The sequence below is a fragment of the Leclercia adecarboxylata genome, from assembly GCF_006874705.1.
In the GTDB taxonomy this organism is placed as follows: domain Bacteria; phylum Pseudomonadota; class Gammaproteobacteria; order Enterobacterales; family Enterobacteriaceae; genus Enterobacter; species Enterobacter adecarboxylatus_C.
This window is the reverse complement of record NZ_CP035382.1, coordinates 4,356,521-4,411,638: the sequence shown is the minus strand read 5'-3', so window position 1 is coordinate 4,411,638 and position 55,118 is coordinate 4,356,521. Positions and strand designations below refer to the sequence as shown.

Below are 55,118 nucleotides of genomic sequence, written 5' to 3'. Positions count from 1 at the left end.
AATCCCGAAACGAAGCGATCGAAAAATTTCTCTCTCGCCATCCTGAAGCCGCAAACGGAATTTATACCCCCTCCGGTAAATCATGGGGAACGGCTGACGACCTGAAAGCAGCCCGTTGGATTTATGCCCAGCTGCTGACGGTCAACCCAAGCCTCAGTGAGCCGAAATGGGTTGAGTGGGCCAATACCATCCGCCTGATGCGCCAGCAAGACAATCGCACTCACTACGAAGTTTGCGAGTTACTCAAATGGGCCAGCAAGGATAACTTCTGGAAGACCAACATCCTGAGCCCATCCAGCCTGCGAAAGCAGTGGGACCAGCTAAGCACTAAACGCCTGAACAACCCATCCGGGGCCCGGCCTGCAGCCCAGGGCATCGACTTCAACAACACAGACTGGATCAACGAGGTGTTCGATGGAAAGACTATCTGAGCAGCTGGCGAACTGCGATCGCGAAAGCTTCCGCCGCATTGCCCATAACATGCCTGCAGCCCCGGCAGAACGCCCGCAGGTTGAGCAGACCGCTGAAATCTTCAACTCCCTGTTCAGTGCGCTGCGTGCTGCATTTCCGGCAGCAATGGCTGCTTTCCGTGAGCAGAGCGAGTTCAACGAACTACGCCGCCAATGGGTGATGGCATTTCAGGAGAACGGGATCACTACCATGGCACAGGTGGCCGCAGGCATGCGGATTGCCCGCCGCCAGGAGAAGCCATTCCTGCCGTCACCCGGCCAGTTCGTTGCCTGGTGCAAAGAGGGGCGCTGCCTGCTCGGGTTCAGCGTTGATGACGTGATGACTGAGTACTGGAAATGGCGCCGCCTGGTGTTCCGGTATCCAACCAGCGAACAGTATCCATGGCCAGCGCCGGTCTTATATCACGTCTGCACTGAGCTGCGTCGGCAAAGTACGGATCGCCAGATGACCGAGAGCGAGATGCGCCAGGCCGCGGGCAAGGTCCTGGCTGGATGGGAAGAGCGCGTTGCAGCAGGTAAGCCGGTACCGCCGATCCGCCGTGCTATCGCCGCCCCGGCCAAGGCCAGCGGCCCTACGCCAGCAGAAATACTGATGGCTGAATACAAAAAACGCAAAGCAGCTGGTCTGATTTAACAGGAGATCCCCATGGAAACCGTAATTCAAGCACTGAACGTAATGGGTAAAGCGACCGCGCGCGAGGTAGCAAGCCGTCTGGGTATTGAGCCTGCAACCGCGCTAAACATGCTGCGCGAACACGAAGAGGGCGAAGAGGTTACCCAGAGCAATGGTTACTGGGTCGTCGGGAAACCTTTGCTCAACCGAACCGCCAGAACCGCAGTCCAGCCGCCGGTGAAAGTGACGGTGAATGATTTGGCCCGGCTGCTGGCTGAACATGGACCAAAATCCTCTGCGGAACTGGCCGCGCTGGCGCGGATCGAGTCAAAACGAGTAGCGCCCATGCTGACCTATCACCTGGAGAAAGGCAAAATCCTGCGCGAAAAAATTGACGGCAAGTTCGTTTACTCCGTCCGTGCCGACTCTCCTACATTTGCGGCGCCAGCCGAACCTGAGCCAGCTCCTGATGCTCCTGCAGTTACCGCGTTAACCGACGCCGAAAAGCCGCTGGAGCAGTTTGTCAGCGAGATCCCCTCGTTCACCGAAGGGCGCTCAGCCGGGCAGGTGATCCCAACCGTCCGGGTGCTTTCCCGCGAAATTCGTCGCACCAAAAACAAGCTGGCGAGTCTGGAGAAACTGCGCGATGCGGTCCGGGTTGTTGGCCGCCACAAGAATCTCGTTAACCAGCTGGTGGGCGCGGAGGTGGGCAATGGCCAGTAACAACCTCTGGACAATCATCCGCGCCATCCAGCGCAGCGGGGAGATCACCCCGCGTCAGGTTCGCCGGCTGCTGGGCTGCGACAGCAAAAAGGCCTGCCGCCTGCTGGAGCATCTCGTTTCTACTGGTGCTGTGAAGAACATCGGCCAGCCCCGCCACCCGGTCTACGTCATGCAGCCAGACGGGGAAGCGCGCATCAAGCCAATGCCGGTGGTGCGCCAGCGGCCCAGCATTGCAGACGTTTGTCGCCAGAACTGGCAGGGCTATCAGATCCACAAAATTATCGGGAGTGCACGGGCATGAGTGATTCACTGAACAACAAAGAGCTGGTGGCCGTGGGCCATCAATTTGCCAAGGCGATGAGCGCCGACACGCCGATCATCGATATGGCGAAGATTGTTTCGCGTCTGGCCGAACGGTTGGACTGCACCACCGCGGCGCTGCGCGAGATGACGAAGCAGCGGGATGCGTCTGAGCAAGCTGAAAGGGTCTGGGAAACAGCCATGATGCAGGCCTGCGGAGAAGATGGGCCGAAATCAGTTGCCGATAAGTTTGCCGCTCTTGAGGCCAAGTGCGCGGCGCTGGCTGCTGAGAATGCAGCGCTGAAATCGGCAATTCAGACGCATAGTGAATCAATCCACTTTTTCGACTTATGCGGGAAAGATGATCCATGCAGCACTGATGATGTCTGCATGGCCCTTAGCGAAACGCCGGATACCGATGCCTACCTGACTGAAGTGCGGGCACAAGTCTGGATCGAAGCGAAGGCGCTGGCAAAGTCAGCTATCGCCAGCGATTCCGTAGACCATATCGATTTCCTGTTTGATGGGAAAGCCGCCCAACTTCGCCAGGGAGGCGCAGAGTGAAAAACCGCAAAGCAAAAATCCTCATCATTCGCGTTCTGAAAAACTGCTATCCCCGCCAATGGCTGAACGTAAGCAATCGTCGAATGGTTCTCTTCTCGCTTGGCGGAGTTAACCGCGAAGGGCACCAATTCAAAAAGAGCGCAGCGCAGAACCGCTGGAAGAATCACGCGAGGTTCCAATGAAAGTACTCAACAAACAGGCGCTGCGTGAAGCGGCGGAAAAGGCTCAAGCGGCAAGGGCCAGGCTTGAATCTATGCCAGATGAAGATGTCGTTTTATTCGAAGATGATGATATCAAAACTGATGTTTTCGTATGCAACAAGTTCATCGTTACAGCCAACCCTGCCACCGTGCTGGCACTGCTGAATGAGAACGCGAGACTAATGGCCGAACGCGATGCGCTGCGCGAAACCATGGGTGGCGACAACACCAGGGCGGCAGCTGATATCTACTTCCAGTTGGTGGAAGAGTGTGAAATCCCGGCAAATGGATCGCTGGTTGAGCATGTAGACAGCATGAGGGATGAGCTGGAAGCAGAGAAGAAAATGCGCGAAGCAGCAGAGAAGCGCGTGGCACAACTTGAGGCGAGTCACAGCAAGCTGCGTGAGTCGATGGCAGCGATTCATAACACGATCCGCCTGGATGGCGCGCAAACGTCACTGGCAGTAATTCTAAATGCTGCGAAACGAGCGCATGAAGAATCCGCTGCTGCAGCTGGCATCAAGGGGGGCTAGGGTATGGCTGATAAGTGTAACAACTGCACAGTCGGCATGATCGGTTCCCGTCCTATCCTGTCTGGTGGGTGGGCTGCTGCCATTACTGAATTCAACAAGGTAACTGAGGAATGGGACGAGAAGACCAAACGGTTTGCCATACCCCATCCGGGCTTTGCTCGTAAATTCAATTATTGCCCGCATTGCGGGAGCACGGTTGAGGACTAACCCATGAGCAAATTCACCAAAGACCCATCAACTCACCCTGCTAACGGCCCGCTTACGGAAGAGCGCCTTATTCGCGTACGTGACGAGCTGGCAGCTGCAGCAAAGCGTTCTGACGGCGGCAACCTCGGCTACATGATGGCTGATGCAGCGAAGGCTATCGATGAGTTGCTGGCGCGGAGGAAAGCACCACAGCTATTGCAGCCAGAGGTGCCTGAAGAGGCCACCCCTGATGATATCGAAATTCTTGCCAGCATCCGGCCGCCTCACGGGGTGGCTTACCAATGGGACGAAGATCAGCGAAACGCCGCCGCTGATGCCTGGAATGCCTGCCGTGGGGCCATGCTTCAGGGCAATCATCGCGACCTATCGTATCCAGTAGACCCGCAGGTTGCTGAGTACGAGAAAATCATGCAGCAGGCTTTGCCTGATGGGTGGGTGGCTGTGCCGGTTGAGCCGACCGAGGACATGGTCATCGCTGGTTTTGAGGCAGAGCTACGCGAAGAGTTCCGCGATCCAGATGCTTGGGAGGCATTCGAGGCTATGAGTGGCTGCGAGCAGGCGGCGCACCGGGCAAAGTGGTGCTGGGCAGCGATGATTGCAGCAGTACCGCAGCAGGAGGCCCAATGACGTCCCTATCCGCAACCATCCAGGTGCTGGCGAAGGAGAGGGGTTTATCCATTTCCGGGCTGGCCGACAAGATGGGCGTTAACCGTAAAACGCTGTATTCCTGCATTCACGGTAACCCGCGCCTTTCCAGCCTGCAGAGCATTGCAGACGCGCTTAATGTCCGATTGTCGGACGTGATTGCTATAGCCGAGGACGTTGAGCAAGCAGCACCGGAGTAACCACAAGCGGGCCTCTCCGGAGGCCTTTTTCTCGACTATCAGCAGCCAGCAGAACGGCCCGCGAGATGCCTGATCGATAATACCGATCGATATCACGAGATTGATCTATGAAATCGATCAGATATTAACCGTGGCGTGGCAACAAATTATCAACCTGACATGGAGTGTCAGCGTCGCAATATACCCTCAGGTGCAGGCCTGCTACTGGTTTGGCAGGATTGAGGGGTTTCTAATCAGATATTTATCCCAGCACTTTCCGCCCTGACGGAGTGTTAAAAATAAGCGTCAGTTTTTACACGGAAGTGACGTAAAAAATTATTTAAATCAAGCAGATGAATACACTTGCGTATACATGCGGTTCACGTGCATACTTAAGCCAAACGAATAATTGTCGCGGTAGGGATACCCGTTACCGGATACCCCCCGCACAGATCCCGGCGTGCGCGATTTACGCACCGGGCTCCTGCCTCGGGTGTCTGGCGGTGAACCGCTCCACAGGCCATGGATGAAGAACCCGAACCCTTGGTAGCCATGCGGCTGCCAGTTTGTTTGCTTTCGTCCAGGTCGTATCATCCTTCTGGCTCCTGCGCCTGAGCGCCCGGCGCCAGAGGTTTGTTACGTGTGTCCTGAACTTCTGCATGGTGGGGAAGTTGCCCGGTACCGAGTGATAGTTCAGGTATCCCTGAACCACTCTCCTGAGCCATTTTCCCTGTTCGGGGATTGAGTAATGCCAGCGCCTTCGCAGACCGTCTTTGATGGCTTTCAGAGTTGCCGTCATCCGATCCCGGCGGGTCTTTCGTATCAGCATGAACCTGCCGTTGCGATCTTTCCCGCTGATGTGCGTGAACCCGAGGAAGTTGAACGTTTCTGGTTTGCCTTTTCCCCTGATGGCACGGTTTTCGGCAGCGAAGCGGCCGAACTCCATCAGACGGGTTTTCTCCGGGTGAACCGTGAGTCCGAACTCCCTCAGTCTGCGCTGCATGGCTATACGGAAGCGCCGGGCATCGTATCGTTTGTCGAACCCGATGACGATGTCATCGGCGTATCTGACCATTACCACATTGCCTGTGGCATAGCGACGTCGCCACTGATGCGCCCACAGATCGAAGACGTAGTGGAGGTATATGTTTGCCAGCAGCGGTGAGATGACCGCACCCTGTGGGGTGCCTTCCTCCGTTGCTCGCCATTGACCCTCCTCCGACGTCCCGGCTGTGAGCCACTTACGTATGAGCCTGATTACCCTCCGGTCGCCGATCCGATGCTCTGTGAACCTGATCAGCCATTCGTGGCTCACCCTGTCAAAGAACTGACTGATGTCGGCATCCAGTACCCAGTTTACGTTAGTGCGTACCAGCCCTGTGGCCAGTGCGTCCAGTGCATCGTGCTGGCTTCGCCCGGGTCTGAACCCGTATGAGAACCCCATAAAGTCGTTTTCATAGACTGCGTTCAGGATTTTCACCAGCGCATACTGGACGATCTTGTCCTCCAGCGAGGCGATGCCGAGCGGGCGTTGTTTTCCATCCGCTTTTGGGATGTAGTGACGCCTGCCGGGCTGCGCCCTGTAGCTGCCCTGATGTAGCCTCCGGTGCAGATCTGTTATGTTGTTCTTCATGTTTCCGGCGTAGTCCATCCACCTGATGCCATCCACTCCGGCGGCCGCTTTCCTGCTCAGGGAGAGGAATGCGGCTTCCAGTGCTTCGACTGTCAGCAGGTGGAACAATGCTGTAAACCGTTCTTTCTTCCGCTGCTTCGCAGCTTCCCGCACGCGTGACAGCCTCTGTGACATGCTTTCCCGGCTCTGTGTCCGGCGCATGTGTGGCTGTTCCGCGTTCCCCTTGGCCCCGCTCCTTCGCTCCACTGACTCCGCTCCTTTCGGGTTGTTCGCCTGCTTCGCCGCTACTATGAGCGAGTCCGACTTCTCCTCTCCGTACATCACCGGCTATGACTCCTCGTCTTCCCGGTGCGGGCCATCTCCGACACTGGCAGATGGTCAGAGGGGAGATCTCCCGGTTCCCGCGTAGAGATTGTATTGACATGCCAGGGTCTCAGACCCCGCCGGGTCCATGTGGCACTCGCAGTATCGCACCCTATGATGTTGCCTTCCGTTAACAGTACAACGTCGGCACCCGGTAATTTAATATACATTTCGTGGCTCAATGGCTGGCCTGTCAACACCCCTGTCAACGCTTCGCCCCATACCTCGCGGTATGCAACGCATGACTCGGGGACCTTGTGGATTGCTGGTCCTTCAATGGTCGGGGACTTTCACCCCTTGATCTCTACCGGTCTCCCGGCGCACACTGTTTATATATACAGTGTTTTGTTGTATGGTTTAAGTGCTACAGAAAAAAATGAATTTTTCTTCCGGCGAACCTATTAGGAAATTTGCGCCATTTATTATTTTGGCTCTGTGGAGTGGAGTTCTCCCCGCCGGGAGAGGGTATTTGGTGATAGCAAAGAAGGGGATTGATGTGGCTGCGATGTGTTCTGATGGGGGTGGGTATTTATACCAGGTGGTGCGGTCAGATGGGACAGCGGTATGCTCGTTTCATCTCAGGCCTGGGGATCGCGTCCTCCTCTCTGGGCAAGGCTCAGAGGTTGGCCATAAACACCTCCTTGCGGATGAACGCGTCACATCACGAGAAGTGCTGGCCGAGATTGTGAGAGAGTTATCAGCTCGCAATTGACCTTTTTAGTACCTGAATAGCATAATGTTTGTATCGGCCTGAACAACCGGTAACCTGACCACGATGCGCCACGGAGAAAGCTCCCATGGCGCAGTTACAACTCATCAAGAATTCTGCAGGAACTCTGATCCCCGCATCGCCGGAGACCAGCGAATTACTGCAATCAAAAATCAAGCTCGGCGCCGTGCTGGTGGCCGACTTCAAACAGGTCCGTAATCCGGCCTTTCACCGTCGCTTCTTCGCCCTGCTGAATCTCGGCTTCGAATACTGGGAGCCAACCGGCGGGGCTATCTCATCAAACGAACGCAAGCTGGTGACCGGCTACGCGAAGTTCCTGGCATCGTTCGGCGGGAGTGAAACCGCGCTGCTGGATGCTGCTGAGCAGTATCTCGAACGCATCGCCGACAAACGTACTGGCAGCATCAGCGCCTGCAAATCTTTTGACGCGTATCGCGCCTGGGTCACCATCGAATCCGGGCATTACGACGCCATCCAGCTGCCAGACGGAACTCTCCGGAAACACCCCCGCAGTATCGCCTTCGCCAATATGGACGAGACCGAGTTTCAGCAGCTCTACAAAGCCGCGCTCGATGTTCTTTGGCGCTGGATATTGTCGCGCTCATTCAGGGACCAGCGCGAGGCTGAGAACGCCGCTGCGCAACTGCTGAGCTTCGGGGGCTGACCAGATGGCGAAATCATGGTTCCACTACACCGAATGCACAACCGAGCAGGCCGATGAACTTCAGCGGCAGTACCAGCGGCGCGGGGTAGCCGTAACGCGCAGCCTTAATCGTGATTACCTCACCTGGACCGTCAGCGTTGAGCGGCAGGAGGTGAAGTACCTCGAGCCCACGCCGCGTACGTTCCGCCAAAAGGTCTGGGGGTGAGCATGGCTGATTTACGCAAAGCGGCCCGCGGCCGCGAATGTCAGGTGCGGATCCCCGGCGTGTGCAATGGCAATCCTGAAACATCCGTTCTGGCGCATATTCGCCTGGCTGGACTGTGCGGTACCGGCATAAAGCCGCCTGACCTGATCGCCACCATCGCATGCAGCAGCTGCCACGACGAAATAGACCGACGCACCCGCCTGGTGGATGCGGAATATGCAAAGGAGTGCGCGCTGGAAGGCATGGCCCGCACGCAGGTTATCTGGCTGAAAGAGGAACTGGTGAAGGCATGAAGACTTACAACATCACGCTGCCGTGGCCGCCGAGCAATAACCGCTATTACCGGCACAACCGCGGGCGCACGCATATCAGCACCGAAGGGCTGACCTACCGCGACCGCGTCGCCCAAATCATCAAAGACGAGATGCTGGATATAGGAATCACCGCGGCGGTAAAGATCCGCATTGAATGCCACATGCCTGACCGCCGCCGCCGGGACCTGGACAACCTGCAGAAGGCTGCATTCGACGCGCTGACCAAAGCTGGGTTCTGGCAGGACGACCAGCAGGTTGACGATTACCGCGTAAAACGGATGCCGATCGTCAAGGGCGGCAAACTGGAATTGACCATCACCGAGCTGGAGCCAGCATGAAACCAGAACTGATCGAATCGCTTCGCATGCGCTGGCTGCGCCTCCGCATTTATCGCCACCCGGGAAGTGTGCTGGTGGACTATCGCATCCTTCGTAACTTTATCCGCATTTACCAGATTGCAGGAGCAGCAGCGTGAACCTCGAAAACACCGTGAAATACCACTTTGCAAAATCCACGATGATCAGCGACTCCCCGCGCGCCACTGGTTCAGACTCGCTCACCGGCACAGATATCATGGCTGCCATGGGCATGACGCAGGAACGCGCCGCCATGGGCTACAGCGCTTTCCTCGGAAAGATGGGGATCAGCAACAACGACCGGGAGAGGGCGATCGCGCTGCTGGCCGAGTACGCGCTGACCAAATGCGATAAGGTTGCCGCGCTGCGCAAGCTGGAAGCCGGAGTTAAGCCACTGGTGATGCGCCAGCTGGCCGCATTCGCTTTCGAGGATTATTCCCGTAGCGCCGCCAGCGTTAAGCAGTGCGATTGCTGTGCTGGAGCCGGCTTCATCCTGGCCGACGTCTTCACCAATAAATACCGCAAGCCGGAAGGTAAGATGACCGTGGCCGGCATGGTGAAGGTTCAGGAGACCGTTAAGGTGCTCTGCAAAAAATGCAATGGCGCAGGCCAGGTCAGCGCGGCATGCAGCGACTGCCGCGGACGCGGTAAAGCGGTAAGCAAAGAACTGACCGATCAGCAGGGTGTTCCGGTTCTGGCCGACTGCAAACGCTGCGCCGGGCGAGGTTATGAGCGAATCCCTTCGACTGAGGCATACGCGGCCGTCTGCCTAATCACTGATGCGATTACTGTCGCCACCTGGGAAAAGTCGGTCAAGCCATTCTACGATCAGCTGATCACGAAATTTGATATCGAAGAGGCTTGGGCAGAGGCGCAGCTGAAACAGATAACGCGATAGCGCTCACGGAAATAGCTTACGTTTCAAGCTTCAGCTATTTACTTTTCCGGAATCTGTGTTAATTTCGTTCCAACGATGGATTACTGCCTTCGTTAAAAGCCCTGCGGTTAACCCCGTGGGGCTTTGTCGTTTCTGGAGGGCCAAAATATGTGACAGCCAAACGGATAGACCGCAGCCGAAAGGCAGTGCAGCAGTTATGATGCTGCCCCGAGTCGCGTAATGGCGAGCCTGTGTAGTGATGGGTAAGGGTCATAGATCAAAACAAGCTCCGGAAGAGCAGCGCGAACGCCAGACGCGCGCCGGTTATCAGCGGCGAAAGAGCGACAGCACCTCAAGGGCATGAGCGTGGCCACTCCGGGAAGTGGCATAAAATTTCAGAGGCTCGCACATGCGGGCCTTTTCTGTATCTGGACTATCCCTACCTGGGACTATAAGCGCATAGCGCAACGCAGCACCCATCGATTGGCGGACCAGAACCCGCCTTTTTTATTCAGGGCTCCGGGGATCATCCTCAACTCGTTTTGTCGTTAATTTACCCCGAGAGCCCGACCTCTACACATGGACCATCTATGTCTGAACCTCTAACCATTGCTGGCGGTGTCACGTCCGCAACTATCGGAGTGACGTTCGCATCCCTGTTCCCCGAGGCAACGCCCGGCGTAATGCTGTGCGCGCTGGCCGGTGCAGCAATGTACGTTCTGACATCCGATCCACACCAACTGTGGAAGCAGTTCCTGTTCGCCGTCATCAGCTTTGTCGGCGGGGTGTTCTTCTCGGTGCCAATGGCGAAGATACTGGCCGGGGTGATTAACACCGCCCTCGGCCTGTTGCAGCCGCCGGTAAGCATTGAAGTATCCCCGAACATCGGCGCGCTGGTTTCCGCTTCCATCTCTGTCGCAGTCCTGCTTCGCATCCTCGCCAAATCAAAACGGGGGAAGATGCCGGGACTGGAGGAGGAAGGTCAATGACATGGCAAAACATCATTCTGGATGCAAACGCCATAATCTGTGCCCTGATTGTCGTCAGGCTGATGTTCTTCAGTAAAAGCGGTAAGCGGCACAGACCAGGTGTAACGCTGATGGCGTACCTGATGATTCTGGCCGCCGGCTTCACGGCGTTTCGCATTCTCTACGGCAAATATCTGCAGGTTGATCCGGGAGAGCTGATGCTGAACGTCGCCATATGCGTCGCGGTGTGGCGCTCCCGCGGTAATCTCGCCAAAGTTTTTCAGAAGGCCGGGCAATGACCAAAGACGACATCTTCAACGCCATCCTCGGTAAAGAGGGCGGCCATGTGAATCACCCGGATGATAAAGGCGGCCCGACAAATTGGGGCATTACCCAGGCTACGGCCCGTGCCCACGGTTATACCGGTGATATGCGCAACCTGACCCGTCAGCAGGCTCTCGACATCCTTGAGGCTGATTACTGGTATGGCCCACGCTTCGACCAGGTTGCAGCTGTATCCCCGGTCATCGCTGCCGAGCTCTGCGATACGGGCGTAAACATGGGACCATCGGTACAGGTGAAATGGTTCCAGCGTTGGCTGAACGTATTCAACAACCAGCAGCAGTTCTATCCCGACCTGATCGCCGACGGTCAGATTGGGCCGCGCAGCATCAGCGCGCTGAAGTCCTTCCTGGCTAAACGCGGTAGTGAAGGCGAAGGCGTATTGCTCCGAGCTCTGAACTGTAGCCAGGGCCAGCGTTATCTCGAACTGGCAGAGCAGCGCCCGGCTAACGAGTCATTCGCCTACGGCTGGATGCGGGAGCGCGTAAGCCTATGACCAAACTGAAAGCCATCCTGGCGTTTATCGTCACTGCTCTGCTGGTGGTGCTGGGCGCTTTTGGACTGGGCAGCATGCGTGGCCGGGAGAAGGCAGAAGCCAAAGCCGATAAGCAGCGAACCGACGATAACGCAGCAGCCAGCAAAGCAGCTGCAGAACGTCGCGTTCAAGTCACCACGGAGGCCAGCAATGTTCAGCAGACAATTAGCCATATGCCTGATGACGATGTCGATCGTGAGCTGCGCGCAAACTGGACCCGCAAAGGTTGAACTCATCGACACCGGCTGCGACTGGGTAAAACCTATCTACGGTACGGCCAATGATTGGGATGTACTGGATAAGCAGACGAAGAAAGACATTCTGTCGCATAACAAAGCGTGGCAGGAGAACTGCCAGAAGGATTGAGCAAAGAAGCAGTAAAGCGGATTTTCCATCGCATCCGAAAATCCGCCACTGCAATACAATAGCTTAGCTCGAGTTATCTATGTTAAGTATAAGGGGTTTGATATAACATGACAGTGACGAACTATAATCCTATATCCAAAATGGAGACTGTTGTGTCCACCATCAGCCACATTAAAAATCCGTTAACTATTATCGGCATTTTTGCGGGGATTGTTGAAATATCTGCAAACCTTGTCCTGCCTTGGCTTGAACCAGTTTCGCAAATCACATATATGTGGTTCTTAATGTTGTTTCCTGCTGGCTTGGTGTTGATATTTTTTTTAACACTAAATTTTAACCATGTGGTTTTGTATGCGCCCAGTGACTACAACGATGATAAAGGCTTCATGCAAGCTAATGCGAAGATGATTGGAAACCAAGTGCGTGATACTAATGCAAACGTAGGGATCAAGTGGCCATGAGCAAAATTGTAGGTAAAACGTACAAAAACCAAAAGGTTATATTGGATGGGAATACGTACGAAAATTGTGGATTTTTCAGTTGCTCAATTGTTTATACCGGAAATGGTTCGATCAGTTTGATTAACAATACGTTCACTGATTGCACATGGTCTTTTGAAGGGGCTGCTGCCAATACTCTACAGTTTTTAAGTGTTATTTATAGAGACATGGGTGACTTCGGCCGTGAACTTGTCGAAGCCACGTTCAGAAATATCAAGGGCAACAGACCATAATCAAGTCGTTCTAAGACGGCTTTTATTGCCATTGTCCTAGGCAGGCCTCTTCCGCACAAACACCAAGCCACTGGCATCCGCTGGTGGCTTTTTCTTTTGTTTTACAGATGCCTGCCACCCCAAGGAGTGTTCATGTCTGAAATCACAATTACATCTTCTCAACAAATCCGCTTGAATCTGTTAAATAACCTCAGCTATGACACTGCAGCTACAGCCGAGGCAATTAAATTTGTGGGTGACGACCCACTGAAGTACCAAATCTTCATTAGCCAGTTTGCTCGTGTGACAACAGAAAATGGGCTGGTGGCTCGAACGACGAAGGCAATCAAAGAGTCAGAAGAAGCGCTTCTGCTGTTTGACACTGCCTCTGGCAGTTAACCTCAGCGCTCTATGAACTGGCCTCGCTTGCTCGGGGCTATATTGCCATGGTAATGGCGTAAAGGTTCTGGCATTAAGCGGCGTGAATTAATGCCCATCTTGCCGCGAAGCAGATAGTGATCACGATTGCGTTGATGGCTGGAGCATAGGCAATCGCGAGCTTAGTCCGAGTCGAAAATTGCATGTAAACCTCCTGATTTTAAGGAAAAGTGGGTAGAAGAATTCTGTGTAATCTATTGTGTGACTTAATAGACTGGTGCTTCCTCTGTTCTATACTCGGCCCTAAATGACTTGGCCTAAATTCCAACACGCTGGACAAGCCGCAAACCCAATAATGAAATGGGTAGAAGCGATCAGCATGCCAGCAATGACCATAGCCAGGTGTAAAGAGAGGATCTGCCCCATGCCAATGAACGGTGCATCAGTAACGACCTACTTTCCCGGCCGTCTCCTGTAAGAGACAAAGGCAAATCCTTTCTAAGGGATAAAATGCGGATAAGCCCTGCAGGGGCTAAAAGGAATAGAGCATGAGCAAACCGGACTGGGAGGCTATCGAATCGGCTTACCGGGCCGGGGTGATGTCCCTCCGTGAAATTGCATCGCAGCACGGCATCAGCGAAGGCGCTATCCGTAAGCGCGCCAAACGCGATGAATGGTCACGTGATCTTAATGCGAAGGTGAAAGAACGCGCTGACGATCTGGTACGCAAAGCCGAGGTACGCAAACAGGTACGCAGCGAAACAACTTTATCGGAACGCGTACTTATAGAAGCCACTGCCGAGGTAATTGCCACGGTACGCATGGAGCACCGCGGAGACATCCGCCGGGCGAGAACCCTAGCGAACGCGTTGTTTGATGAGCTAGAGGCTGAGTGCTCAGACGTTGAGGCGCTGCGTACATTGGGCCAGATGATGCTGGATCCCGATGAGAACGGGCGTGACCGACTGAACGAGCTTTACCATGCCATCATCAGCATGCCGGAGCGCGTTAAGTCGATGAAGGCCCTGAGCGAGACGCTGAAAAATCTCATTGGCCTCGAACGGCAGGCCTACAGCATGGACGAAGGCGAAAAAGATAAGGTCGTTGACGCGCTGTCTGACCTGATGGATTCGCTCTCTCAGGGGGCGTGATGAAACCCGAGCACCTCAAGCTGCTGTCCGATAAAGACTGGCGGCTGAACAATCTCTACTGGATCACCGATAAAGAGGGTAAGCCCACACGCTTCAGGATGACGCCTGAGCAGCGGGAATACTTCGAGGGGATCCACACTCGCAACATCATCCTGAAAGCCCGGCAACTCGGTTTCACCACCGAGGTATGCATCATCCAGCTGGACGCGGCGCTGTTTGAGTCGGCGAAGTGTGCGCTGATCGCCCATACGCTGAACGACGCGAAGCGCCTGTTCCGTGAAAAGGTGAAGTACGCATACGACAAGTTGCCAAAAGAAATCAGGGCGGCGAACCCGGCGAGCAACGACTCTTCTGGTGAGCTGGTATTCAAAAAGGGTGGCTCACTCTACGTCAGTACCTCATTTCGTGGCGGTACGCTTCGCTATCTGCATGTTTCCGAGTTCGGGAAGATATGCGCCAAGTATCCGGACAAAGCCCGTGAAATCGTCACTGGTGCGTTTGAAGCGGTATCAACCGGATGCTTCGCCACTATCGAGAGCACGGCAGAGGGGCGGGCGGGATACTTCTTCGATTACTGCCAGACAGCAGAGAAGGCGCTGCTTCAAGGCAAGCCGCTATCCGCGCTGGACTGGAAGTTTTTCTTCTTCTCATGGTGGAAGAATCCGCAGTACGCCATCGACCCGGTAGAGCCGTTACCTCAGCGTCTGGTTGATTACTTCGATGAGATGGAGGCGAAGCACGGCGTTGTCGTTAATGACCGCCAGAAGGCCTGGTACTACGCCAAAGAGAAAACTCTCGGCGACGACATGAAGCGTGAGTACCCGACCATCCCGGCCGAGGCGTTCCAGCAGTCGGTCGAGGGTGCGTATTACGCCAAGCAGTTCCGCTGGCTCTACACCAATAAGCGGATCGGCCAAATCCCGGATAACTCACACCTCCCGGTACACACGTTCTGGGATATCGGTGTGGGTGACTCCACGGCAATCTGGTTCGTTCGTGAGGTCGGTGAAGAGTTCCACATCATCGACTACTACGAAAACTCCGGTGAGGGCCTCCGGCATTACATGAAGGTGCTTAAGGACCGCGGGTACACCTACGGTGAGCACTGGGGGCCGCACGATATCGAGAACCGCGAGTTTGCTGCTGACGCGAAATCCCGCAAAGAGCTGGCGCGCGAAGGTTACGAAATCGATGGTCAGATGTACTCACTGAATTTCAAAGTGGTGCCGAAAGCCGGCATCGATACCGGTATTGAGTCGGCGCGTGAAATCCTCCCGAAATGCGTATTCGACGAGGAGAAATGCTCGGAAGGTATCTCTCACCTTGAGGGCTACCGGAAAGAGTGGGACGACAAACGCGGCTGCTGGAAAGATAAGCCCCTCCATGACGCCACCTCACATGGTGCTGACGGCTTCCGTTACTTCGCAGTGACGAAGAACAACCGCAAGCAGGTCGGCGCAGTTTTCTTCTAAGGAGCATCGCCAGTGAGCGAACAAGATGACGGCCTTCAACTGGCTGTGAACAACCTCGCCACTGAAATGAGGCGAGCGAATTACCTGAATGCCATCGGCATCGGTGGCGGTAACACAAAGCGCCCAACGCTCTATCAGGAGTTTGGCTACCCGCGCACAATCACCTTCAGCGACTTCTACAACATGTACCGCCGCAACGCCGCCGGGTTCGCAGTTGTGCACCGCCTGCTGGATGGGTGCTGGCAGGATTACCCGGTCATCATCGACGGTGACAAAGCGGAAGAGGCGAAAGAGACCAATCCGTGGGAAAAGAAAGTCACCAAATTTATGAAAAAGCTGTGGTCGAAGGTTAAAGACGCCGATCGCCGCAATATGGTTGGGCGTTATTCCGCGCTGCTGCTGCAGGTAAAAGATAACCGGGAGTGGAGCCAGGAAGTAGACATCGCCCTGGTTAAGCGCCTGGGTGAATCCGCTCTGGTAAAGCTTATCCCGGTGTGGGAACCGCAGCTAACCGTCGCTGACTGGGATAATGACCGCCTGTCGCCGACCTTCGGCCAGCCATTGATGTTCAACTTCAACGAGCAGCCGGTTGGTGATCAGGACTTTGTCGGGCCTATGCGCGGCGAACCAGTGCACCCAAGCCGGGTGATCCTGTTCTGTGAGGGCTCAGAGGATGAAAATGTCCTGTCTGGTATCCCGCTGCTTGAGGCTGGCTATAACAAAGGGCTGGACCTCGAGAAAGTATCGGGCGGTGGTGCCGAGGGCTTCCTGAAGAACGCCAGCCGTCAGATCGCGGTTGAGTTCAGCAAAGATACGGACATGGCCACGCTTGCCAGCCAGGCAAAGGCAGCCGGTTATGACGACCTCGGCCAGGCGATGGGCGACAAGGTCAACAAGCTGAACCGCGGCACCGACGCCGCAGCCGTAATGCAGGCCGGGCAGATGCGAGTCCTCAGCGTGACGCCGGGCGACCCGAGGCCGACGTGGGAGGTCACCGCCAACGAGCTGGCCGCATCGGTGCAGATCCCGTTCACTATCCTGTTCGGTCAGCAGACCGGACGCCTGGCGAGCGACGAGGACAAAACCGACTGGGCCATTCGCCGCAACACGCGCCGCAACACCTTCCTGACCGACCGCATTACCGCGCTGCTCGAGCGCCTCTGGACGCTGGGTATCATTGACCCGCCCACTAATGGTGAAGTCACAATTCAGTGGAGCGATCTGCTGGCGCCCGGCGAGAAAGAGAAAATCGAGACCATGTCCAAACTGGCCGATGTGGTCCAGAAAACGACGGGCATGTATGGCGGTGAGGCGCCGGTCACCATCAACGAACTGCGGAAGGTGATCGGACTTGAACCGCTGCCTGAACAAAAAGAACCGCCGAAACCGGACGATAAGGTGACAACCGATGATCCACTGGCCGATGACACCCGAACAGAAGGAGAAGGTGGGCCTGCCAATAGTTCCGCGCAGTAAGGTTGACCCGACGCGCTCGGCAAAGCAGGTCACCGCGATGTTCCGGGATATCGAAGAGCGGTATCTCGGCATCAAGCGCGCCATTAAGGTCCTATTCGACCAGCGCCTGACCGGGCGAGAGCGAGAGGTTAACAGCCACAACTGGCACTTCCTGTGTCACGTCAACGGCGACGATCAGAGGCTCTACCAGGTCAATGCCGGGAAGTTCATCTATGACATGACCCCGCAGGAGCTGGCGGAGCTGCTCGAAGCGGTGCAGGGCATTCTGGATGATTACCTGCTGGAGGGCGGCGAACAGAACCAGTGGGCGATGGATTACGTCGTCGCTGAGGCGCAACGCGGCACGCTGGAGGCCTTCAATAACCTCTCGCAGCAGTCGCAGGTCTACGCCAGCCAGACGACGCTACAGCAGCTTTTAAGCAGCCCCGGTTATCAAAACCAGATTTCCTCCGCCAGGCTGACAACGTTCAGCGACTGGAAGGCGATCAGCGATGCCGCCCGGGCAGACCTGACAGGCATCATCACCGATGCGGTGGCGCGCGGGGTCAACCCGCGGGAAACGGCCAGTGTAATCAGTAAGCGTCTCGATGTGTCGATGAGCCGGGCCAAGGCTATTGCTCAAACCGAGCAGGTCGGCGCACTGCGGCAGGCGCAGTGGAACGAAACGGACTGGGCCGCCGACCGGCTGGGGCTCAATACCGGTCTGCTGTGGCTATCAGCTCTCAAACCAACGACGCGCAGCTGGCACGCCAGCCGTCACGGCAGGGTGTACACCACCGAAGAGGTGCGCGACTTCTACGCCGTGAACGGGAACCGGTACAACTGCTACTGCAGCCAGATCCCGGCGCTGCTCAACGACGACGGCAGCATTTTCAATGAAGGGTTGGCGGATAAGCTGGCAAAGGAAAGAAAAGCTTGGAGTATCGATAGCTAACCGATAACGTCATGGTAAAAGGAGATTGCCATGAAAAGAATCGATAGCACTCACTACCTCTACCACTGGGTAAAGGCCGAGCCTCATTTGCGGATTAGACGGAAAGACTTCGAGAATGCATTTAAGATATTTCTGCAGATTCTAAGTGACGGCTACATTAAGCACGGTGATGTGGTTAAAACCGGAGGTGAGCGATGTGTTTGCTTCACTGAATCTCCGGAGTACTTTTCACATCGCGATAAGTCAAAATATCAGCCATTCGGATTCAAATTTCATAAAAAAGATATTTTTAAAATGGGCGGAAGGGCGGTTATTTACACTCCCGACCATGAGAGAGATTTAATCCACGAAACTATGTTATGGAGATACATGCGGCATGACCCTTTGGCGATTTCAAATCGCACTCCTTACGGCGTGGATTTTACATGGGAGAGGGAGTGGCGCCTACCAGAACCAGAATTAGGCATTCTTGAAGGATTAGCTATCATAGTGCCTAATGAAGAGTTTTATCAGCGAGTAATCGACATCACAGATGAATGGGTCGAAGAAAGCGCAGCATATTATGCCTTGACGATGGGTGGGGCATATGGATATCCAGACCCGGGATTAAGTAGATACGTCGATACAATTCAAAAATTGTTGTCATTACCAGAGATATTTGATTAACCCGCTCCGGCGGGTTTTTAATTGCCTGAAATCCACCAATGAGGACGCAACGTGAAGCTATCCAGCATCCACGTTAAATCCCTCGCCATCAACGCCTCCAACATCTCAACGACCACCATCAATGGCCAGGAACACTACGTTATTCGTGGTGCGGTTCCGATCGTCGATGACATCGTGATGAATGGCGGCCTGTACCCGGCTGAGGAGATTAACAACAGCTACCAGACGATGGAAGGCAAGCTGATGCCTCTCCCGCACCCGATGGTAGATGGCAAGTATGTCAGCGCCAACGACCCGCGCGCCATCAACGCTTATCACGTTGGTGCCTGGGCGCAGAACGTCAGCAAGTCAGGCGATCAGGTCGTCATGGACGTTTACATCAACAAAGCTGTTGCTGAGACGAAACCCGATGGCAAGCGCCTGATTAATCGCCTCGACGAGATGATCGCCGGCACCAACACCGACCCGATTCACCTCTCAACCGGGCTGCTCACTAACAAAGAGAAGAAATCGGGCGAGTCGAAGGAGAAGAAGTACACCTGGATCGCCCGCAACATGCAGTTCGACCACATCGCCATTCTGCTGGACGAGCCGGGGGCCGGAACGCCAGAAGAGGGCGTCGGCATGTTCGTGAATGCTGACGGACAAGAAGGTGAGGTCGAAACCGCCAGTCTTATCGACGCGGCGAACAGCCTCAAGGACGGCCTGGTAAACAAGGTGAAGTTCTTCCTCACCCACAACTCCGACGCCTCATTCGACGAAATCTACCAGATGCTGCGCGAGGCTATCCGCGCGCCGTCGGGCAGTGACGTTTATCGCTATGTGGTGACCGTCTGGCCGGACAAATTCATCTACGAAGAGGGCTCGAAACTCTTCCAGCAGAAATACCTCATCGATGACAACGCGGTAACGCTGGTCGGTGAGCCCATCGAAGTCGTGCGCAAACCCACTGAGTACGAAGTCAAAACCAACGGAGAACAAAACCCGATGAAACAGAAGATGATCGCCGCGCTCAATGCCGCAGGCGTAACAACCGAGGGGCTGACCGACGATCAGGTCTGGGATGCCTACAACCAGCAGATGCAGAAGAAAACCGGTGACGGAGATCCGGCGGGCACTCAGGTGAACACTGATGCCATTACCGCAGCGGTAAACGCTGCTCTCACTCCGCTGACCGACAAAATCAGCCACCTGGAAACTCAGCTGCAGGCCAATGCGGAGAAAGACACCGCCGAGAAGCGCCAGGCAGTGAAAGCCAAGTTCCCGTTCATGACCGAAGCGGCGATCAACTCTCTGGCCCCCGAAGCGCTGAACGATATGTTCTCGCAGTGCCAGACCAGCACCGGGCTTAACCCTGCATTCTTGGGTAACAGCGCACAAAGCGACATTCTCACCATGGAGGCACCTGAATAATGGCACTCGCTCCTCGTTTCCACACCGTAATCGCGGGCCCCGCCCGCAAGAATGACCCGCAGGTCATTGAGGCGCTGATGGCTGCCGCCGTTAAGCCTGGCTCTCTGGTGATGCTGGACAGCACCGGGAAAATTGCAGTCCATGCGACCGCCGGTGGCACTGGCGTCCCGCTGGCACTCCAGCACAACTACATTGGCGGTGGCGATATCCGTGACCTGGTTCCTGCCGGTGATACTGGTACGGCCATCATGTGCGAAGACGATGTCGACTACCACATGCTGGTTAAGGCTGGCGAGGTGCTGCTGGAGAACGAAGGTCTGATCTCCAACGGTGACGGCACCCTGGCGAAGTCGACCACCCCGGCCACTGACCACATCCTCTTCTACTCACGCGAGAAAATCACTGTCGGCGCGGAAGCGCAGCTCGTGAAAGTTCGCAAATCAGGGAAAGCAACCGCATGAGCATGATCGTTTTCAACAAAAAGCTGGTTACTGAACATAACCAGATTAAGCAGGCGTGGAATCAGCTGCTGATGCAGCGTGAAGCGTTCAACATCAACCAGAACACCATCACCGCCCAGTACAACGGCGCGCTGGAAGTTAACCAGGCAGCGCTGATCTCTAAAGACTACTGGCGCGAAGTGGACAACATCACCACTCGTGTTTTCCGCAATGACGAAGGTAACGGGCTGCTGGATGACCTCCTGGGGCTCGGCACGCCGATATCTATCGGAAAAACCGCCGCTCTGTACCGCGTTTCCAGCGACGCCGGAAAGGTACATCGCACCCTGACTGGCCATGTTCCGGAAGAGCTGGATAAAGTCATCTACGACGAAGCAGGCGACCCGATCCCAATCTTCAATACCGGCTACAGCCGTGAATGGCGTGAATGGAACGGCATGCAGTCGGAAAACCTCGACGCGATGGCCGACGACCAGGAAGCGCACGTTGCGGCTATCCGCGAAGACATGGCTGACTACATGCTGTCTGGTGACGCGAAGGTGAAGGTGAAAGGCTACGTCGGCGCAGGTATCACCAACCACGCCAACACCAATCAGGTGGATCTGAGCGCGTCCGGTCTGAATATCGACCTGACCACCGCCAACCCTGACGAGATGGTCGCGTTCTTCACCGGTCCGTTCGCGAAGCTTCTGGACGATAACTACGTGCAGGAGAAGGTGAAGGTGTGGGTGTCGCCAGACATCATGCGCAACATGAGCAAACCGTATTCCTCTGCTGCCGGCTTCAAAGAAGGCACCGTGCTTGAGTACATCCTGCGCTACGGTCGCATCGAGTCTGTAAACCAGACCTTTAAGCTGACCGGCAACCACTTCATCGCGTACGTGCGCAATTCGCAGTACATCAAGACGCGCATCGCCGCGCCGGTGGGCACCTTCATGATCCCGCGCCAGAATCCGTTCGACAACTACAACACTCTGGTATGGAGTGCGGTAGGTCTGCAGATCAAACGCGATTTCAACGGTCGCTCAAAAGTGTTCAACGCACAGGGTTAAGGGGCTTCGGCCCCTTTTCTTCAGGAGAGAACATGCAAAAGTTAAGAATCGATAAATCGGGCTGCTGGGGCGCGATTGATGGCGTATTCCAGCAACTGCCTGTAGGTCACGAGTTCATCGCGGCATCCGTTCCGCCAGCGTTCGCAGGGCGGGTGTCAGTCGTCGGTGATGTCGATGAGCAGGAGCTTGAAGTCGCCACCCCGGGCGATAATCCTGCAGAGCAGGCAGAGCAGGCAGAGCAGGCAGAGCAGGCAGAGCAGGCAGAGCAGGCAGAGCAGGCAGAGCAGGCAGAGCAGGCAGAGCAGGCAGAGCAGGCAGAGCAGGCAGAGCAGGCAGACACCTCCTCTAAATCGAAGAAGGTGAAATAACCATGGCTGTAGTGCAGATAACAGCGGCGCAGGTTAAACAGCAGTTGTCTGCGCTCGGCTATACCACCGTTCCTGACTTCATGATCGACGCCTACCTGTGCAAGATGGCGAAGATTGAGCCCTGCCTGAATGCCGCCGGTTACGACGATTGCGATATGGTGCTGATTCAGGTCTACGCTGTCACGCTGATGGCCCTGACGGCCTATACGCAGCGGATTAAGTCGCAGGGCGCTCCGTCCGGTGCCTCTCGCTCGTTCGACTACAGCGACAGCGTGCTCAACATGCGTGATGCTCTGCTGGCGCTGGACACCTCCGGCTGCACGTCAGAGCTGCCCATCGATGTCGGGCAGAAGGTCGGCCTGTTCCTCGTCGTTGGGGGCTGCGGATGACGAGGACATCTGTTAAGCAGGGCCTGCCCCGGCCATTCGTTCGAGTCTGGGTGCTGACCGATACCGGACGGGAGACCACCGGCTACGTTAAATCGGACGGCGAGTGGTTCATCAACTGCCCGCGCATCCGGGCGACTGGCGCGAAGGTGCTGAGGTGGAAAGAATGAAACGAGGCGGATTACTGCAAAACAGCCGGTTTTATCGAGTTGGCGAAGTGGTCATGGGATCGTTCATCCCACCGAGCGCTCTCATCCGCAGTGAGCAACTTAAAGGCCAGCGCGGAAACGTGACGATTGTGCTGCGCTGGAAGGAGTGAAACATGGCAACTGTAACAAGCATGGTTAGCGCGTTGAATGTGACGGTCGTTTTCCGCGTTGCAGGTGAGGTCAAAACGTTCAGTGAGTCAGTGGTATCCCCATTGGTTATTGAGCGGTATTTGCAACTGGAATGCGGCGATGCCATAGGGCTTTTCGTGCCGGTCGGTAAAGGCCAGCAAGTCAATGCGCTGAATATCGAGTGGTTTGAGATTGAGCGCGTCACCGCGCCAAAGGAGTGACCCGTGTCGGCAACTGCAAACTGGTCCTACACGGCCAAAGCCACTATCTGGCGTAAAGGTGCAGGCGGCAGGGACGAAAACGGCGATCCCATAAACGGCTATGCCCCTCCGGAAGTAATCATGGTCGATTACGAGGGTGGCCTATCAAAGCGCATCGGCAGCCTGGGCGCTGAAATCGTCGTGAAGAATACCGTCTGGACGGAGTACGCGCTGGCCGACGCCGGGGATTACCTGCTAATTGGTGAATCCAGCGACGCGGATCCGGTTGCTGCTGGCGCTGACGAGGTACGGCAGGTTATCCGCTACGCCGACACATTCGAACGAGTGGCTGACGATTTCGCCATCCTGACTGGAGTCTGATCATGGGCATCAAAGTGAAGGGCATCAGCCAGGCGAAAAAGCATCTCAACGACGTCATCAACGACGTTCAGGGTCGGAAAGCTGTCCGCGCCATCCAGTCAGCGCTGATTCTTATTGGTGCCCGGGCTACGTATTACACCCCCATCGATACCTCTACGCTGGTGAACAGCCAGTTCCGGGAAATTGATGCGGGTGGCGTGATTATTACCGGACGCGTCGGCTATTCGGCCAACTATGCGGCGTATGTCCACGAGGCGTCCGGCAAGTTGAAAGGCCAGCCGCGAGCGCACTTCGGTACCACACGAGCAGGGCAGGAGTTTGGCGGCGGTACCGGGACGGGCAACTATTGGGATCCTCACGGTGAACCTCAGTTCCTGACCAAAGGAGCAAACGAAGAGCGCGATGCTATCGATGCAGTGATGCGCAAGGAGCTTTCGCTATGACACCCATGATGCATGAGCGGGTGCGCAACATGTTCGGTGATGCTGGCCTGACTGCCGGGTTCACGGTGCAGAAACTGATGTATGACGACCCGGAGGATCTGACCCAGGCCGTGATGGTGTTTCGGCCAAACGGTGGTTCGAACATCCGTCATGACCTTGGCTCTGAACATCACGTCCTCGTCGATGTGATCGGCGCGAAGGATAAGCGCGGCGACGCCGCCAATGCCGTGCAGCGCATCGTCGATTATGTCCAGTCCAACCCTATGGCTGATGAGTGTGTCGGCTATATCCAGAACATGGGCGCAATCCCTGCGCCGGTGCTTACGTCAGAAGGGCGGATAGTCTTCCGACTCCAGTTCGCCTGCACCTACGGCGAATAGCCATACCAACCAAATATACCCGCTCCGGCGGGTTTTCTTTTTTATAAGTTAACGAGGAAGTTTCACATGGCTAATTGCCCTAATTCGAACGAACGCCTGTTCGGTGGTGCTGTCGTGCTGGAAGTAAGTGATGGCTGCCAGGATGCAAAGCCGCTGGAAGCTGACTGGCTAGCGCTGGCGGCTGGCACCAATAAAGGCTTCGACTTCAACCCTAACGCCGTTACCTCTGATGCTGATGACGGTGGCGGTTATGTTGAATCCATCATCACCAACAGCGATTTCACCATCAGTTTTGAAGGTGAGGTGCGCAAAAAGGATAAGTTGGATCAGTACGGTATTGGCAAGTTCATCACTAACTTTGCTGCAGAATTGGCGGCCCGTCGTCAGCCTGGTATTTGGGTTCGCATGCCATACGGTCCGGTAACGTTTATCGGCTACATGGTAGTAACGGCACTGAGTTCTGATGGCGGTACTAACGACATTGTCACGTTCTCCACTGAGTTCAAGGTAGGTGATGCGAGCACCATTGAGGTTATCGACAACTCCGCAGCTAGTGCCCTGGTGTTTGTGGCTGATCTGCCATCGACCAAGACGGCTGCCGTGGGTGATGACTTCCAGCTCGGTGTGCAGGTTAGCGGTGGCGTAGCCCCTTACAAATACGACTGGTACAAAAACGGCATCCATACCGGATTATCTACCAGTACCACCGCCATCGACTTCGATAACGCAACCACAGCAGATAACGGCGTGCGTCAGGTGAAAGTGACCGACTACAACGGCAACACAATCACCTCAACGCCTAACACCCTCACCGTCAGCTAACGGACATTCCAAAGGGTGGCCGTGGCTGCCCTTGATAATGATCGTTACCCAGGAAGGACCATGACAGCATTAATCGACATTGGCGAATTTTCTGTCAGTGATGGCCGTGAAGGCGGAAAAGACTACCTGCTGCGACCATCCCTGATGGCTATGACGCGTATCGGCACTCCAGCGGAGATTGTTCAGGCTTATGCCACGGTGCACGGTAGCGATGTTGCTGCCGTCATCCAGTTCTGTACTGATACGCTTGGTCGCTTTCCGGACTGGCTTTCGCCTTCGATGAATCGCATCGCAGAGCGACTGCTATCCCTGAGCATGCATATCATGCAGGCCTGCTGCGATGACGATCTCACCCCGATGATAGGTGAGTGGAAAGGGTGGAGCCGGTATGTTGTTTACCGGCCCGGGCAGATGCCGAGAAACGACATCATCGTGCTGGCTCAGCACCTCATGCAGCATGGCGTTGTAGGTAAGGCCAGTGTGCGCCGCCTGCAGCGGCATGAGTCAGGCGAAACGACGAATGAGTTTAAGGCCTTCGACTACATCAGCGCGGCGCGTAGCCACTTCGGCATGAGTCGGGATGAAGCGGCGGCGCTGACCATGACCGAGTTTCAGCTGATGCTGGCGCAGAAATACCCTGATCAGAAGGGCTTCACCCGCGAAGAGTATGACGCGGTTGCTGATGACTACCTGGCGAAGCAGGCGGCGCGCCGGGCGCGAGAACGGGCAAGGCAGACGTAGTAAGGCATTTTTCCAGGCATCCGCTTGAGATCAATATATCAGCGTTTGCCGTTGCATCAGGTCATTCTTTGGATAAGATGCTTCCGATTGCAATCAAATGGATGATGAAAATGAAGAAAATGGTAATGATGGCGTTAGGTGCGGCACTTTTGGCTGGTTGCGCCTCCTCTGGGAATCAGCAACTGAAAAATGAGACTGAAACAAGTGTTCAGACCAAAATTCAGGAAGGGAAAACGACTAAAGCTGAGGTTAAATCATTTTTCGGATCCCCGGACGCTGTTTCTTACACGGATGGAGGAAATGAAATATGGAAGTATTCTTTCGCAAAAGTGAAGGTCAACGGCACTTCATTCATTCCTTTCTACGGTCTATTCCATAATGGAACCAACGGCACAAAGAAAGAACTTACCGTTTTATTTAACGATGACAAGGTGAAGAAATACACAATGGCTGAGTCCGCTATTAACACCAAATCCGGGTGGGCTGACTAAAAGCCCCGCTTGCCTCGCAAGCATGTGGCTTGAGGTTTGTGTTGCTCTGTTCTTACCCTATTGAGGGGATAGGTATATGAAGAAAGCATTGGCATGCTTATCGTTAATTTTATTCATTTCCGGCTGTGATGCGGGCGGCAATGAAAGTGTTAATGGTGGCTCTGAAACTGCTGTGGCAATGTTTAAATCAGCAATGAGTGAGGGTGATCACCCACCATTCACCTTTAAGGGGCTCGTTTTCAAACCAGACCAGCAAAACTCCAGCAAAGCTATAAGCGGATGGGTTTGCGGCGATGGCACTATGAAGCGTGATGATAAAACCTTTGAATTTAAGGTTAGAGGACACGTCATCAAAACAGAAAATATTTCATATGTAGGCGATATCGCGGCACTGCTGGATAATACCGAAATGGTTAAACACGACACCCTTTACAATAAACATTGCAAAGAATAAGCAATTAAATAACTTATTCAACCTCGCTCAGGCGGGGTTTTTTTATGCCCGGAGAAAGCTATGGCAGGTGAGAAAAACGCTGGCAGCATCGTCTATGAAATAAGCGCTGATGTTGAACCGCTGCTGCAGGGCGGAAAGCAGGCCATTGACGCTCTGGATAAACTGGATGCCGCAGCACAGCAATCTGGAAAGGGTCTGGATGGACTTGACCAGAGCACATCCCAAACCGGATCAGCATTCACCGAACTGGCCGGGTATGCCAATTCGATGGACAACCAACTGCGCAAGCTGAATACCAATGTGAGCGGCATCGCTCGGGCAATGGAAGAGGCCCGGAGCGGCACTGGAGGCGCTAACAGCGAGTTCAATCGAGCTGAATCCATCATTGAAGCACTGGGCAACCAACTCGCGGTGTTGGACGAAGCACAGGAAAATGGTGCGAGGAGCGCCGCAGTGCTGGCCGCCCAGTTGCGAGCAGGGTCAAAGGCAACAGAAGAAGAAAAACAAAAGATCGGCGAACTTACCGGCCAGCTTTTTGATATGAAGCGCACGGCTGATACCGCCGCAGGGGGGAATAAGGGCTGGAAAACCAGCATGCAGCAAGCCGGCTATCAGGTGCAGGACTTTATCGTTCAGGTCCAGGGCGGGCAATCTGCTCTCGTGGCGTTTAGTCAGCAGGGCTCTCAGCTTGCAGGCGCATTTGGTCCTGGAGGTGCAGTGGTTGGTGCCGTGCTTGCGCTAAGCACTGTTGTTGCTGGGGCCTTAATAACCTCTTTGAATGGCGGAAAAAACGCCATGGAGGCGCTGAAAGACGCAGCCGAGGCGATGGATAAAGTCATTACTATTTCTCAAAATGGTGTGGCTGCGCTGTCAGATAAGTATGCAATGCTCGCTAAAACTAATGCTGAAGCAGCGACCATTCTCCGCAATCAAGCCATCATTGAATACAATTCAGCCGTTTCAAAGATCCCGAAGGCTATTGGTGATGCCGCAGCATCGGTAATTGATTTCGGCGATAAAGCTCTCAGCGCTTTTACAGGTGGTTATGCATCAATTAAAGGTTTTAGTGATCGACTTGCCTCGCTGAATATCACCACTGATGACTACACAGAGGCAATGAAGCAGGCTTATGGCGCTGGGCAGGCCTTCCAGGCTACAGCGAGTAGCATCGGCAATACCGTTGGCTCAGTCGCGAGTAAGTTCGCAATCTCTGAGCAAGCTGCCTTTAAGCTTGTTAAACAAATGGATGAAGTGCAGCGGACCAAATCCACAGAAGCACTTCAAAGATTGGTCATAGAATTACAAAACACCAAAAGCTCATCAGATAGCGGAACTAACGCGATTATCGAGTTTTTGAAACCACTAACGGAATTGGTTGGTGCGGCTGGGATGGCAAAAGTCAACTTGGCCGGTATGAACCTTGAGATGGATAATCTCACCGCTGGCCAGAAAAACCTTATCAAGCAGACAGAGCGCAACTTAGCACTGTCAAAATTGCAGGGTGAGGAGCGAGCGCGACTTCAGGCGCAATACGCAGCTGAGGATGCAGGGTTTGCTAAAGACGACCCGCATGCTAAGCAGATGGAGCAGGATGCAGCAGCGACCTACCGTAACACTCAGGCACAGAAGACCCTTCAATCAGAGCAGAAAAAAGGCGAATCACAGGCCGAGCGAAACGCTAAGGTACTGGAGGAGTATCGCCAGAAGGCCGAGCTATCCGCTGACTCGACCGCCAACCTATCACGCGAACAAGCCATCCTGGTGGCTCGCCAGAAACTGATAAACCCAAGCCCGCAGCAAATTGCCCAGATAGAGCGTGATGGTGCCGCTTCTTGGGATAAGGCTGCCGCTCTCAAAGCTCAGGCCGCCGCCGAAAAGCTCCTGCCGGAAGCGCGCGAAAACGCCAGCTATAAACAGGACGTTCAGGATCTGAATACCGCGCTGACTGCGAAGAAAATCAGTCAGGAGCAATACAACGAGACCGCAGAACGTCTGGAGGCTACGCACCAGAACAACCTCGCCAAAATCCGTGCGCAGCAGGCGGTAACGCCGCAGCAGGAAGCCGCTGGCGGCGTCGACCCGGTGCAGCAACTGGCGAACCAGCATGCCCAGCAGCTGGCGCTGATTCAGCAGTATGAGCAGCAGGGGGTGATCACTCACCAGAATGCACTGATGCTGCGCGCCAGTGCCGACAAAGAGTATGAGCAGGCGCGCATCGCCGCCCAGTGGGAGATCTGGCGCAATCAGAGCCTGGCGAATGAGGCCGCCGCGGCAGCATTTGACTCCTTCGCGGGCAACGCATCCAATGCTCTCACAGGCATCATCACCCAAAGCATGACCGCTTCTGATGCTCTTCGTTCGATCGGCAGCACCGTTCTGAACAGCGTGGTTAACACCTTCGTCCAGATGGGGATGCAGTGGGTTAAGTCTGCTGTGATGGGGGCGAATGCCCAGGTGGCCGCCACGGCTACAGCAACCGCTGCCCAAACAGCAGGGATTGCAACGACCACCGCAGCCAGCACAGCATCAGCGGCCACCACTACAGCAGCGTGGACTCCCGCAGCACTTGTCGCCTCGATAGGTTCGTTTGGTGCTGCGGCGGCGATCGGCGTGGGTGCTCTTGTGGCTGCTATGGCGGTCGGGAAGGGACTTGCCGGCAAGCGGAAGAACGGCGGGCCGGTCAGCGCTGGCGGGATGTACCAGGTCGGCGAAGGTGGGATGCCGGAGATTTACCGGGCCAGCACCGGCAAGCAGTACATGATCCCCGGCGATAACGGGAGGGTCATCAGCAATAAGGATATGCAGGGTGGTGGAAGCGGTGGCGGTGGGGTTGTGGTTAACGTGAACAACTACAACGGCTCCGACGTTCAGACCCAAAGCCGAAGCGACAATGGCAGCCAGATTATCGACATCTTTATTCAGGACATGGATACCGGCGGTCCTATGTCTTCAACGCTGCAAGGTACATTCGGGCTTTCACGCCAGGCAAACGGAGATTACTGATGGCAGACGTTAAATACCCGCCATTCCTGCCGCTGCCGCAGCGCGCGAACCAGAACATGACCCAGGACACCAGCTTCCGGCAGAGCAACCCGGCAGTGGGGCCTTCGGTGTTCACGCCGATCACTACTGACCTGAAAACGTCCTGGAACCTCAGCTGGATATTCACACTGGCTGAAGCCGAGCGCTTCAAGTCGTGGCTGCGCTCGCCGAACTACTGCAATCGCGGGCAGGCGTGGTTCGATATCCCGATTGACCTGGGTGACACACAGGGCGTGCAGGTGCAGGAGGTTCACTTCCTGACCATGCCTGTGCAGACCAGCAAGAACGGTAATACCGTCACCTGGACGGCAGATATCATCTGCAACTTCCTGGAAGACATCACGGAAGATTACGACGACTGGATCATAAACGCGCAGCCGGGCGCCGGTTACTGGTACGACTTACTCGTTACGGAGATCCTCCCAGATGCCAACCCTTAGGGAATGGAAAGAGCGCCGCCCGGCGTCGGACCTCAAGCAGACGGTAACCTTCAGCCACTCTGCTTTCGGCACCGATCGCCTGGTGAACAACTTGTTCCAGCCTGCCAATTTTGCAGGGAGCCAGTACCAGCCGACGCGGTTTGATTTCTCTGAACCGGCGCAGGACGGCACCACCACGCTGAACGCATCGATTACCTTTGCGGCCCTGTCGCAGGACATCAAGCAGCGACTGAAGTTGTGGCGCGGCCCGGCACGTATGGAGCCGATCACCTTCCGCTACGATATCTGGGAAAAAATCGGCGACACGGCCCCGCTAAAGTCGTACTCCATGTACGTTCGCGATGTGGCCTCTGCTGCTGAAAACGTCTCGGTGACGGTTGGGATGACCAACCCCCTGACCGTGGCCACCAACATCATCTACACCGTCGACCTGTACCCCGGCCTGAGCAACCTCTGATGCAAAAAATCGATTTTATACGGAAGGTCATCGGCCTCCCGTGGGCTAACCGCGCCTGCAGCTTTGATGCGGTGGACTGCTGGGGGCTTATCGTCCTGTACCACAGGCATGTGTCCGGGATTGAGATCCACCAGACGCCGGATTACGAAGCCGGGGGCGACTTCATCACCTGTTACGAAGGTGATGTTGTGTTCTGGCGGCCAGGCGCGCGCCTCGACGGCAATATTGCTGTTTTCTACCGCGGCGATAACCCGGATCACGTTGGCATGGTCATTGAGGGTAACCGCTGCCTGCATTCTCGCGGAGAGGGCGGGGGCGTGCGCATTGACCCGCTGCCTGTTCTCGAGCGGGCATTCACCAGAACGGAGTTTCTTCAGTATGGCGACATTTGATATACAGCGACTTCCTGGTGCGCCGAAACAACGCGGGAGTCTTGAGCCCGGGCAGCATATGGTTGACTGGCTGGATGGGCAAAAGCTGCATAATTGCGTTCTCCTGAGGCTTAATGGCAAAGAGCTCGGTGACGACTTCGATCTCGGGTACCGATTCAGAGTGGGCGATCACCTTTCAGTTTTCGACCAGCCCCAGAACATGGGTGGATTAAAAGACCTCATTAAGCTGTCAGCACCGTGGGAAGCACTGAACCCCATCAAGCTAACCAAAAAGTCACTGGCCGCGCTGCAGAAGACGCTGGTCGGCGACATAAAGAAAACGCCGTCCGTTGCGACAGGAGAGTCGCCAAACAACGATCTCACCGGGCAGACCAACGTTGCCCGCCTGTATAAGGGCAGGCCAAACATCTACGGCCAGGTGCGCTCATACCCGGACCTGATTCAGGAGTCACTGTTCGAATTCATCGACAACAAAAAGTACATCACTGAATTCATGGAGATCGGCTACGGTCGATATAACGTGTCCTCGGTGCGGTATTCCGAATCATCCCTCTCCGCAATGGCCGGGGCGAGTTATCAGATTTATCAGCCTGGCGACGTGATCGGCACCATTAACGAGGGTTACGCCTTCGATGATGTTGACGGGCAGGAATTGCCAGGGCTGAACGAAGATAGCGGGGTCATTAAGCAACAGGCCACAGTAAACAGCATCGTGCAGGGCACATATGCCGGCGGGCAGATCTCTGTGAAAATCGAGAGGAACCCTGACTTCGATTACTTCTACGATGCGGTAAAACCCCTGTATGTGACGTTTATTCTCAACGTGACCTATCCAGCAGCATCCGGCAATGTCACGAAAAATATTACCGTCACCGGTACGCTCATTGACTCCACGATGATGGACGATGGGGCCCTGGTTGACCCCGTTCAGTTTTATACGTTTGTATTTGCCGATCTCGGCGGCGCCGATATCGCGCAGACGCCAGCAACCGCCACGATCAATAACACGTATTTCCAGTTGACCGAGTACGAGGGGACTGTGGTTGGTCCGTTCTTTGCTGCGGTTGAGTCGTCCTGGCTGTGGTTTCACCTGTCGGGAAATCTGGGTGGCGGGAAGAGTGGCCCGGTCACCATTAAGTGGTGGGCGGTGGATGATGACAACGACATCATTCCCGGAACCGAGCAGTCGCTGGACGTTGACGTAAAGAACACCAGTGGCAGTCAGGATTACGTCTATTACACGTTCAAGGCGCAGCCGGCGGCCGGTAAGACACGATACGCCTTTAGCCTGCAACGTACCAATAACTCCAGCGACAGTTCCACGCTGTACATCCTCGCGGCCCACTCCATCAACATTCGCACTAACGTGACGTACCCGGATGACACTCTGGTTAAAGTGACGGTGCAGGAGACGGAAAACGCCTCAGGCATCAAGGATCGTAAATATAACCTGCTGGCCAATCGCCTGATGATTTCGTACAACCGCACCACTGGGCTCGTTGATACCACGCTGCGCGCATCACGTTCATTCGCAGACGCCGTGCTGCATGAGTGGGTGATGGTTGCGAAACAGGACGTTAGTCGACTGGATTTGCCGACGCTGTATGCGATCGCCGATAGCCTGCCGGATGCGCAACTCGGGTACTTCGATTACACCTTTTCCGATTCTAAGCAGTCCCTTGGTGAGCGTATCCAGGTGATCTGCAACGCTGCCCGGGTGGATATCAACTGGATCGGTGATGTCCTGACGTTCTGGCGGGATGAAAAGGCTATCGTCCCCGCAGCTGTTTTCGGCCGCAGCAATATGTTCTGGGATGGCTTCAAAATGGGTTATTCGATGAGCCTGCCTAATGGTTACGACGGCATCACGCTGGACTACGTCGAGCCGCGCACCAATAAAAAAGCCTATATCTATCTCGAGGTTGGGACGTCTGGTATCCATGAGGTCACAGCACCGACAGAAAACGCTATGACAGTCAGCCTTTCCGGATGCCGAAATGTCACGCAGGCGCGCAATCGGGCCTGGCTTGAGGCTAACCGCCTGGTGCAGTCTCGCCTCAGCCAGACAGTGAAGGTATTCGAGACAACGCAGGTCGTGCGTGGCGCAGTGGTGCAGTGCCCGGACATGTACGACAACGATCAGCAGACCGGTTACCTGAAAGGCCGGGCCGGTGATGTCTTTGAAACCTCTGAACGCCTCAACTTCACGGGTGACATGTGGGTGGTGATGACGGACAGCCTGGGTAATTTCCATGGCCGATACCGGGCCTACCCGATCGCCGGGAACCCGAAAGCGTTCACAGCTGCCGCAGAGGTGTTTGATCTGAATATCTACGATGGTCGCACTGTGCAAACTCCGTCCCGCTATTTCCTGGCAAGCAGCGAGGAGCTTAATTCCACACTGTGGCGCGTCGAATCCTCAAAACCTAACGGGGATGACACACAGACGCTTTCGCTCGTTGAGTACAGCGACGACATTTATCTGAACGACTAACCAGCAAACAATAAGCTGGCTTCGGGTATATCCCGAGGCCTCTTCATGTCTGAAAGAGAATAATATGGCTAAATCCTACCTGAATATTCCGGTTCCCACTCCAACGCAAAACCCGGTTCCGAGTGCAGACATTCGGGATCACGTATTTGGCGGCGCGAAGGTTGACGAATTTGTTACCTCCCTGGTTAACACCTATATCGACCGCTTTGGTCAGCAGCACCACACCATTGAAGGTTTGCGTTGGTTAGCTCAGCAAGCTATTGCTCAATATGGATGGATCCCGGTCGGTACGTTTCAGGATGGGGCAACACTGACGCTGCCAAATCAGATACTGAAAGATGAAACGGATGGGGAGTATTACCGCTGGGATGGCTCGTTCTTGCCATCGGGAAAAGTGGTTCCGGCAGGGTCCACACCTGCTTCATCGGGTGGGCTCGGCGTGGATAAGTGGCTAAGCGTTGGCGACTCGTTACTGCGTAGTGAGTTACTTGCTGGCCCCATTCGAGGGAGGGGTACAGGCCTGGCGCTGAGGGATTTCTACAGCGTGCGGGATTGGGGGGTGATTGGTGACGGGACAGATGAAACCGCAAAACTTCAGAGTGCGATTGATGGTGTCGCTGCACTTGGCGGAGGGACATTACTCATCCCAGCAGGAATGACTATCAAGTGTTCTGACCGGCTGTATGGACGCAAAGGGGTATCCATAAAATGTGACTCAACCAGCTGGCTTGATTTTCGTGGTGCGCCATGGCTGACCCCTAACAACAACATGGCGTTGCTGGGTTACTACGGCACGGCTGGTTCGTTCATCACGCCTACGGCTGATATGGTTGTCGGGAGCAACAAGATAGGCGTTCCTGATGCTTCTGTGTTCAAAGTCGGCGATATGATCGAGCTGAGCATGGATGACCAGGGTAAATGGAATGACACCAGTGTGGTAGTCACTGCAGGCCAACTTGCTATCGTTACGAGCGTCTATCCCGCCACAAACAACATTGTTATCAGCGAGCCACTCTACGAAACGTTGACGCTGGCCAAGAGTGCGCGTATTCGCATTATCGATCCGGTAGAGAATATTATAGTTGATGGTTTAGGCATTATTGGCAATGGCCGTAACCCGGCAGGAAACGCTGAGCAAGGGCTGAAGTTTTTCTTCGGCCGTAACATTCAAATTAAGAATTGCCGTGTTAAGGACGTGGATACACAGTCACTGGCTGTTGTGTCTTGTTATGGTGCGATTATCGCAGATAACCGCGTCGATCACCCGCCACTGGGGGCCATCGATGTTATTTCTTATGCCATCGTGTATGCATCTTCAATGCATGTAGAAATTCATGGTAACCACGGCATTAACGCACGGCATGGAATTATCTCATCGCATCTGGCCCGCATTTACGGTTACTACGGAATAAGCCGTTTTATTGACATTCACGACAATACCCATACGTCGAACTATGGTGATCTGGGATCTGCTGGGTTTATCAGGGCTCATGGTGGTATTGCCACGCATACAGATGCTGAATATGTCAGTATTCACGACAATACAATCGTTGGTTGCCGTTATGGCATAAACGTTCGTACTGCTAATAACAGTGTTAAGAATAACAAAATTCATGACTGCCCTGTCGGAGTTTATTTAAGTGAATACTGGGCAGAAATAGAGGTTGCTGGTAATGAAATATATGACTGCGGCAATCCATTCATAACCGATAATACGCCGTATGAATTTGCTCGTGGTGTTATTGATGTGCATGACAACACAGTAACCCGCTGCGGAGGTTCTGCATTTACTTTCCCTGCTGGCTATAAATCAACACTTCTCTTTGAGAGAAATACCATCCGGCAGCCTGTTAACACTGGCGTTTCAGCAGCGGTGTCGGCGTATAACAACGTTGATTTCACTGCCGCTGATAATGATATTCAGGTAAACGATACTTTTGCATTCCGAGCTGCAGGCACTGGTATGCAGAAGATTATGAGCAATGAAATAAAACATCTGGTTGTATCGGCTTCAGCCGCTGTTTCTGTAGTTTCAGCGACGAATTTTGTTATCACTGGAAACGTAGTTGAGATTCCGACTGGAAGCACGGGTGGGAATATTGCATGCCCGACCCGCCTGGATGCTCCAAAGAGCATCGTGTCGAATAACTATAAAATCGAGGTGTGATGATGGTTACAGTAAATAACGACCCGAGGTGTGCGACGAATGAAGCTCAGTCCTTCGGGTCTTTCGCTATTGCACTTCAGGACGATGAGGCTGCTGTGCTAAATTTGCCTGTTGATTACGGTCATGTGTTTGTTGCTGAATCAAGTACGAGCAATCATGGTATGGCATGGATCAGAGGATCATCTGCTGTTAAATATTTTGGCGGGGCTAACTTTGACGTGCTGACAAATACCGTGTTAAGTGGGATTACAGGAGCAGATGGTAAGCTCACAATTTCATCAAATGGGAGTAAGTGCTACATCGAAAATCGAACCGGCGCGGCGATCAATATATCGATGACTTTCTTGGGTATGGCGACGAACAGAATATGATGCAGAATAAGATTGATATCTCACCGTTAATGCATGCACTTGTTTGCGTGGTTATCCAGTGCGCAATTGGTCTGAGTTTTGGAGTCTGGTCTACTGGTGGTGCCCTTGGTTGCATGTGGTTCATCGCCCGTGAGCACACCCAGGCCGAGTATCGCTGGATCGCCCAGTTCGGCGGCGGCAAACGGGCTAACATGCCGTGGTGGAGAGGTTTCGACTTGCGGGCATGGAACATACCCAGCCTTCTCGACTGGTTCGTTCCTGTTCTGGCCTGCACCGCCGTATATTTTGTCGCCGCAGTTTAACTCCTGACGGCGGCATTGATAGGCGTCGCCGCATTGATCTGCACTCTCTTTAAAACTACTGTATATAAAAACAGTGTGCGCCGGGAGACCGGTAGAGATCAAGGGGTGAAAGTCCCCGACCATTGAAGGACCAGCAATCCACAAGGTCCCCGAGTCATGCGTTGCATACCGCGAGGTATGGGGCGAAGCGTTGACAGGGGTGTTGACAGGCCAGCCATTGAGCCACGAAATGTATATTAAATTACCGGGTGCCGACGTTGTACTGTTAACGGAAGGCAACATCATAGGGTGCGATACTGCGAGTGCCACATGGACCCGGCGGGGTCTGAGACCCTGGCATGTCAATACGATCTCTACGCGGGAACCGGGAGATCTCCCCTCTGACCATCTGCCAGTGTCGGAGATGGCCCGCACCGGGAAGACGAGGAGTCATAGCCGGTGATGTACGGAGAGGAGAAGTCGGACTCGCTCATAGTAGCGGCGAAGCAGGCGAACAACCCGAAAGGAGCGGAGTCAGTGGAGCGAAGGAGCGGGGCCAAGGGGAACGCGGAACAGCCACACATGCGCCGGACACAGAGCCGGGAAAGCATGTCACAGAGGCTGTCACGCGTGCGGGAAGCTGCGAAGCAGCGGAAGAAAGAACGGTTTACAGCATTGTTCCACCTGCTGACAGTCGAAGCACTGGAAGCCGCATTCCTCTCCCTGAGCAGGAAAGCGGCCGCCGGAGTGGATGGCATCAGGTGGATGGACTACGCCGGAAACATGAAGAACAACATAACAGATCTGCACCGGAGGCTACATCAGGGCAGCTACAGGGCGCAGCCCGGCAGGCGTCACTACATCCCAAAAGCGGATGGAAAACAACGCCCGCTCGGCATCGCCTCGCTGGAGGACAAGATCGTCCAGTATGCGCTGGTGAAAATCCTGAACGCAGTCTATGAAAACGACTTTATGGGGTTCTCATACGGGTTCAGACCCGGGCGAAGCCAGCACGATGCACTGGACGCACTGGCCACAGGGCTGGTACGCACTAACGTAAACTGGGTACTGGATGCCGACATCAGTCAGTTCTTTGACAGGGTGAGCCACGAATGGCTGATCAGGTTCACAGAGCATCGGATCGGCGACCGGAGGGTAATCAGGCTCATACGTAAGTGGCTCACAGCCGGGACGTCGGAGGAGGGTCAATGGCGAGCAACGGAGGAAGGCACCCCACAGGGTGCGGTCATCTCACCGCTGCTGGCAAACATATACCTCCACTACGTCTTCGATCTGTGGGCGCATCAGTGGCGACGTCGCTATGCCACAGGCAATGTGGTAATGGTCAGATACGCCGATGACATCGTCATCGGGTTCGACAAACGATACGATGCCCGGCGCTTCCGTATAGCCATGCAGCGCAGACTGAGGGAGTTCGGACTCACGGTTCACCCGGAGAAAACCCGTCTGATGGAGTTCGGCCGCTTCGCTGCCGAAAACCGTGCCATCAGGGGAAAAGGCAAACCAGAAACGTTCAACTTCCTCGGGTTCACGCACATCAGCGGGAAAGATCGCAACGGCAGGTTCATGCTGATACGAAAGACCCGCCGGGATCGGATGACGGCAACTCTGAAAGCCATCAAAGACGGTCTGCGAAGGCGCTGGCATTACTCAATCCCCGAACAGGGAAAATGGCTCAGGAGAGTGGTTCAGGGATACCTGAACTATCACTCGGTACCGGGCAACTTCCCCACCATGCAGAAGTTCAGGACACACGTAACAAACCTCTGGCGCCGGGCGCTCAGGCGCAGGAGCCAGAAGGATGATACGACCTGGACGAAAGCAAACAAACTGGCAGCCGCATGGCTACCAAGGGTTCGGGTTCTTCATCCATGGCCTGTGGAGCGGTTCACCGCCAGACACCCGAGGCAGGAGCCCGGTGCGTAAATCGCGCACGCCGGGATCTGTGCGGGGGGTATCCGGTAACGGGTATCCCTACCGCGACATAAAATCAGGAGTGGTTGTTTATGGAATTTTACACGCCAGCAGAGTTGCGCGGCATTGTCGCGCTACCCCTTTACGCAAGTCTTGTTCAGTGTGGGTTTCCGTCCCCGGCGGCGGATTATGTTGAGCAGCGCATCGATTTAAACGAACTGATGATCCAGCATCCCAGCGCAACATATTTTGTTAAAGCAGCGGGAGATTCCATGGTCGAAGCGGGCATCAGTGACGGAGACCTGCTGGTGGTGGACAGTTCCAAAACGGCTGAACACGGGGATATAGTCATTGCAGCCGTAGGCGGCGAATTTACCGTTAAAGTCCTGCAACTTCGCCCGACGGTGCAGCTGAATCCCATGAATAGTGCCTATTCACCGATCGTGGTGGGCAGCGAGGAAACCCTGGATATCTTCGGGGTGGTGACGTACATAGTTAAATCAACAAGCTGATATGTTTGCCCTGGTGGATGTGAACAGCTTTTATGCTTCGTGCGAAACGGTGTTCAGACCCGACTTAAAGGGGAGGCCTGTCGTCGCGCTTTCGAATAACGACGGGTGCGTTATCGCCCGCAGTGCTGAGGCCAAGCAAATTGGCATAAAGATGGGCGAGCCCTTCTTTAAACAGCGGGAATTATTCCGGCGTTATAACGTCGCCACCTTTTCCAGCAACTACGAGCTGTATGCGGATATGTCGAACCGGGTGATGACTACGCTAGAGCTCATGTGCCCCCGCGTGGAAATTTACAGTATCGACGAGGCATTTTGTGACCTGACAGGGGTGAGGAACTGCCGGAACCTGGAGGATTTTGGCCGGGAGATCCGCGCTACTGTTTTACGTAATACACATCTCACGGTAGGGATTGGCATCGCGAAAACCAAAACCCTGGCGAAGCTAGCTAACCATGCTGCAAAGAAGTGGCAGCAGCAGACTGGTGGCGTGGTGGATTTGTCGAACGTTGATCGACAGCGGCGGTTAATGTCTATCGTTCCAGTGGAAGACGTATGGGGCGTGGGTCGGCGTATCAGCAAAAAACTGACTGCAATGGGCATTACGAATGCATGTCAATTGGCTGATACTTCCCCTTGGGTTATTCGCAAGCATTTCAACGTGGTACTGGAGCGTACGGTGCGGGAGCTGCGCGGCGAACCATGTCTGGAGCTGGAGGAGTTTGCACCATCAAAACAGGAGATTGTCTGCTCACGTTCGTTCGGTGAACGGGTAACGGAATACGAGCAGATGCATCAGGCGATCTGCAGTCATGCGGCGCGCGCTGCGGAGAAGATGCGCGGTGAACACCAGTACTGCCGGTATATTTCCGCTTTCGTGAAAACCTCCCCATTCGCAATAAACGAGCCGTATTACGGCAATAATGTGTCTGTGAAATTACTTACGCCAACACAGGACACTCGCGACATAATCAATGCCGCAGTGCGCTGCCTGGATAACATCTGGCGTGAAGGTCACTGGTATCAGAAAGCAGGTGTAATGCTGGGTGACTTTTTCAGCCAGGGTGTTGCGCAGCTGAACCTGTTCGACGACTCGGCACCACGGCGAAACAGCGAAAAGTTGATGGAAGTACTGGATCACCTGAACTCGAAGAATGGGCGAGGAACACTCTACTTCGCGGGGCAGGGTATCCAGCAGCAGTGGCAAATGAAGCGGGATATGCTTTCGCCTCGTTACACGACGAGATTCTCCGATCTGCTAATAGTGCGCTGATAACCAGTGACGGCGAGGCGATCGAGGGGGCTGCGGCGGAAGAAGTCGAGGTGATGGGCAGGGTGACTTACTTCATTAACAGCACGGACGCTGATGATGATTCGCCGGTGTAAGAAGCGGTGCGCACCTTTAAATCTTACAAACGGATCGGTAGCGATTTTGCCAGGGTAGGCTGGTGTTGTAAACGAGCAGGTATGTTTTCTGGAAGGAGCTACGCAAAGTTTAGTTAATGGGACGTGAGTGGGACAAACCTTGGGGCAAAACGCATCATGGGGCATGAAATGGGGCAGGCTGAATGTAGCTTATCGGTACTTATTGTATATAATTTAAAATGTTAAGCCTTTGAAAGTAGAGTGAATATTACCATTTTCAATGACTTGGAACCGTTAGCGCTACTTGTTGAGGTTGTACTGGTCTTTTTTGTTAATTTCTTGATTTTGCGACATTTAATAGTGGCTCAATTCGTTTGTGGCTAAAGCCGCCCAGGCGGCCCACCGCAAAGATGGGGGGCAGCAGGTCAACATGAAAAAGTATGGCGTGTATGGTACGGATTACGGCGGTGAATGTCAGCACGTTTTACAGCAAACGCCTGCCGCCTGGCTGGTTTTACGCAACAAGGCTATAGTTGTAGTCCATCCATAAAAACGGGAGGTAGTCATGCTGTATGTTGAAAAAGATGACCCGCGCGAGGCCCCGGAATCGGGGGATAAAAAGCCCCAACCCGTCAAAAAATAGCTGACCGTAGGTCATGCCCACGCCACCGGCATTTGCTGGTGGCTTTTTTATACCTGCGCCCCGGCACGTTCCACCCTAACAACCTTCTACCCTGGCTCAGTAACTAGTGCTGTATCGGCCTTGCGCACTCATCAAAAAGGCCCATGTGTTGTTGAAGATCAATTCTGTACGATAGAGAAGAGACAGGTACTGAAGACGATGGTCAGCAAAAACACGACTGATACGATGAGGTGCTAACGATGGGTAAACAGTGGCAATTACTATTGAGCTTGTTTGTTTTAATAGCAGTGTTTTCATCCGCAAAGGCGAACACCACGGCGATGGGGCTGACGTTAGGTAAAACCACGCTGCAGCAGTTTATCAAAGCCTATCCCACCGCCCAGCACGAGGGGCGCAGTAAGTGGAGCGACGGCGATATTTTCTCTATTCCGAATAACGAGCTGGGATTAGAGGGCGCCAAAAATAATGCAGTTATCTTCAATAAGTCGGGGCGGATCACCGCCATTATGCTTGAGCTGGATAAGCACCGGTTTGATGAAGTTGAGAGTATGCTCGAACATAAATATGTCGCGGTGAAAAAACAGATCTCGTTTGCCGGGGACAAATATGCCAAATACCAGAATGAAAATGATTTAATTGAGCTCGATGCGCCCTATTTATCCTCCGTCATGAAACTCACCTATTCAGAACAACTCTTTCAGGAAGCCTGGCTGAAAAAGAGTGCGGAGGAGTTCAGCCGCCGGTGACGGCAGCGCAAACCTGGAGGCTGACTTACACTTAGCCGGTATGCGGCGTTCCGTCACGCCACCTGTGTGGGTCATGCTTACCTGAGAGGAGTCTGTTATGGCGAACAAAGTCTCTGCCCAGTGTCACTGCGGTGCGGTCAGGTTTACCGTTGAACTCTCGGACGGGTTCAACACCATCCGGCGCTGCAACTGCTCATTCTGCCGGATGCGCGGGGCCATTGCCGTCTCCGCGCCCTTATCGGGTATCGAGATTGTTCAGGGCGAATCACTGCTGACCGAGTACCGTTTTAACACCCAGGCGGCGGTACACTATTTTTGTTCGGTCTGTGGGATCTACACCTTCCACCAGCGGCGCTCTAATCCGGAGCAGTATGGCGTCAACGTCGCCTGCATTGAGGGCGTTTCGCCGTTTGATTTCCCGGAGGTGCTGGTAATGGAGGGAAGGCATCATCCCAATGATGGCGGCGGCGGTGTGGCTGGCGTGCTGAGCTACCGCACTGCCGACAGCTAGCGCAGCCCTTCATCTGGACAGGTCATGGGCACAGGGGATGTGCGCTCAGGCAATTTTTCTCTCTTTAAATTTGCCTTTTACCACGCCGTCATAGAAACGCCCTTTTGAAACCACATGCAGAAAATCATTAAAAATGCGCGCAGGTACGGGCTGATATTGCCAGGCACTGTGATCCCGAAAACGGACTTCCAGCGTTTCGTTGCATTTATCATAGGCAATCGAGGCGATGCGCGAAGATTTAACAGCATGATGGTTCATAATAGCGAGTCCTCTACAGCCCGGCAGACATGAGATTTATCTTGTATCAGAAAGGCCGAACGGCGCAACAAGATTTGAACGTAATGCTGAAAGGGATATAAAGCGTTAGCCCGCGTCGTAACACGGGCTAATTTCATCAGAACTGGTAAACCAGACCGACGGCGACGATGTCATCGGTGCCGATGCCATTGTCTTTGTAGAACCGATCGTCTTCGTCCAGCAGGTTGATTTTATAATCAACGTAGGTGGACATGTTTTTGTTGAAGTAGTAAGTCGCCCCCACTTCAGCATATTTAACCAAATCCTGATCGCCCTGACCGTTGTCCAGGTCTTTACCTTTAGACTGCAGGTAAGATACCACCGGACGCAGACCGGAATCGAACTGGTACTGAGCGGTCACTTCGAAGTTCTGGGTTTTTTCTGCAACGGTATTTCCGTTGTCACCGTTACCGTATGGGGTCATGTTACGGGTTTCAGAGTACATGGCCGCCAGATAGATATTGTTGGCGTCATACTTCAGACCGGTGGTCCAGGCGTCAGCTTTGTCGCCGCCCGCAGTGGTATTTTTCACCTGATCGTTAGTACGGTCAGAAGAGGTATAGGCCGCTGCTGCGCTGATACCCATGCCGAAGTCGTAAGAGGTAGAGATACCGAAGCCGTCACCGTTTTCATTACGTACGCCACGGTCTTTACTGTTGTTGGTGCCTTCGTTACCGTTACCGGTGCCTTCGTTATTGCCCTGGTACTGCAGGGCGAAGTTCAGGCCTTCAACCATGCCGAAGAAGTCGGTATTACGGTAGGTCGCCACGCCGTTCGCACGGCCGGTCATGAAGTTATCTGCTTTGGTGTAGGAGTCGCCGCCAAACTCTGGCAGCATATCGGTCCAGCCTTCCACGTCGTACAGGACGCCGTAGTTACGGCCGTAATCGAATGAACCATAGTCACCGAATTTCAGGCCAGCGAATGCCAGACGCGTCCAGGACTGGTTAGAAGAACCTTCGGTATTGTTTGCCTGGATATTATATTCCCACTGGGCGTAGCCGGTGAGCGTATCGTTGATCTGGGTTTCGCCTTTAAAGCCGAGACGCATATATGTCTGGTCGCCGTCAGCAGTGCTGTCGTCGGAGAAATAATGCAGACCGTCTACTTTACCGTAGAGATCTAATTTATTGCCGTCTTTATTATAAATTTCAGCTGCATTTGCTGCGCCAGCCATCAACAAGGCTGGGATCATCAGAGCCAGTACTTTTCTTTGCATTGTGACTATTCCTTATGCTGTTTTTATAGTTAATAATTTTTTAACTTTCCATGGAACTTTCTGTGTTGGAAAGAGGTCTCATGCTAAATCACTCTCTCTTATCCGCGATAAAACATAATTGTTACTAAGTAAGTAAATTCTCAAGCATTTGCTGCCGAAGAAATAGTGATAATTCTCGTGAATGTATTTAATAAAACCATATAAAATAAAAATTATTTCTCATTGCGATGACGCGCTAAACTTGGCTGCGTTATATGTCTCAAAACCTCTTATCCGTTATTTATTGAATCCACGTTAAATAGATAAACTATTATTTATTTGTGAACAGGATCGCCCGCCAGTACATGACTGGCGGGTTTTTTTATGCCCAAAGAAAAGCCCGGACATGCCGGGCTTTAAAGGTTATTCGCTTACCGATTTCTCGGCTTTTCCGGCTAACTGCGCCAGGAAGTCGTAGCGTTTTTGTAGATCAGCGGCAGCATCTTTCCACAGCTGCTCTGCCACTTCGGGCTGCTGGGCGTTAAGGCGACGGAAGCGTTGCTCCTGCATCAGCGTTTCTGCCAGCGCATCTGACGGTGGACGGGAATCCAGCGCCAGCGGCAGTTTGCCCTCATCGGCCCGACGCGGGTCGAAGCGGTACAGCGGCCAGAAGCCGGTTGCCGTCAGCTGGCGCATCTGATCGTGGCTTAATGCCAGGTCGTAGCCATGCTCCTCGCAAGGGCTGTAGGCGATGATCAGCGACGGACCAGGATAAGCTTCCGCCTCCTGAATGGCTTTTACCGTCTGGTTCAGCTGTGCTCCCAGCGAGATTTGCGCCACATACACATGACCGTACATCATCATGCTGACCCCCAAATCTTTGCGTGCCTTGCGTTTGCCGTGCTCGCCAAACTTGGTCACCGCCCCCAGCGGGGTCGCTTTCGAGGCCTGGCCACCGGTGTTGGAGTAACACTGAGTATCCAGCACCAGAATATTGACGTTCTCGGTCAGGCTCAGGACATGATCCAGCCCGCCAAAGCCGATGTCATACGCCCAGCCGTCGCCGCCAATCAGCCAGATCGATTTCTCGACCAGCGCATCGGCATCGGTTAACAGCTGTTCTGCCCCTTCAACGCCCGCCAGCTGCTGACGCAGCTCCGCCACCTGCTGACGACGCACGTCCGGCGTGGCCTCGCTGTGCAGGGCGCTGTTCAGCTCTGCCGGGATCTTATCGGCAAACTGCTCCAGCAGGCGCATCACGCGCACCCGGTGCTGATCCACCGTTAAGCGGAAGCCCAGACCAAACTCAGCGTTATCTTCGAACAGTGAGTTCGCCCACGCCGGGCCGCGGCCGTTAGCGTCGGTGGTGTAGGGCGTTGACGGAAGGTTGCCGCCGTAGATGGATGAACAGCCGGTGGCGTTGGCGATCAGCATCCGATCGCCATAAAGCTGGGTCAGCAGCTTGATGTACGGCGTTTCGCCGCAGCCTGAGCAGGCGCCCGAGTATTCAAACAGCGGGGTGATCAGCTGCGAGGTACGAATATCGATGCGCTCAAGGCTGTTGCGATCGATTTCCGGCAGGTCGAGGAAGAAGTCGTAATTTACTTTCTCTTCCTCCACATGCTCAAGGCGCGACATCATATTGATGGCCTTGATCTCCGGGTTCTGGCGATCTTTCGCCGGGCAGACCTCGACGCAGAGGTTACAGCCTGTGCAGTCTTCCGGGGCTACCTGCAGGACATATTTCTGACCCCGCATGTCGCGAGATTTCACATCCAGCGAGTGCAGGCTGGCCGGAGCGCTCTCCATCGCCTCAGGCGAGACAACTTTGGCGCGGATCGCAGAGTGCGGGCAGGCCGCCACGCAGTGGTTACACTGGGTGCACAGCTCCTCTTTCCAAATCGGGATCGCTTCGGCGATATTGCGTTTTTCCCAGCGGGTGGTGCCCATCGGCCAGGTGCCATCCGGCGGCAGGGCGGAGACGGGCAGGGCATCGCCGAGACCGGCCAGCATCGCGGCGGTAACGGTTTTGACAAAGTCCGGGGCGGCATCGGAGACCACCGGCGGGCGGTTCGGGCTGTGGGCATTCACCGGCTGCAGCGGCACTTCGGCAAGGGACTCCCGGGCCAGCGCCAGGGCCTGCCAGTTGCGTTCCACCAGCTCCTGGCCTTTGCTGCTGTAGCTTTTGGCGATCGCGCCCTGCAGCTCCATCAGGGCGCTGTCGCCCGGCAGGATCTGCGTCAGGTGGAAAAACGCCATCTGCATGACGGTATTGATACGTGCCGCCAGGCCGCATTCACGGGCGATTTTTGCCGCGTTAACGATATAGAACTTCGCTTTTTTCTGGTTCAGTACCGCCTGCACTTCCTGGGGCAGACGCCCCCAGACCTCATCGGCGCTGTACGGAGTATTGAGCAGGAAAATCCCGCCCGGCTTCAGGCGTTCGGCCATCTGGTATTTGTCGATAAACTGCAGCTGGTGGCAGCCCACGAAATCGGCCTGCGACACCAGATACGCCGAGCGGATCGGCTGCTCGCTGACGCGCAGATGGGAAACCGTCAGGCCACCGGCCTTTTTCGAGTCATAGACGAAATAGCCCTGGGCATACCACGGCGTGGAGTTACCGATAATTTTGATGTTGTTCTTGGTGGCCGATACGCTGCCATCGCTGCCCAGACCGTAAAACAGCGCTTCGAGTTTGGCGGTGGAGGGCAGGGTGTTTTCCGGCAGCGACAGGGAAAGGTTGGTCACGTCGTCATAGATGCCGACGGTAAAGCGCGGCTTCGGCTTCGCGGCGCTCAGCTCGTTAAAGATGGCCAGCACGCACTCGGGGCCAAACTCTTTTGACGAGAGGCCATAGCGTCCGCCAATCACCCGCGGCAGCGTTTCGCGCTCGCCGCCGTTAAAGGCCTCGGCCAGAGCGGTCATCACGTCCAGATAGAGCGGTTCGGCCTGGGCGCCAGGCTCTTTAGTACGATCCAGCACCGCCACCGACCGCACACTCTCCGGCAATACCGCCAGCAGGTGTTTCGCGGAGAACGGGCGATACAGGCGCACTTTCAGCACGCCCACTTTCTCGCCCCGGCTCAGCAGCTCATCCACCACCTCTTCACAGGTGCCGATGGCGGAACCCATGATCACAATCACGCGCTCCGCCTGCGGATGGCCGTAATACTCGAACGGTTTGTACTCGCGTCCGGTGGCGGCGGCAAAATCGGCCATCGCCTGCTCCACGTGGTCATAGACCGCGTTGTACCACGGATTAGTGGCCTCCCGGGACTGGAAATAGGTATCCGGGTTGGCGGAGGTGCCGCGGATCACCGGATGTTCCGGGTTCAGCGCGCGGGCGCGGTGGGCGTCGATCTCCGCCTGCGGGAGCAGGTTACGGATGGTGTCGTCGGAAATCGGCACAATCTTGTTAATTTCGTGCGAGGTGCGGAAACCGTCGAAGAAGTGGATAAACGGCACCCGGCTTTTCAGCGTCGCCATGTGGGAGATCAGGGCAAAATCCTGTGCCTCCTGCACGCTGCCGGAGCAGAGCAGGGCGCAGCCGGTCTGGCGCACGGCCATCACGTCAGAGTGATCGCCAAAAATCGACAGGGCGTGGGTGGCGATGGTGCGCGCCGCGACGTGCAGCACGAAGGGGGTAAGTTGGCCCGCCAGCTTATACAGCGTCGGGATCATCAGCAGCAGCCCCTGCGACGAGGTAAAGGAGGTGGACAACGCCCCGGTCTGCAGCGCGCCGTGGACGGTAGCAATCGCCCCGGCTTCGGACTGCATTTCGACCACGCGAGGAACATCACCCCAGACGTTTTTCAGCCCGTTACCGGCCCAGGCATCGGCCTGTTCAGCCATCGTCGAGCTGGGTGTAATGGGATAGATGGCGATCACTTCACTGGTGCGAAACGCGACGGACGCGACTGCGCCATTCCCGTCAATAGTTTGCATATGACACCCTTACATTGCGCAAAGAAAGAGAGACCCGTGACACATCGACAAGTCCTGTAGTTATCTTTTTATTTTAGCAAAGGGCCGCTGAAACGATTTTCGCTTTTGTGTCCTGCTTATTAGTGCCATCAATGGTTTGATCAAACTTTTGCCTGAAAATAGTCTGCAATTGTTTTGACAGCGCAGAAAACCGCGCTTCGGCTCTCGACGGCAGGCCGTGGGGTGCCTATTATGCATAGGTTTTGCAATTCAATATGGGGAGAGATTATGCGCGCAGCATTTTGGGTTGGGTGTGCCGCTTTGTTACTGTCGGCCTGTAGCAATGAACCTGTACAGCAGGCTACCGCCGCGCACGTCGCGCCGGGGATGAGGGCGGCGATGTCCAGTTCCGGTCAGGCAAACTGCGCCATGATTGGCGGGTCGCTGTCCGTTGCGCGTCAGCTGGATGGCTCGGCCATCGGCATGTGCGCGCTGCCGAACGGCAAACGCTGCAGTGAACAGTCGCTTGCCGTCGGATCCTGCGGCGCGTACTGATTACTCTGCGCGTTTAAAGACCAGCGTCGTCTCAGCCGTCGCCAGGGTTAACACGTCTTCCGTCAGATCGACCTGGGTGCCGTTGCGCAGCATGGTGCCGATGGCGTGATCCAGGTCATTGAGCTGCGGCTCGGTACAGAGCTTACGCGTCATGGCGAGTGCTTTGACCTTGAGCTCGCCGTCAGACAGCTTGCCCTGGCCGTTGAAGCGGTTACACATCACGCCTGACACCGCCAGGTCTTCACCAAAGGCGATCTCCGGCAGTGTATTGGCCGGGTTGATGGCGGTGCCGTTAATACTTTGCAGCACAAAGCGGTGCTGCTGAAGCTGTTCTTCCTGAACAGAGGCTTTCCCTGGATTGACACAGCCTGCCAGCGCCATGCTGAGGATCGTTACCGCGACGAGCGTTTTCATGGTTATTCTCAATATATTCACTTCATAAATAGCTAATGCATAGTCTATTGCGCTGGCGGGAATTGTCTTGCGGGATAATCTGAAAACAGGGCGGGAAGGTGTTTCCTCTCCCCGAAGGGAGAGGGGGATGTTCACTCAGAACAGCGCGTTCGGACTCGCTTCGCCTTTCTCAAGCTGGCTCAGGTTACCCAACGTGGTCTCTGAAATACTGATCAGCGCCTCGGCGGTTAAAAACGCCTGATGACCGGTAAACAGCACGTTGTGGCAGGCGGAAAGACGGCGGAACACGTCATCCTGGATCACGTCGTTAGACTTGTCTTCAAAGAACAGATCGCGTTCGTTTTCGTACACGTCCATCCCCAGCGCACCAATTTTCTGCGTTTTCAGCGCCTCAATGGCGGCCTGAGAATCCACCAGGCCACCGCGGCTGGTGTTAACAATCATCACGCCATCTTTCATCTGGTCGAACGCGCTCTGGTTCAGCAGATGGTAATTGTCTGCGGTCAGCGGGCAGTGCAGGGAGATGACGTCTGACTCCGCATACAGGGTCGACAGATCGACATACTCCACGCCGAGCTCCAGCGCGGCGGCGCTCGGATACGGATCGAACGCCAGCAGGCGCATACCGAAGCCTTTCAGGATCCGCAGCGCCGCGACGCCGATCTTACCGGTGCCGATCACCCCGGCAGTTTTGCCGTACATGGTGAAACCGGTCAGCCCTTCCAGCGAGAAGTTGGCATCACGGGTACGTTGATAAGCGCGGTGAATACGTCGGTTCAACGACATCATCAGACCAATGGCATGTTCAGCCACCGCTTCCGGGGAGTAGGCCGGGACGCGCACGACCTGAAGGCCCAGCTCTTTGGCCGCCTCAAGATCGACATTGTTGAAGCCTGCGCAGCGGAGAGCGATGTACTTCACGCCCTGTTTTTTTAACTCCTCCAGCACTGGACGACTGCCATCGTCGTTAACGAAAATACAGACCGCATCGCAGCCGTGCGCGGTTTTGGCCGTCTTTTCGTTAAGCAGAAAGTCGAAAAATTCAAGTTCGAATCCATATCCCTCGTTAACATGTTGCAGATACTTTTTGTCGTACTGCTTTGTGCTATATACCGCGAGTTTCATAAGACTTTCTCCAGTGATTTTGGAACTACGTTAGCATGATTAAAATAATCATACAAATTTTAAAATATTATTGAATTCAATAAGTTCTGATAAAGATTTTACAACATCTCTGCACAATAACCCTATGATCTTCAAACTGAACCGCTTTTTTGTGCAGCGCCATCCCGCGACAACCCGTGATGGGGGAGGTGAATTCTCTTTTTCTCTCGATAAAGCAATTAAAAACAGATGGTTAAATCTAATTGTCTGCCGTCGCGCTCGATATAAATATAAGCGTACCTTATAGTTTTAGGGTGGCGACTTGCTGCATCTACAACTGGAGTTTCAAAATGAAATCCACCGTACAACATGTTTCTAAAGAACAACCTAAGCAGCCGCAAAAGAATCAAGACGAAAAGAGCAAACAGAAACCGGGTAAATCGAAATAACCTTTCATAGCACAGTTTGACGGAGGCTTTATGGCTGATCGTCCAGATTATATTGATCCTGTTCCTGATGATGAACCGCTTCCCGGCGGAAGCGATCCGCTGTTTGATGAAGACGAAGATGAAGATGATCCCCTGACGGGTGATGACATACCTGACGTCAATGACCCGCTGGATCCTGATGACCCGGATGTGATCAGAAGATAGCTTCATACACCGCTTTTCTAAACCGCCTCCGGGCGGTTTTTTATTTTCCTGAACGGGTTTGCGCGAAGCGTAAAAACGCTCACATTCAGGGTTATCACATCTATCCTTAAACAGGCCTTCGCTTCACCTGCCTGACGAAACATGCCACAATATTCGATACTGTCGGCTAATTTTTTTGCTAAATCAGGATATTAACTGCCCATGAGGGGTAAATATAAAGCCGCAATCGCGCTACTGCTGCTGATCGTTCTCTTGCCGCTGACGCTGCTGCTAACCCTTGCGCAGTGGCTACCTACGCTTGCCGGCATCTGGCTGCCCGCCGGTACCCGGATAGCCTTTGAAAAAAGCCCGCGCCTGACCCGCAACGCGCTGGTGATTGCCGATCTGCGCTATCTGGTTGACGACTGCGAAATCGCCCGTGTCGAAGACGCTACGCTCAGCCACCCGAGCCGCTGGAAAATCGACATCGCCGGGCTGGATCTCAACAGCGCCTGCCTGAGCAAAATCCCCGCCAGCGAGCCTGCACCCGCCGCACCGCGAACCCTGGCCGAATGGCAGTCGCTACTGCCGAATACCTGGCTGAATATCGATCGTCTTACGCTCTCTCCCTGGCAACAATGGCAGGGGAAATTAACCGCCTCGTTGACCCCGTCGCGACAGGATATTACTTACCACGGGGATCGGTTTAGCCTGCGTGGCACTCTCCGTGGACGTTCCCTGACCGTCAGCGACGTCACGCTCAATTTGCCCGATAATCCGCAGCCGGTGACCCTGGTGGGGGAATTTACCCTGCCGCTGGTGCCGGACGGCCTGCCGGTGCAGGGACATGCGGCGGCGACCTTCTCGGTGCCGCAGCTCCCGTCGCTGGTGGATGCCGATCTGGCATGGCAGGACAATCAGGGCCAGCTGGTGTTGGTTGAGCGGGAGAGCGGCGAGCCGCTGCTGGATCTCCCCTGGCAGATCACTCCCGAACAGCTGACCATCAGCGACGGGCGCTGGCGCTGGGATCAAGCCGGAATACCTCTGAGCGGTCGCCTGGGGCTTAAAATCGATAACTGGCAGCAGGGCACGGAGAAGGCGGTGATCAGCGGGCGGATGAACGTTCTGACCCAGGGCGATGCCGGGAAAGGCAACGCGGTTCTCACCTTTGGTCCCGGCAAGCTGAGCGTCGACAACAGTGCCATGCCGCTACAGCTCACCGGCGTGGCTAAACAAAATGACCTCATTCTGTATGCCATGCTGCCCGCCATGCTGAGCGGCAGCCTGGCCGAGCCCCGTCTGGCGTTTGCGCCGGGGGCGCTGCTGCGCTCCCGCGGCAGGATCATCGACTCCCTCAATATCGACGAAGTACGCTGGCCGCTGGCCGGCGTGGTGCTGACCCGCAACGGCATAGACGGTCGCCTGCAGGCCATTTTACGCGCCCACGAGCAGGAGATGGGGGATTTCACCCTGCACCTGGATGGCCGGGCGAATGACTTCCTGCCGGATCGCGGCCTGTGGCAGTGGCGCTACTGGGGCGAGGGCAACTTTACCCCGATGCAGGCCCGCTGGGACGTGGCGGGCAGAGGCGAGTGGCGCGACAGCATGATTGAACTGCGGGAACTCTCAACCGGGTTCGACCAGCTGAAGTACGGCTCCATGCATGCCAGCGCGCCGCGCATGGTGCTGGAGAGTCCGATCCGCTGGCAGCGCGATCCCGCCCGGCCGCACTTCAGCGGTGCGTTAGCCTTTGAGGCCGGGGAAACCACCTTCACCGGCGGCAGCGTGCTACCGCCGTCGACGGTCAAATTCAGCGTCGATGGCAGCGACCCGACCCTGTTCCAGTTCAAAGGCACCCTCAACGCCGAAGCGATCGGCCCGGTACAGCTGAACGGGCGCTGGGACGGGGAGCGTCTGCGTGGCCAGGCCTGGTGGCCGAAGCAGTCCCTGACCGTCTTCCAGCCGCTGGTCCCGCCGGACTGGAAAATGACCCTGCGCGAAGGGGAGCTGTATGCCCAGGTGGCGTTCTCCGCTGCGGCCGATCAGGGCTTTGAGGCCGGCGGCCACGGGGTAGTGAAAAGCGGCAGCGTCTGGATGCCGGATAACAAGGTGAATGGCGTCGATTTTGTCCTGCCGTTCCGCTTCAGTCAGGGCACCTGGTCGCTGGGTACTCATGGCCCGGTGACGCTGCGCATTGGCGAAGTGATCAATCAGGTCACGGCCCGCAACATCACCGCCGATCTGCAGGGAGACTACCCCTGGAGCGAGGCAAATCCGCTGCTGTTGACTGACGTGAGCGTGGATCTGCTGGGCGGCAAAGTGACTATGCAGCAGCTGCGGATGCCGCAGCACGACGCGGCCCTGTTGCGGGTGAATAATATCTCCTCCAGCGAGCTGATTAGCGCCGTTAACCCGAAACAGTTTGCGATGTCCGGGCCGTTCAGCGGGGCGCTGCCGTTCTGGCTGGACAACGACAGGTGGATCATCAAAGATGGCTGGCTGACCAATTCAGGCCCGATGACCCTGCGTCTTGATAAAGACACCGCCGATGCTCTGGTCAAAGACAATGGGGCGGCGGGGGCGATTAACTGGCTTCGCTATATGGAAATTTCGCAGTCGTGGACAAAACTCAATGTAGATAACCTGGGTGAATTAACCCTGGCGTCGACCCTCCGTGGCGCCAGCCGCTCCGGGGGCCAGACGCAAGCCGTCAACCTCAACTACACCCATCAGGAGAACCTGTTTACCCTCTGGCGCAGCCTGCGTTTTGGCGACAATCTGCAGACCTGGCTGGAGCAACACGCAGCATTACCGGATAACCGCTGCCCGACAGGCAAGGAATGTAAGGAACAACCATGAAAAAGCTGGCCGGTGGGTTCACCGCGATTGTGATACTGACGCTGACAGGCTGCACGCCGAGGATCGAAGTCGCGGCGTCGAAAGAGCCGATCACCATCAACATGAACGTCAAAATTGAACATGAAATCCACATCAAAGTGGATAAAGACGTGGAGACGCTGCTGAAATCACGCAGCGATCTGTTCTGAGGCTGCCATGAGAAAACTGATTGCGCTGATGATGTTATCCCTGGGGCTCTGCGCGCCCGCGCTGGCGCTGACCCTCAACGAAGCCCGCAGTGCCGGGCGGGTCGGTGAAACCCTGAGCGGCTATATCGCGCCGCGGAGTCAGGATCGCGAGACGCTGGCGCTGGTGGAGCAGATTAACAAGGCCCGCACCGACAGCTACCAGAAACTGGCCGACAGCAATAATATTCCGGTGGATGAAGTGGCGAAAATGGCCGGGACAAAGCTGGTCGCGCGCGCCAACCCCGGCGAGTATGTCCAGGGGATTAACGGCAAGTGGTTGCAGAAGTGATCAGCGGTGGCGTTTGCGGTATTCGCCGGGCGAAATACCAAAACGCTGCTTAAAGGCCGTGGAAAAGTGGCTGTGGTCGGTAAACCCCCAGCTGTAGCCAATGCCCGCCAGCTTTTCATCGTCCCGGGCGCCGCGCAGCATCTGCGCGCACAGATCCAGACGACGATTTTTAATGTACTGCGCCACCACCAGCCCTTTCTCGGCAAACATCCGGTACAGGCTCCGCGCCGACATTCCACACTCCGAAGCGATCCACTCCGGGCGCAGGTGTTCGGCCTGAATATGGTCGTCGATCAGGGTCAGCACGTTCGTAAACTGGCGCTCTTTGCGCGGCTGTACGCTTTCACGCTGCTGCAAGACCGGCCGCAGCAGGCAGACCATCGCCTCCAGCGCGGCTTCGCTTTCGGTTTCGCTCAACGCCGGGTTGCTCATGCTGTCCTGCAGCAGGCGGTAGCTGAGCTGGACGGTGGGCAGGCTGTGGGAGAGCTTTTGCGCGCAGGTCACCTCCTGAAAGCGAAAGTGCTGCTCGAGGATCTGACGCGGCAGCAGGAGCGATATCTGGCGTGATTTTTCCGGCCAGTAGATTGAGCAGGGGCGGGAGGCGTCAATCAGGGTGATATCCCCGGCGTTCAACACGATCTGACGGTCGTCCTGCTCGAGCCCCGCTTCGCCTTCCAGCTGAAACACGGTGTAGAACCAGGCGTCGTTGCTGGTTTTGATCTCCTGACGGGAGCGAAACAGGTTCACGCCGCCTGCGGTGACGGTGCTGAGTTTAAGGTTGCCGGTCCAGGTCGATTCCAGCTCGCCATAAAACTCGCCGGACATGGGCCGGGCGGCAAAACTGCCGCAAACCTGGTTAATCTGCGCCAGCCAGTGCTGGTATTTGTCCTGTTCGTTTGCACATGCCATCGTCTTACCCGCTACGTCGTCAATGTTTAAACATTGTTGCATTTATGTTGCCAATTGCCCGTGACCTGGGGCGAAATCCCGGAAAAAACTCCGCCATACAGCAGAGCGAAACGGCGATATTGTCGCGTTTTGCGGTGCCTGTCACAGCGGACAAAGCGAATGTCACAGAGATAAAAGCGCATTCGGCAAAGCCATCTTAGACTGCGTTGACACCCTGCGAATAATAAGGAATCGCTATGTCTGATACACAGGTCGCCGTACTGCACAGCGTGCAGCAATTTCTGGATCGCCAGCATGGCCTCTGGATTGAGGGACGCCAGTCCGCCTCCGACAGCGAAAAGCGTCTGGAGATCTTTAACCCGGCCACCGGCCAGGTGATTGCCTCGACGGCCGATGCCAGCGCGCAGGATGTGGACCGCGCGGTGATGTCCGGCTGGCGCGCCTTCGTGGCCCGCAGCTGGTCAGGCAAACTGCCCGCGGAACGTGAACGTATTCTGCTGCGCTTTGCCGATCTGGTGGAGCAGCACACCGAAGAGCTGGCCCAGCTTGAAACCCTGGAGCAGGGTAAATCTATTAACATCTCCCGCGCTTTTGAAGTGGGCTGCACCCTGAACTGGATGCGCTACACCGCCGGGCTGACCACTAAAATTTCCGGTAAAACGCTGGATCTTTCTATTCCGATGCCGCAGGGGGCCCGCTATCAGGCGTGGACCCGCAAAGAGCCGATTGGCGTGGTGGCCGGGATTGTGCCGTGGAACTTCCCGCTGCTGATCGGCATGTGGAAGGTGATGCCCGCCCTGGCCGCGGGTTGCTCTATCGTTATCAAGCCGTCAGAGACCACGCCGCTG

70 protein-coding genes (2 of these 70 running past the window's edge) are annotated in these 55,118 nt (G+C 55.2%); 63 read left to right on the top strand and 7 right to left on the bottom strand.

The window, feature by feature from the left end; genetic code table 11:
- The 10 genes in view from ES815_RS22065 to ES815_RS22020 are tightly spaced (at most 12 nt apart) and all read left to right on the top strand, a layout consistent with a single transcriptional unit that may run on beyond the window.
- Window positions 1-431, top strand: partial view of a replication protein gene (locus tag ES815_RS22065; protein ID WP_142490107.1) — the end only. Its footprint begins 556 nt before the window's first position; the window shows 431 of its 987 coding nt (coding positions 557-987); the start codon falls outside the window, past its left edge; the stop codon is at window positions 429-431.
- Complete coding sequence (locus ES815_RS22060; protein WP_142489733.1) at window positions 415-1,104, top strand: replication protein P; 690 nt, start codon at window positions 415-417, stop codon at window positions 1,102-1,104. The genes ES815_RS22065 and ES815_RS22060 overlap by 17 nt, the downstream gene beginning before the upstream one ends.
- Before the next feature lie 12 nt (window positions 1,105-1,116).
- A complete protein-coding gene (locus tag ES815_RS22055) occupies window positions 1,117-1,806 on the top strand; it encodes a DUF1627 domain-containing protein (RefSeq protein ID WP_142489732.1) in 690 nt (229 codons plus the stop codon).
- Window positions 1,796-2,107, top strand: a complete 312-nt coding sequence (locus ES815_RS22050) for a hypothetical protein (RefSeq protein WP_142489731.1) — start codon at window positions 1,796-1,798, stop codon at window positions 2,105-2,107. Before ES815_RS22055 ends, ES815_RS22050 begins: the two co-directional genes overlap by 11 nt.
- Window positions 2,104-2,670, top strand: coding sequence for a hypothetical protein (locus ES815_RS22045; protein WP_142489730.1), 567 nt, complete (start codon window positions 2,104-2,106; stop codon window positions 2,668-2,670). Before ES815_RS22050 ends, ES815_RS22045 begins: the two co-directional genes overlap by 4 nt.
- Entirely contained in the window at window positions 2,667-2,852 is a 186-nt protein-coding gene (locus ES815_RS22040; protein WP_142489729.1) for a hypothetical protein, read from the top strand. The genes ES815_RS22045 and ES815_RS22040 overlap by 4 nt, the downstream gene beginning before the upstream one ends.
- Window positions 2,849-3,403 (top strand): ead/Ea22-like family protein, encoded by a 555-nt coding sequence (locus tag ES815_RS22035; RefSeq protein ID WP_142489728.1) that lies wholly within the window; start codon window positions 2,849-2,851, stop codon window positions 3,401-3,403. The genes ES815_RS22040 and ES815_RS22035 overlap by 4 nt, the downstream gene beginning before the upstream one ends.
- Before the next feature lie 3 nt (window positions 3,404-3,406).
- Entirely contained in the window at window positions 3,407-3,610 is a 204-nt protein-coding gene (locus ES815_RS22030) for a hypothetical protein (RefSeq protein WP_142489727.1), read from the top strand.
- 3 nt (window positions 3,611-3,613) lie between these two features.
- Window positions 3,614-4,237 (top strand): hypothetical protein, encoded by a 624-nt coding sequence (locus tag ES815_RS24020; RefSeq protein ID WP_260609647.1) that lies wholly within the window; start codon window positions 3,614-3,616, stop codon window positions 4,235-4,237.
- On the top strand, window positions 4,234-4,455 hold the full coding sequence (locus tag ES815_RS22020; RefSeq protein WP_142489726.1) for a helix-turn-helix domain-containing protein: 222 nt from the start codon (window positions 4,234-4,236) through the stop codon (window positions 4,453-4,455). The genes ES815_RS24020 and ES815_RS22020 overlap by 4 nt, the downstream gene beginning before the upstream one ends.
- 448 nt (window positions 4,456-4,903) lie before the next feature.
- Here ES815_RS22020 and ltrA (ES815_RS22015) read toward each other — a convergent pair whose 3' ends face one another.
- Window positions 4,904-6,391, bottom strand: coding sequence for a group II intron reverse transcriptase/maturase (ltrA, locus tag ES815_RS22015; RefSeq protein ID WP_004178082.1), 1,488 nt, complete (start codon window positions 6,389-6,391; stop codon window positions 4,904-4,906).
- 836 nt (window positions 6,392-7,227) lie between these two features.
- On the opposite strand from ltrA (ES815_RS22015), the gene ES815_RS22005 reads away from it, so the two are divergent.
- The 47 genes from ES815_RS22005 (at window position 7,228) to ES815_RS21770 (ending at window position 41,859) form a co-directional block, all read left to right on the top strand.
- On the top strand, window positions 7,228-7,824 hold the full coding sequence (locus ES815_RS22005) for a DUF1367 family protein (protein WP_142489725.1): 597 nt from the start codon (window positions 7,228-7,230) through the stop codon (window positions 7,822-7,824).
- 4 nt (window positions 7,825-7,828) lie between these two features.
- Window positions 7,829-8,029, top strand: coding sequence for a hypothetical protein (locus tag ES815_RS22000; RefSeq protein ID WP_032612101.1), 201 nt, complete (start codon window positions 7,829-7,831; stop codon window positions 8,027-8,029).
- A 2-nt stretch (window positions 8,030-8,031) separates the two neighbouring features.
- Window positions 8,032-8,322, top strand: coding sequence for a DUF1364 domain-containing protein (locus tag ES815_RS21995; RefSeq protein ID WP_142489724.1), 291 nt, complete (start codon window positions 8,032-8,034; stop codon window positions 8,320-8,322).
- A complete protein-coding gene (rusA, locus tag ES815_RS21990; protein WP_142489723.1) occupies window positions 8,319-8,681 on the top strand; it encodes a crossover junction endodeoxyribonuclease RusA in 363 nt (120 codons plus the stop codon). Before ES815_RS21995 ends, rusA begins: the two co-directional genes overlap by 4 nt.
- On the top strand, window positions 8,678-8,818 hold the full coding sequence (locus ES815_RS21985; protein WP_142489722.1) for a YlcG family protein: 141 nt from the start codon (window positions 8,678-8,680) through the stop codon (window positions 8,816-8,818). Before rusA ends, ES815_RS21985 begins: the two co-directional genes overlap by 4 nt.
- The gene (locus tag ES815_RS21980; RefSeq protein WP_142489721.1) at window positions 8,815-9,597 is read left to right on the top strand and encodes an antitermination protein; all 783 of its coding nucleotides are present in this window, start codon (window positions 8,815-8,817) and stop codon (window positions 9,595-9,597) included. The genes ES815_RS21985 and ES815_RS21980 overlap by 4 nt, the downstream gene beginning before the upstream one ends.
- Window positions 9,598-10,166: 569 nt before the next feature.
- The gene (locus tag ES815_RS21975) at window positions 10,167-10,565 is read left to right on the top strand and encodes a putative holin (RefSeq protein WP_057107418.1); all 399 of its coding nucleotides are present in this window, start codon (window positions 10,167-10,169) and stop codon (window positions 10,563-10,565) included.
- Window positions 10,562-10,843, top strand: coding sequence for a phage holin family protein (locus ES815_RS21970; protein WP_057107419.1), 282 nt, complete (start codon window positions 10,562-10,564; stop codon window positions 10,841-10,843). Before ES815_RS21975 ends, ES815_RS21970 begins: the two co-directional genes overlap by 4 nt.
- Window positions 10,840-11,382 (top strand): glycoside hydrolase family 108 protein, encoded by a 543-nt coding sequence (locus tag ES815_RS21965; protein WP_142489720.1) that lies wholly within the window; start codon window positions 10,840-10,842, stop codon window positions 11,380-11,382. The genes ES815_RS21970 and ES815_RS21965 overlap by 4 nt, the downstream gene beginning before the upstream one ends.
- On the top strand, window positions 11,379-11,651 hold the full coding sequence (locus ES815_RS21960; RefSeq protein WP_142489719.1) for a hypothetical protein: 273 nt from the start codon (window positions 11,379-11,381) through the stop codon (window positions 11,649-11,651). Before ES815_RS21965 ends, ES815_RS21960 begins: the two co-directional genes overlap by 4 nt.
- A 288-nt stretch (window positions 11,652-11,939) precedes the next feature.
- Complete coding sequence (locus tag ES815_RS21950) at window positions 11,940-12,248, top strand: hypothetical protein (RefSeq protein ID WP_181818392.1); 309 nt, start codon at window positions 11,940-11,942, stop codon at window positions 12,246-12,248.
- Window positions 12,245-12,520, top strand: coding sequence for a hypothetical protein (locus ES815_RS21945; protein WP_142489717.1), 276 nt, complete (start codon window positions 12,245-12,247; stop codon window positions 12,518-12,520). The genes ES815_RS21950 and ES815_RS21945 overlap by 4 nt, the downstream gene beginning before the upstream one ends.
- A 132-nt stretch (window positions 12,521-12,652) precedes the next feature.
- A complete protein-coding gene (locus tag ES815_RS21940; RefSeq protein WP_142489716.1) occupies window positions 12,653-12,898 on the top strand; it encodes a DUF2560 family protein in 246 nt (81 codons plus the stop codon).
- Between the two features lie 527 nt (window positions 12,899-13,425).
- The gene (locus ES815_RS21935) at window positions 13,426-14,028 is read left to right on the top strand and encodes a hypothetical protein (RefSeq protein ID WP_142489715.1); all 603 of its coding nucleotides are present in this window, start codon (window positions 13,426-13,428) and stop codon (window positions 14,026-14,028) included.
- Window positions 14,028-15,500 (top strand): terminase, encoded by a 1,473-nt coding sequence (locus ES815_RS21930; protein ID WP_142489714.1) that lies wholly within the window; start codon window positions 14,028-14,030, stop codon window positions 15,498-15,500. Before ES815_RS21935 ends, ES815_RS21930 begins: the two co-directional genes overlap by 1 nt.
- Window positions 15,501-15,512: 12 nt before the next feature.
- Window positions 15,513-16,976: a DUF1073 domain-containing protein gene (locus ES815_RS21925; RefSeq protein ID WP_142489713.1), complete on the top strand. Its 1,464-nt coding sequence runs from the start codon at window positions 15,513-15,515 to the stop codon at window positions 16,974-16,976.
- Complete coding sequence (locus ES815_RS21920; protein WP_142489712.1) at window positions 16,909-17,910, top strand: phage minor head protein; 1,002 nt, start codon at window positions 16,909-16,911, stop codon at window positions 17,908-17,910. The genes ES815_RS21925 and ES815_RS21920 overlap by 68 nt, the downstream gene beginning before the upstream one ends.
- Window positions 17,911-17,940: 30 nt before the next feature.
- The gene (locus ES815_RS21915) at window positions 17,941-18,576 is read left to right on the top strand and encodes a hypothetical protein (RefSeq protein WP_142489711.1); all 636 of its coding nucleotides are present in this window, start codon (window positions 17,941-17,943) and stop codon (window positions 18,574-18,576) included.
- Window positions 18,577-18,627: 51 nt separating this feature from the next.
- Window positions 18,628-19,989: a DUF2213 domain-containing protein gene (locus tag ES815_RS21910; RefSeq protein WP_142489710.1), complete on the top strand. Its 1,362-nt coding sequence runs from the start codon at window positions 18,628-18,630 to the stop codon at window positions 19,987-19,989.
- The gene (locus ES815_RS21905) at window positions 19,989-20,450 is read left to right on the top strand and encodes a hypothetical protein (protein WP_142489709.1); all 462 of its coding nucleotides are present in this window, start codon (window positions 19,989-19,991) and stop codon (window positions 20,448-20,450) included. Before ES815_RS21910 ends, ES815_RS21905 begins: the two co-directional genes overlap by 1 nt.
- Window positions 20,447-21,502: a major capsid protein gene (locus ES815_RS21900; RefSeq protein WP_032180602.1), complete on the top strand. Its 1,056-nt coding sequence runs from the start codon at window positions 20,447-20,449 to the stop codon at window positions 21,500-21,502. Before ES815_RS21905 ends, ES815_RS21900 begins: the two co-directional genes overlap by 4 nt.
- A 32-nt stretch (window positions 21,503-21,534) precedes the next feature.
- Entirely contained in the window at window positions 21,535-21,870 is a 336-nt protein-coding gene (locus ES815_RS23855) for a hypothetical protein (RefSeq protein ID WP_142489708.1), read from the top strand.
- Window positions 21,871-21,872: 2 nt separating this feature from the next.
- The gene (locus tag ES815_RS21890) at window positions 21,873-22,259 is read left to right on the top strand and encodes a hypothetical protein (protein WP_142489707.1); all 387 of its coding nucleotides are present in this window, start codon (window positions 21,873-21,875) and stop codon (window positions 22,257-22,259) included.
- Window positions 22,256-22,426, top strand: a complete 171-nt coding sequence (locus tag ES815_RS21885) for a 50S ribosomal protein L13 (RefSeq protein ID WP_142489706.1) — start codon at window positions 22,256-22,258, stop codon at window positions 22,424-22,426. The genes ES815_RS21890 and ES815_RS21885 overlap by 4 nt, the downstream gene beginning before the upstream one ends.
- The gene (locus ES815_RS23795) at window positions 22,423-22,575 is read left to right on the top strand and encodes a hypothetical protein (RefSeq protein WP_185902362.1); all 153 of its coding nucleotides are present in this window, start codon (window positions 22,423-22,425) and stop codon (window positions 22,573-22,575) included. The genes ES815_RS21885 and ES815_RS23795 overlap by 4 nt, the downstream gene beginning before the upstream one ends.
- A gap of 3 nt (window positions 22,576-22,578) precedes the next feature.
- Window positions 22,579-22,815 carry a hypothetical protein gene (locus tag ES815_RS21880; protein ID WP_142489705.1) on the top strand — a complete coding sequence of 79 codons (237 nt, stop codon included), beginning with the start codon at window positions 22,579-22,581 and terminating at the stop codon, window positions 22,813-22,815.
- Between the two features lie 3 nt (window positions 22,816-22,818).
- A complete protein-coding gene (locus tag ES815_RS21875) occupies window positions 22,819-23,175 on the top strand; it encodes a hypothetical protein (RefSeq protein WP_142489704.1) in 357 nt (118 codons plus the stop codon).
- A gap of 2 nt (window positions 23,176-23,177) precedes the next feature.
- Window positions 23,178-23,618, top strand: a complete 441-nt coding sequence (locus ES815_RS21870; RefSeq protein WP_142489703.1) for an HK97 gp10 family phage protein — start codon at window positions 23,178-23,180, stop codon at window positions 23,616-23,618.
- Window positions 23,615-23,998 (top strand): hypothetical protein, encoded by a 384-nt coding sequence (locus ES815_RS21865; RefSeq protein ID WP_142489702.1) that lies wholly within the window; start codon window positions 23,615-23,617, stop codon window positions 23,996-23,998. The genes ES815_RS21870 and ES815_RS21865 overlap by 4 nt, the downstream gene beginning before the upstream one ends.
- 66 nt (window positions 23,999-24,064) lie before the next feature.
- Window positions 24,065-24,820, top strand: coding sequence for a phage tail tube protein (locus ES815_RS21860; RefSeq protein ID WP_142489701.1), 756 nt, complete (start codon window positions 24,065-24,067; stop codon window positions 24,818-24,820).
- Window positions 24,821-24,880: 60 nt separating this feature from the next.
- Window positions 24,881-25,561, top strand: coding sequence for a DUF6246 family protein (locus ES815_RS21855; RefSeq protein WP_142489700.1), 681 nt, complete (start codon window positions 24,881-24,883; stop codon window positions 25,559-25,561).
- Between the two features lie 77 nt (window positions 25,562-25,638).
- Complete coding sequence (locus ES815_RS21850; protein ID WP_259470116.1) at window positions 25,639-26,052, top strand: hypothetical protein; 414 nt, start codon at window positions 25,639-25,641, stop codon at window positions 26,050-26,052.
- A 76-nt stretch (window positions 26,053-26,128) separates the two neighbouring features.
- Complete coding sequence (locus ES815_RS21845) at window positions 26,129-26,506, top strand: hypothetical protein (protein WP_142489699.1); 378 nt, start codon at window positions 26,129-26,131, stop codon at window positions 26,504-26,506.
- A 60-nt stretch (window positions 26,507-26,566) separates the two neighbouring features.
- Window positions 26,567-29,509: a tail protein (tape measure) gene (locus ES815_RS21840; RefSeq protein ID WP_142489698.1), complete on the top strand. Its 2,943-nt coding sequence runs from the start codon at window positions 26,567-26,569 to the stop codon at window positions 29,507-29,509.
- The gene (locus ES815_RS21835; protein WP_142489697.1) at window positions 29,509-29,988 is read left to right on the top strand and encodes a hypothetical protein; all 480 of its coding nucleotides are present in this window, start codon (window positions 29,509-29,511) and stop codon (window positions 29,986-29,988) included. The genes ES815_RS21840 and ES815_RS21835 overlap by 1 nt, the downstream gene beginning before the upstream one ends.
- Window positions 29,975-30,445, top strand: coding sequence for a hypothetical protein (locus tag ES815_RS21830; RefSeq protein ID WP_142489696.1), 471 nt, complete (start codon window positions 29,975-29,977; stop codon window positions 30,443-30,445). The genes ES815_RS21835 and ES815_RS21830 overlap by 14 nt, the downstream gene beginning before the upstream one ends.
- Window positions 30,445-30,837, top strand: a complete 393-nt coding sequence (locus ES815_RS21825; RefSeq protein ID WP_142489695.1) for a C40 family peptidase — start codon at window positions 30,445-30,447, stop codon at window positions 30,835-30,837. Before ES815_RS21830 ends, ES815_RS21825 begins: the two co-directional genes overlap by 1 nt.
- Window positions 30,824-33,331 (top strand): host specificity factor TipJ family phage tail protein, encoded by a 2,508-nt coding sequence (locus tag ES815_RS21820; RefSeq protein WP_142489694.1) that lies wholly within the window; start codon window positions 30,824-30,826, stop codon window positions 33,329-33,331. Before ES815_RS21825 ends, ES815_RS21820 begins: the two co-directional genes overlap by 14 nt.
- Window positions 33,332-33,395: 64 nt before the next feature.
- Window positions 33,396-35,498 (top strand): right-handed parallel beta-helix repeat-containing protein, encoded by a 2,103-nt coding sequence (locus ES815_RS21815; protein ID WP_142489693.1) that lies wholly within the window; start codon window positions 33,396-33,398, stop codon window positions 35,496-35,498.
- Window positions 35,499-35,500: 2 nt separating this feature from the next.
- The gene (locus ES815_RS21810; protein WP_142489692.1) at window positions 35,501-35,869 is read left to right on the top strand and encodes a hypothetical protein; all 369 of its coding nucleotides are present in this window, start codon (window positions 35,501-35,503) and stop codon (window positions 35,867-35,869) included.
- A complete protein-coding gene (locus ES815_RS21805) occupies window positions 35,866-36,171 on the top strand; it encodes a hypothetical protein (RefSeq protein ID WP_260609646.1) in 306 nt (101 codons plus the stop codon). Before ES815_RS21810 ends, ES815_RS21805 begins: the two co-directional genes overlap by 4 nt.
- A 438-nt stretch (window positions 36,172-36,609) precedes the next feature.
- Window positions 36,610-38,097 (top strand): group II intron reverse transcriptase/maturase, encoded by a 1,488-nt coding sequence (ltrA, locus tag ES815_RS21795; RefSeq protein ID WP_004178082.1) that lies wholly within the window; start codon window positions 36,610-36,612, stop codon window positions 38,095-38,097.
- An 80-nt stretch (window positions 38,098-38,177) separates the two neighbouring features.
- Complete coding sequence (locus tag ES815_RS21790; protein WP_142489691.1) at window positions 38,178-38,597, top strand: translesion error-prone DNA polymerase V autoproteolytic subunit; 420 nt, start codon at window positions 38,178-38,180, stop codon at window positions 38,595-38,597.
- Between the two features lies 1 nt (window position 38,598).
- Window positions 38,599-39,867, top strand: coding sequence for a Y-family DNA polymerase (locus ES815_RS21785; protein ID WP_142489690.1), 1,269 nt, complete (start codon window positions 38,599-38,601; stop codon window positions 39,865-39,867).
- Window positions 39,868-40,524: 657 nt separating this feature from the next.
- The gene (locus tag ES815_RS24015; protein WP_223263916.1) at window positions 40,525-40,602 is read left to right on the top strand and encodes a hypothetical protein; all 78 of its coding nucleotides are present in this window, start codon (window positions 40,525-40,527) and stop codon (window positions 40,600-40,602) included.
- A 239-nt stretch (window positions 40,603-40,841) separates the two neighbouring features.
- Window positions 40,842-41,348, top strand: a complete 507-nt coding sequence (locus ES815_RS21775) for a hypothetical protein (RefSeq protein ID WP_142489688.1) — start codon at window positions 40,842-40,844, stop codon at window positions 41,346-41,348.
- Window positions 41,349-41,445: 97 nt separating this feature from the next.
- Window positions 41,446-41,859, top strand: coding sequence for a GFA family protein (locus ES815_RS21770; protein ID WP_142489687.1), 414 nt, complete (start codon window positions 41,446-41,448; stop codon window positions 41,857-41,859).
- A gap of 45 nt (window positions 41,860-41,904) precedes the next feature.
- Here the strand turns inward: ES815_RS21770 and ES815_RS21765 are convergent, their stop codons facing one another.
- The 3 genes from ES815_RS21765 to nifJ form a co-directional block, all read right to left on the bottom strand.
- Entirely contained in the window at window positions 41,905-42,117 is a 213-nt protein-coding gene (locus tag ES815_RS21765) for a KTSC domain-containing protein (protein WP_142489686.1), read from the bottom strand.
- A 136-nt stretch (window positions 42,118-42,253) separates the two neighbouring features.
- Window positions 42,254-43,375, bottom strand: a complete 1,122-nt coding sequence (gene ompC / locus ES815_RS21760; RefSeq protein WP_142489685.1) for a porin OmpC — start codon at window positions 43,373-43,375, stop codon at window positions 42,254-42,256.
- Between the two features lie 402 nt (window positions 43,376-43,777).
- On the bottom strand, window positions 43,778-47,302 hold the full coding sequence (nifJ, locus tag ES815_RS21755) for a pyruvate:ferredoxin (flavodoxin) oxidoreductase (protein ID WP_142489684.1): 3,525 nt from the start codon (window positions 47,300-47,302) through the stop codon (window positions 43,778-43,780).
- Window positions 47,303-47,569: 267 nt separating this feature from the next.
- On the opposite strand from nifJ, the gene ES815_RS21750 reads away from it, so the two are divergent.
- A complete protein-coding gene (locus ES815_RS21750; protein WP_142489683.1) occupies window positions 47,570-47,836 on the top strand; it encodes a DUF333 domain-containing protein in 267 nt (88 codons plus the stop codon).
- Here the strand turns inward: ES815_RS21750 and hslJ are convergent, their stop codons facing one another.
- Window positions 47,837-48,250: a heat shock protein HslJ gene (gene hslJ / locus ES815_RS21745; protein ID WP_142489682.1), complete on the bottom strand. Its 414-nt coding sequence runs from the start codon at window positions 48,248-48,250 to the stop codon at window positions 47,837-47,839. It lies immediately after the preceding gene.
- 135 nt (window positions 48,251-48,385) lie between these two features.
- Window positions 48,386-49,375, bottom strand: coding sequence for a 2-hydroxyacid dehydrogenase (locus ES815_RS21740; RefSeq protein WP_142489681.1), 990 nt, complete (start codon window positions 49,373-49,375; stop codon window positions 48,386-48,388).
- Window positions 49,376-49,833: 458 nt separating this feature from the next.
- Here ES815_RS21740 and ES815_RS23790 point away from each other — a divergent pair, with 458 nt between their 5' ends.
- The 4 genes from ES815_RS23790 to ES815_RS21725 all read left to right on the top strand — a co-directional run bounded on the left by ES815_RS23790 (window position 49,834) and on the right by ES815_RS21725 (window position 53,361).
- Window positions 49,834-50,007 carry a hypothetical protein gene (locus tag ES815_RS23790; RefSeq protein WP_185902361.1) on the top strand — a complete coding sequence of 58 codons (174 nt, stop codon included), beginning with the start codon at window positions 49,834-49,836 and terminating at the stop codon, window positions 50,005-50,007.
- A 201-nt stretch (window positions 50,008-50,208) separates the two neighbouring features.
- Window positions 50,209-52,845 carry a YdbH family protein gene (locus ES815_RS21735; RefSeq protein WP_142489680.1) on the top strand — a complete coding sequence of 879 codons (2,637 nt, stop codon included), beginning with the start codon at window positions 50,209-50,211 and terminating at the stop codon, window positions 52,843-52,845.
- Window positions 52,842-53,033, top strand: a complete 192-nt coding sequence (locus ES815_RS21730; RefSeq protein ID WP_059307766.1) for a YnbE family lipoprotein — start codon at window positions 52,842-52,844, stop codon at window positions 53,031-53,033. The genes ES815_RS21735 and ES815_RS21730 overlap by 4 nt, the downstream gene beginning before the upstream one ends.
- A gap of 7 nt (window positions 53,034-53,040) precedes the next feature.
- On the top strand, window positions 53,041-53,361 hold the full coding sequence (locus tag ES815_RS21725) for a YdbL family protein (protein WP_142489679.1): 321 nt from the start codon (window positions 53,041-53,043) through the stop codon (window positions 53,359-53,361).
- Here ES815_RS21725 and feaR read toward each other — a convergent pair whose 3' ends face one another.
- Window positions 53,362-54,270, bottom strand: a complete 909-nt coding sequence (feaR, locus tag ES815_RS21720) for a transcriptional regulator FeaR (RefSeq protein ID WP_142489678.1) — start codon at window positions 54,268-54,270, stop codon at window positions 53,362-53,364.
- A gap of 236 nt (window positions 54,271-54,506) precedes the next feature.
- Here feaR and ES815_RS21715 point away from each other — a divergent pair, with 236 nt between their 5' ends.
- Window positions 54,507-55,118 carry the 5' portion of an aldehyde dehydrogenase family protein gene (locus tag ES815_RS21715; RefSeq protein WP_142489677.1) on the top strand. 888 nt of this gene lie beyond the right edge of the window, so only the first 612 of its 1,500 coding nucleotides appear in the window; the start codon lies at window positions 54,507-54,509; its stop codon lies off the right edge, out of view.

Coding starts and splice junctions, on each gene's coding strand:
- ES815_RS21975 (WP_057107418.1), top strand. CDS start 10,167: ATGTCTGAACCTCTAACCATTGCTGGCGGTGTCACGTCCGCAACTATC.
- hslJ (WP_142489682.1), bottom strand. CDS start 48,250: ATGAAAACGCTCGTCGCGGTAACGATCCTCAGCATGGCGCTGGCAGGC.
- ES815_RS21815 (WP_142489693.1), top strand. CDS start 33,396: ATGGCTAAATCCTACCTGAATATTCCGGTTCCCACTCCAACGCAAAAC.
- ES815_RS21810 (WP_142489692.1), top strand. CDS start 35,501: ATGGTTACAGTAAATAACGACCCGAGGTGTGCGACGAATGAAGCTCAG.
- ES815_RS21835 (WP_142489697.1), top strand. CDS start 29,509: ATGGCAGACGTTAAATACCCGCCATTCCTGCCGCTGCCGCAGCGCGCG.
- ES815_RS21915 (WP_142489711.1), top strand. CDS start 17,941: ATGAAAAGAATCGATAGCACTCACTACCTCTACCACTGGGTAAAGGCC.
- nifJ (WP_142489684.1), bottom strand. CDS start 47,302: ATGCAAACTATTGACGGGAATGGCGCAGTCGCGTCCGTCGCGTTTCGC.
- ES815_RS21945 (WP_142489717.1), top strand. CDS start 12,245: ATGAGCAAAATTGTAGGTAAAACGTACAAAAACCAAAAGGTTATATTG.
- ES815_RS22045 (WP_142489730.1), top strand. CDS start 2,104: ATGAGTGATTCACTGAACAACAAAGAGCTGGTGGCCGTGGGCCATCAA.
- ES815_RS22055 (WP_142489732.1), top strand. CDS start 1,117: ATGGAAACCGTAATTCAAGCACTGAACGTAATGGGTAAAGCGACCGCG.
- ES815_RS22020 (WP_142489726.1), top strand. CDS start 4,234: ATGACGTCCCTATCCGCAACCATCCAGGTGCTGGCGAAGGAGAGGGGT.
- ES815_RS21855 (WP_142489700.1), top strand. CDS start 24,881: ATGACAGCATTAATCGACATTGGCGAATTTTCTGTCAGTGATGGCCGT.
- ES815_RS21995 (WP_142489724.1), top strand. CDS start 8,032: ATGGCTGATTTACGCAAAGCGGCCCGCGGCCGCGAATGTCAGGTGCGG.
- ES815_RS21880 (WP_142489705.1), top strand. CDS start 22,579: ATGGCAACTGTAACAAGCATGGTTAGCGCGTTGAATGTGACGGTCGTT.
- ES815_RS21735 (WP_142489680.1), top strand. CDS start 50,209: ATGAGGGGTAAATATAAAGCCGCAATCGCGCTACTGCTGCTGATCGTT.
- ES815_RS21845 (WP_142489699.1), top strand. CDS start 26,129: ATGAAGAAAGCATTGGCATGCTTATCGTTAATTTTATTCATTTCCGGC.
- ES815_RS21850 (WP_259470116.1), top strand. CDS start 25,639: ATGCTTCCGATTGCAATCAAATGGATGATGAAAATGAAGAAAATGGTA.
- ES815_RS21860 (WP_142489701.1), top strand. CDS start 24,065: ATGGCTAATTGCCCTAATTCGAACGAACGCCTGTTCGGTGGTGCTGTC.
- ES815_RS21965 (WP_142489720.1), top strand. CDS start 10,840: ATGACCAAAGACGACATCTTCAACGCCATCCTCGGTAAAGAGGGCGGC.
- ES815_RS21940 (WP_142489716.1), top strand. CDS start 12,653: ATGTCTGAAATCACAATTACATCTTCTCAACAAATCCGCTTGAATCTG.
- ES815_RS22000 (WP_032612101.1), top strand. CDS start 7,829: ATGGCGAAATCATGGTTCCACTACACCGAATGCACAACCGAGCAGGCC.
- ES815_RS21970 (WP_057107419.1), top strand. CDS start 10,562: ATGACATGGCAAAACATCATTCTGGATGCAAACGCCATAATCTGTGCC.
- ES815_RS21960 (WP_142489719.1), top strand. CDS start 11,379: ATGACCAAACTGAAAGCCATCCTGGCGTTTATCGTCACTGCTCTGCTG.
- ES815_RS21840 (WP_142489698.1), top strand. CDS start 26,567: ATGGCAGGTGAGAAAAACGCTGGCAGCATCGTCTATGAAATAAGCGCT.
- ES815_RS24020 (WP_260609647.1), top strand. CDS start 3,614: ATGAGCAAATTCACCAAAGACCCATCAACTCACCCTGCTAACGGCCCG.
- ES815_RS21770 (WP_142489687.1), top strand. CDS start 41,446: ATGGCGAACAAAGTCTCTGCCCAGTGTCACTGCGGTGCGGTCAGGTTT.
- ES815_RS24015 (WP_223263916.1), top strand. CDS start 40,525: ATGCTGTATGTTGAAAAAGATGACCCGCGCGAGGCCCCGGAATCGGGG.
- ompC (WP_142489685.1), bottom strand. CDS start 43,375: ATGCAAAGAAAAGTACTGGCTCTGATGATCCCAGCCTTGTTGATGGCT.
- ES815_RS21805 (WP_260609646.1), top strand. CDS start 35,866: ATGATGCAGAATAAGATTGATATCTCACCGTTAATGCATGCACTTGTT.
- ES815_RS21830 (WP_142489696.1), top strand. CDS start 29,975: ATGCCAACCCTTAGGGAATGGAAAGAGCGCCGCCCGGCGTCGGACCTC.
- ES815_RS22030 (WP_142489727.1), top strand. CDS start 3,407: ATGGCTGATAAGTGTAACAACTGCACAGTCGGCATGATCGGTTCCCGT.
- ES815_RS22035 (WP_142489728.1), top strand. CDS start 2,849: ATGAAAGTACTCAACAAACAGGCGCTGCGTGAAGCGGCGGAAAAGGCT.
- ES815_RS21935 (WP_142489715.1), top strand. CDS start 13,426: ATGAGCAAACCGGACTGGGAGGCTATCGAATCGGCTTACCGGGCCGGG.
- ES815_RS21820 (WP_142489694.1), top strand. CDS start 30,824: ATGGCGACATTTGATATACAGCGACTTCCTGGTGCGCCGAAACAACGC.
- ES815_RS23795 (WP_185902362.1), top strand. CDS start 22,423: ATGAAACGAGGCGGATTACTGCAAAACAGCCGGTTTTATCGAGTTGGC.
- ES815_RS21775 (WP_142489688.1), top strand. CDS start 40,842: ATGGGTAAACAGTGGCAATTACTATTGAGCTTGTTTGTTTTAATAGCA.
- ES815_RS22005 (WP_142489725.1), top strand. CDS start 7,228: ATGGCGCAGTTACAACTCATCAAGAATTCTGCAGGAACTCTGATCCCC.
- ES815_RS21790 (WP_142489691.1), top strand. CDS start 38,178: ATGGAATTTTACACGCCAGCAGAGTTGCGCGGCATTGTCGCGCTACCC.
- feaR (WP_142489678.1), bottom strand. CDS start 54,270: ATGGCATGTGCAAACGAACAGGACAAATACCAGCACTGGCTGGCGCAG.
- ES815_RS23855 (WP_142489708.1), top strand. CDS start 21,535: ATGCAAAAGTTAAGAATCGATAAATCGGGCTGCTGGGGCGCGATTGAT.
- ES815_RS21740 (WP_142489681.1), bottom strand. CDS start 49,375: ATGAAACTCGCGGTATATAGCACAAAGCAGTACGACAAAAAGTATCTG.
- ES815_RS21920 (WP_142489712.1), top strand. CDS start 16,909: ATGATCCACTGGCCGATGACACCCGAACAGAAGGAGAAGGTGGGCCTG.
- ES815_RS21985 (WP_142489722.1), top strand. CDS start 8,678: ATGAAACCAGAACTGATCGAATCGCTTCGCATGCGCTGGCTGCGCCTC.
- ES815_RS21825 (WP_142489695.1), top strand. CDS start 30,445: ATGCAAAAAATCGATTTTATACGGAAGGTCATCGGCCTCCCGTGGGCT.
- ES815_RS21930 (WP_142489714.1), top strand. CDS start 14,028: ATGAAACCCGAGCACCTCAAGCTGCTGTCCGATAAAGACTGGCGGCTG.
- ES815_RS23790 (WP_185902361.1), top strand. CDS start 49,834: ATGGCTGATCGTCCAGATTATATTGATCCTGTTCCTGATGATGAACCG.
- ES815_RS21750 (WP_142489683.1), top strand. CDS start 47,570: ATGCGCGCAGCATTTTGGGTTGGGTGTGCCGCTTTGTTACTGTCGGCC.
- ES815_RS21865 (WP_142489702.1), top strand. CDS start 23,615: ATGACACCCATGATGCATGAGCGGGTGCGCAACATGTTCGGTGATGCT.
- ES815_RS21870 (WP_142489703.1), top strand. CDS start 23,178: ATGGGCATCAAAGTGAAGGGCATCAGCCAGGCGAAAAAGCATCTCAAC.
- ES815_RS22060 (WP_142489733.1), top strand. CDS start 415: ATGGAAAGACTATCTGAGCAGCTGGCGAACTGCGATCGCGAAAGCTTC.
- ES815_RS21725 (WP_142489679.1), top strand. CDS start 53,041: ATGAGAAAACTGATTGCGCTGATGATGTTATCCCTGGGGCTCTGCGCG.
- ES815_RS21905 (WP_142489709.1), top strand. CDS start 19,989: ATGGCACTCGCTCCTCGTTTCCACACCGTAATCGCGGGCCCCGCCCGC.
- ES815_RS21765 (WP_142489686.1), bottom strand. CDS start 42,117: ATGAACCATCATGCTGTTAAATCTTCGCGCATCGCCTCGATTGCCTAT.
- ES815_RS22050 (WP_142489731.1), top strand. CDS start 1,796: ATGGCCAGTAACAACCTCTGGACAATCATCCGCGCCATCCAGCGCAGC.
- ES815_RS21890 (WP_142489707.1), top strand. CDS start 21,873: ATGGCTGTAGTGCAGATAACAGCGGCGCAGGTTAAACAGCAGTTGTCT.
- ES815_RS21730 (WP_059307766.1), top strand. CDS start 52,842: ATGAAAAAGCTGGCCGGTGGGTTCACCGCGATTGTGATACTGACGCTG.
- rusA (WP_142489723.1), top strand. CDS start 8,319: ATGAAGACTTACAACATCACGCTGCCGTGGCCGCCGAGCAATAACCGC.
- ES815_RS21785 (WP_142489690.1), top strand. CDS start 38,599: ATGTTTGCCCTGGTGGATGTGAACAGCTTTTATGCTTCGTGCGAAACG.
- ES815_RS21885 (WP_142489706.1), top strand. CDS start 22,256: ATGACGAGGACATCTGTTAAGCAGGGCCTGCCCCGGCCATTCGTTCGA.
- ES815_RS21900 (WP_032180602.1), top strand. CDS start 20,447: ATGAGCATGATCGTTTTCAACAAAAAGCTGGTTACTGAACATAACCAG.